The 56,148-nt window shown below is 63.0% G+C and carries 55 protein-coding genes and 1 tRNA gene (2 of these 56 cut by a window edge); 20 read left to right on the forward strand and 36 right to left on the reverse strand.

The genetic code is table 11. From position 1 onward, the window contains the following. Together parC and recO are read right to left on the reverse strand one after the other, a co-directional pair. Positions 1 to 489 carry the 5' portion of a DNA topoisomerase IV subunit A gene (gene parC, locus ACH79_RS35110; protein ID WP_161855028.1) on the reverse strand. It extends 1,767 nt beyond the left edge of the window, so only the first 489 of its 2,256 coding nucleotides appear in the window; it begins with the start codon at positions 487 to 489; its stop codon lies off the left edge, out of view. Positions 490 to 676: 187 nt separating this feature from the next. Next, the gene (recO, locus tag ACH79_RS35115; RefSeq protein ID WP_161855029.1) at positions 677 to 1,429 is read right to left on the reverse strand and encodes a DNA repair protein RecO; all 753 of its coding nucleotides are present in this window, start codon (positions 1,427 to 1,429) and stop codon (positions 677 to 679) included. A gap of 568 nt (positions 1,430 to 1,997) precedes the next feature. On the opposite strand from recO, the gene ACH79_RS35120 reads away from it, so the two are divergent. Beyond that, positions 1,998 to 3,164, forward strand: a complete 1,167-nt coding sequence (locus ACH79_RS35120; protein WP_161855030.1) for an acyltransferase — start codon at positions 1,998 to 2,000, stop codon at positions 3,162 to 3,164. 63 nt (positions 3,165 to 3,227) lie between these two features. Here ACH79_RS35120 and ACH79_RS35125 read toward each other — a convergent pair whose 3' ends face one another. The 8 genes from ACH79_RS35125 to rpoZ all read right to left on the reverse strand — a co-directional run bounded on the left by ACH79_RS35125 (position 3,228) and on the right by rpoZ (position 10,695). Then, positions 3,228 to 3,608 (reverse strand): hypothetical protein, encoded by a 381-nt coding sequence (locus tag ACH79_RS35125; RefSeq protein WP_161855031.1) that lies wholly within the window; start codon positions 3,606 to 3,608, stop codon positions 3,228 to 3,230. Positions 3,609 to 3,645: 37 nt separating this feature from the next. Next, positions 3,646 to 4,572, reverse strand: a complete 927-nt coding sequence (gene era, locus ACH79_RS35130) for a GTPase Era (protein ID WP_161855032.1) — start codon at positions 4,570 to 4,572, stop codon at positions 3,646 to 3,648. Further along, positions 4,562 to 5,380, reverse strand: coding sequence for a ribonuclease III (rnc, locus tag ACH79_RS35135; protein ID WP_161855033.1), 819 nt, complete (start codon positions 5,378 to 5,380; stop codon positions 4,562 to 4,564). Before rnc ends, era begins: the two co-directional genes overlap by 11 nt. Further along, complete coding sequence (lepB, locus tag ACH79_RS35140; RefSeq protein ID WP_057858924.1) at positions 5,377 to 6,135, reverse strand: signal peptidase I; 759 nt, start codon at positions 6,133 to 6,135, stop codon at positions 5,377 to 5,379. Before lepB ends, rnc begins: the two co-directional genes overlap by 4 nt. Before the next feature lie 277 nt (positions 6,136 to 6,412). Next, a complete protein-coding gene (acpS, locus tag ACH79_RS35145; RefSeq protein WP_057858925.1) occupies positions 6,413 to 6,832 on the reverse strand; it encodes a holo-ACP synthase in 420 nt (139 codons plus the stop codon). Then, entirely contained in the window at positions 6,829 to 7,593 is a 765-nt protein-coding gene (locus ACH79_RS35150; protein ID WP_161855034.1) for a pyridoxine 5'-phosphate synthase, read from the reverse strand. Before ACH79_RS35150 ends, acpS begins: the two co-directional genes overlap by 4 nt. A gap of 125 nt (positions 7,594 to 7,718) precedes the next feature. Next, positions 7,719 to 10,010, reverse strand: coding sequence for a bifunctional (p)ppGpp synthetase/guanosine-3',5'-bis(diphosphate) 3'-pyrophosphohydrolase (locus tag ACH79_RS35155; RefSeq protein ID WP_161855035.1), 2,292 nt, complete (start codon positions 10,008 to 10,010; stop codon positions 7,719 to 7,721). Positions 10,011 to 10,302: 292 nt separating this feature from the next. Beyond that, on the reverse strand, positions 10,303 to 10,695 hold the full coding sequence (rpoZ, locus tag ACH79_RS35160; protein WP_024512695.1) for a DNA-directed RNA polymerase subunit omega: 393 nt from the start codon (positions 10,693 to 10,695) through the stop codon (positions 10,303 to 10,305). Positions 10,696 to 11,070: 375 nt separating this feature from the next. On the opposite strand from rpoZ, the gene ACH79_RS35165 reads away from it, so the two are divergent. Next, positions 11,071 to 11,700 carry an NYN domain-containing protein gene (locus ACH79_RS35165; protein WP_161855036.1) on the forward strand — a complete coding sequence of 210 codons (630 nt, stop codon included), beginning with the start codon at positions 11,071 to 11,073 and terminating at the stop codon, positions 11,698 to 11,700. A 142-nt stretch (positions 11,701 to 11,842) separates the two neighbouring features. Further along, entirely contained in the window at positions 11,843 to 12,496 is a 654-nt protein-coding gene (locus ACH79_RS35170; RefSeq protein WP_161855037.1) for a uracil-DNA glycosylase, read from the forward strand. Between the two features lie 87 nt (positions 12,497 to 12,583). Here ACH79_RS35170 and ACH79_RS35175 read toward each other — a convergent pair whose 3' ends face one another. From ACH79_RS35175 to dapA, 4 genes are all read right to left on the reverse strand, one after another. Next, positions 12,584 to 13,159, reverse strand: coding sequence for a peroxiredoxin (locus ACH79_RS35175; RefSeq protein WP_161855038.1), 576 nt, complete (start codon positions 13,157 to 13,159; stop codon positions 12,584 to 12,586). A 107-nt stretch (positions 13,160 to 13,266) separates the two neighbouring features. After that, entirely contained in the window at positions 13,267 to 13,740 is a 474-nt protein-coding gene (smpB, locus tag ACH79_RS35180; RefSeq protein ID WP_161855039.1) for an SsrA-binding protein SmpB, read from the reverse strand. Between the two features lies 1 nt (position 13,741). Continuing rightward, positions 13,742 to 14,152 carry a large conductance mechanosensitive channel protein MscL gene (gene mscL / locus ACH79_RS35185; RefSeq protein WP_161855040.1) on the reverse strand — a complete coding sequence of 137 codons (411 nt, stop codon included), beginning with the start codon at positions 14,150 to 14,152 and terminating at the stop codon, positions 13,742 to 13,744. 44 nt (positions 14,153 to 14,196) lie between these two features. Then, a complete protein-coding gene (gene dapA / locus ACH79_RS35190) occupies positions 14,197 to 15,087 on the reverse strand; it encodes a 4-hydroxy-tetrahydrodipicolinate synthase (RefSeq protein ID WP_161855041.1) in 891 nt (296 codons plus the stop codon). A gap of 290 nt (positions 15,088 to 15,377) precedes the next feature. Between dapA and ACH79_RS35195 the strand changes: the two genes are divergently transcribed. Next, the gene (locus tag ACH79_RS35195; protein WP_371419313.1) at positions 15,378 to 17,603 is read left to right on the forward strand and encodes a lytic transglycosylase domain-containing protein; all 2,226 of its coding nucleotides are present in this window, start codon (positions 15,378 to 15,380) and stop codon (positions 17,601 to 17,603) included. 252 nt (positions 17,604 to 17,855) lie between these two features. Here ACH79_RS35195 and ACH79_RS35200 read toward each other — a convergent pair whose 3' ends face one another. Beyond that, positions 17,856 to 19,445: a porin gene (locus tag ACH79_RS35200; protein WP_161855042.1), complete on the reverse strand. Its 1,590-nt coding sequence runs from the start codon at positions 19,443 to 19,445 to the stop codon at positions 17,856 to 17,858. A 975-nt stretch (positions 19,446 to 20,420) separates the two neighbouring features. Here ACH79_RS35200 and ACH79_RS35205 point away from each other — a divergent pair. After that, a tRNA-Ser gene (locus ACH79_RS35205) sits at positions 20,421 to 20,514 on the forward strand. Positions 20,515 to 20,745: 231 nt separating this feature from the next. Here the strand turns inward: ACH79_RS35205 and ACH79_RS35210 are convergent. The 11 genes from ACH79_RS35210 to gatC form a co-directional block, all read right to left on the reverse strand. After that, positions 20,746 to 21,723 carry an HAD family hydrolase gene (locus ACH79_RS35210; protein ID WP_371419484.1) on the reverse strand — a complete coding sequence of 326 codons (978 nt, stop codon included), beginning with the start codon at positions 21,721 to 21,723 and terminating at the stop codon, positions 20,746 to 20,748. A gap of 121 nt (positions 21,724 to 21,844) precedes the next feature. Then, positions 21,845 to 22,636, reverse strand: a complete 792-nt coding sequence (locus tag ACH79_RS35215) for a hypothetical protein (protein ID WP_246738252.1) — start codon at positions 22,634 to 22,636, stop codon at positions 21,845 to 21,847. 52 nt (positions 22,637 to 22,688) lie between these two features. Further along, entirely contained in the window at positions 22,689 to 24,284 is a 1,596-nt protein-coding gene (locus ACH79_RS35220; protein WP_161856721.1) for an arylsulfatase, read from the reverse strand. Positions 24,285 to 24,419: 135 nt separating this feature from the next. Further along, complete coding sequence (locus ACH79_RS35225) at positions 24,420 to 26,018, reverse strand: arylsulfatase (RefSeq protein WP_246738759.1); 1,599 nt, start codon at positions 26,016 to 26,018, stop codon at positions 24,420 to 24,422. Positions 26,019 to 26,287: 269 nt separating this feature from the next. Next, a complete protein-coding gene (locus ACH79_RS35230) occupies positions 26,288 to 27,214 on the reverse strand; it encodes a formylglycine-generating enzyme family protein (RefSeq protein WP_161855044.1) in 927 nt (308 codons plus the stop codon). Between the two features lie 725 nt (positions 27,215 to 27,939). Further along, on the reverse strand, positions 27,940 to 28,206 hold the full coding sequence (locus tag ACH79_RS35235; RefSeq protein ID WP_161855045.1) for a hypothetical protein: 267 nt from the start codon (positions 28,204 to 28,206) through the stop codon (positions 27,940 to 27,942). Between the two features lie 1,599 nt (positions 28,207 to 29,805). Further along, positions 29,806 to 31,290, reverse strand: a complete 1,485-nt coding sequence (gene gatB, locus ACH79_RS35240; protein ID WP_161855046.1) for an Asp-tRNA(Asn)/Glu-tRNA(Gln) amidotransferase subunit GatB — start codon at positions 31,288 to 31,290, stop codon at positions 29,806 to 29,808. Then, on the reverse strand, positions 31,287 to 31,580 hold the full coding sequence (locus ACH79_RS35245; RefSeq protein WP_161855047.1) for a hypothetical protein: 294 nt from the start codon (positions 31,578 to 31,580) through the stop codon (positions 31,287 to 31,289). Before ACH79_RS35245 ends, gatB begins: the two co-directional genes overlap by 4 nt. 2 nt (positions 31,581 to 31,582) lie before the next feature. Continuing rightward, complete coding sequence (gene gatA / locus ACH79_RS35250; RefSeq protein WP_161855048.1) at positions 31,583 to 33,058, reverse strand: Asp-tRNA(Asn)/Glu-tRNA(Gln) amidotransferase subunit GatA; 1,476 nt, start codon at positions 33,056 to 33,058, stop codon at positions 31,583 to 31,585. Beyond that, positions 33,055 to 33,267 carry a hypothetical protein gene (locus ACH79_RS35255; RefSeq protein WP_057836657.1) on the reverse strand — a complete coding sequence of 71 codons (213 nt, stop codon included), beginning with the start codon at positions 33,265 to 33,267 and terminating at the stop codon, positions 33,055 to 33,057. Before ACH79_RS35255 ends, gatA begins: the two co-directional genes overlap by 4 nt. A gap of 24 nt (positions 33,268 to 33,291) precedes the next feature. Then, positions 33,292 to 33,579: an Asp-tRNA(Asn)/Glu-tRNA(Gln) amidotransferase subunit GatC gene (gene gatC, locus ACH79_RS35260; protein WP_161855049.1), complete on the reverse strand. Its 288-nt coding sequence runs from the start codon at positions 33,577 to 33,579 to the stop codon at positions 33,292 to 33,294. Positions 33,580 to 33,978: 399 nt separating this feature from the next. Here gatC and ACH79_RS35265 point away from each other — a divergent pair, with 399 nt between their 5' ends. From ACH79_RS35265 to ACH79_RS35275, 3 genes are all read left to right on the forward strand, one after another. Then, positions 33,979 to 34,146 (forward strand): hypothetical protein, encoded by a 168-nt coding sequence (locus ACH79_RS35265; RefSeq protein ID WP_161855050.1) that lies wholly within the window; start codon positions 33,979 to 33,981, stop codon positions 34,144 to 34,146. Between the two features lie 234 nt (positions 34,147 to 34,380). After that, entirely contained in the window at positions 34,381 to 35,172 is a 792-nt protein-coding gene (locus tag ACH79_RS35270) for an alpha/beta fold hydrolase (RefSeq protein WP_161855051.1), read from the forward strand. 30 nt (positions 35,173 to 35,202) lie between these two features. Further along, entirely contained in the window at positions 35,203 to 36,081 is an 879-nt protein-coding gene (locus tag ACH79_RS35275; protein WP_161855052.1) for an MBL fold metallo-hydrolase, read from the forward strand. Positions 36,082 to 36,102: 21 nt separating this feature from the next. On the opposite strand, the gene ACH79_RS35280 is transcribed toward ACH79_RS35275, so the two are convergent. Together ACH79_RS35280 and ACH79_RS35285 are read right to left on the reverse strand one after the other, a co-directional pair. Continuing rightward, entirely contained in the window at positions 36,103 to 37,179 is a 1,077-nt protein-coding gene (locus ACH79_RS35280; protein ID WP_161855053.1) for a nitronate monooxygenase family protein, read from the reverse strand. Between the two features lie 114 nt (positions 37,180 to 37,293). Then, positions 37,294 to 38,325, reverse strand: coding sequence for a nitronate monooxygenase family protein (locus tag ACH79_RS35285; RefSeq protein ID WP_161855054.1), 1,032 nt, complete (start codon positions 38,323 to 38,325; stop codon positions 37,294 to 37,296). 103 nt (positions 38,326 to 38,428) lie between these two features. Here ACH79_RS35285 and ACH79_RS35290 point away from each other — a divergent pair, with 103 nt between their 5' ends. Next, positions 38,429 to 39,310 carry a LysR family transcriptional regulator gene (locus ACH79_RS35290; RefSeq protein ID WP_161855055.1) on the forward strand — a complete coding sequence of 294 codons (882 nt, stop codon included), beginning with the start codon at positions 38,429 to 38,431 and terminating at the stop codon, positions 39,308 to 39,310. Here ACH79_RS35290 and ACH79_RS35295 read toward each other — a convergent pair. Continuing rightward, positions 39,279 to 39,512: a hypothetical protein gene (locus tag ACH79_RS35295; protein WP_161856723.1), complete on the reverse strand. Its 234-nt coding sequence runs from the start codon at positions 39,510 to 39,512 to the stop codon at positions 39,279 to 39,281. The two genes, ACH79_RS35290 and ACH79_RS35295, sit on opposite strands and share 32 nt — an antisense overlap. Positions 39,513 to 39,722: 210 nt before the next feature. Between ACH79_RS35295 and ACH79_RS35300 the strand changes: the two genes are divergently transcribed. The 5 genes from ACH79_RS35300 (at position 39,723) to ACH79_RS35320 (ending at position 43,230) form a co-directional block, all read left to right on the forward strand. Further along, entirely contained in the window at positions 39,723 to 40,658 is a 936-nt protein-coding gene (locus tag ACH79_RS35300; RefSeq protein ID WP_161855056.1) for a cyclase family protein, read from the forward strand. Between the two features lie 97 nt (positions 40,659 to 40,755). Next, complete coding sequence (locus ACH79_RS35305) at positions 40,756 to 40,932, forward strand: hypothetical protein (protein WP_161855057.1); 177 nt, start codon at positions 40,756 to 40,758, stop codon at positions 40,930 to 40,932. A 72-nt stretch (positions 40,933 to 41,004) separates the two neighbouring features. Beyond that, a complete protein-coding gene (gene ruvX, locus ACH79_RS35310) occupies positions 41,005 to 41,487 on the forward strand; it encodes a Holliday junction resolvase RuvX (protein WP_161855058.1) in 483 nt (160 codons plus the stop codon). After that, positions 41,487 to 42,410, forward strand: coding sequence for an AEC family transporter (locus ACH79_RS35315; protein WP_161855059.1), 924 nt, complete (start codon positions 41,487 to 41,489; stop codon positions 42,408 to 42,410). The genes ruvX and ACH79_RS35315 overlap by 1 nt, the downstream gene beginning before the upstream one ends. Before the next feature lie 139 nt (positions 42,411 to 42,549). Beyond that, positions 42,550 to 43,230, forward strand: a complete 681-nt coding sequence (locus tag ACH79_RS35320; protein WP_246738253.1) for a hypothetical protein — start codon at positions 42,550 to 42,552, stop codon at positions 43,228 to 43,230. Between the two features lie 29 nt (positions 43,231 to 43,259). Here ACH79_RS35320 and ACH79_RS35325 read toward each other — a convergent pair whose 3' ends face one another. Both ACH79_RS35325 and ACH79_RS35330 read right to left on the reverse strand, forming a co-directional pair. Continuing rightward, positions 43,260 to 44,045 carry a CPBP family intramembrane glutamic endopeptidase gene (locus ACH79_RS35325; RefSeq protein ID WP_161855060.1) on the reverse strand — a complete coding sequence of 262 codons (786 nt, stop codon included), beginning with the start codon at positions 44,043 to 44,045 and terminating at the stop codon, positions 43,260 to 43,262. Positions 44,046 to 44,161: 116 nt separating this feature from the next. After that, the gene (locus ACH79_RS35330; RefSeq protein WP_161855061.1) at positions 44,162 to 45,805 is read right to left on the reverse strand and encodes an acyl-CoA dehydrogenase family protein; all 1,644 of its coding nucleotides are present in this window, start codon (positions 45,803 to 45,805) and stop codon (positions 44,162 to 44,164) included. Positions 45,806 to 46,186: 381 nt separating this feature from the next. On the opposite strand from ACH79_RS35330, the gene ACH79_RS35335 reads away from it, so the two are divergent. Beyond that, positions 46,187 to 46,408 carry a hypothetical protein gene (locus tag ACH79_RS35335; protein ID WP_161855062.1) on the forward strand — a complete coding sequence of 74 codons (222 nt, stop codon included), beginning with the start codon at positions 46,187 to 46,189 and terminating at the stop codon, positions 46,406 to 46,408. Between the two features lie 77 nt (positions 46,409 to 46,485). Here ACH79_RS35335 and ACH79_RS35340 read toward each other — a convergent pair whose 3' ends face one another. Genes ACH79_RS35340 through ACH79_RS45255 form a run of 3 tightly spaced genes read right to left on the reverse strand, consistent with a single transcriptional unit; the run spans position 46,486 to position 48,666 of the window. Continuing rightward, positions 46,486 to 47,217, reverse strand: a complete 732-nt coding sequence (locus tag ACH79_RS35340) for a M15 family metallopeptidase (RefSeq protein WP_246738760.1) — start codon at positions 47,215 to 47,217, stop codon at positions 46,486 to 46,488. A gap of 26 nt (positions 47,218 to 47,243) precedes the next feature. Continuing rightward, positions 47,244 to 48,356, reverse strand: a complete 1,113-nt coding sequence (locus tag ACH79_RS35345) for a caspase family protein (RefSeq protein WP_161856726.1) — start codon at positions 48,354 to 48,356, stop codon at positions 47,244 to 47,246. Continuing rightward, on the reverse strand, positions 48,274 to 48,666 hold the full coding sequence (locus ACH79_RS45255; RefSeq protein WP_161855063.1) for a caspase family protein: 393 nt from the start codon (positions 48,664 to 48,666) through the stop codon (positions 48,274 to 48,276). Before ACH79_RS45255 ends, ACH79_RS35345 begins: the two co-directional genes overlap by 83 nt. Before the next feature lie 148 nt (positions 48,667 to 48,814). Here ACH79_RS45255 and ACH79_RS35355 point away from each other — a divergent pair, with 148 nt between their 5' ends. Genes ACH79_RS35355 through plsY form a run of 3 tightly spaced genes read left to right on the forward strand, consistent with a single transcriptional unit; the run spans position 48,815 to position 51,699 of the window. After that, positions 48,815 to 49,768 carry an aspartate carbamoyltransferase catalytic subunit gene (locus tag ACH79_RS35355; RefSeq protein WP_161855064.1) on the forward strand — a complete coding sequence of 318 codons (954 nt, stop codon included), beginning with the start codon at positions 48,815 to 48,817 and terminating at the stop codon, positions 49,766 to 49,768. A gap of 3 nt (positions 49,769 to 49,771) precedes the next feature. Then, the gene (locus ACH79_RS35360) at positions 49,772 to 51,073 is read left to right on the forward strand and encodes a dihydroorotase (RefSeq protein ID WP_161855065.1); all 1,302 of its coding nucleotides are present in this window, start codon (positions 49,772 to 49,774) and stop codon (positions 51,071 to 51,073) included. Between the two features lie 35 nt (positions 51,074 to 51,108). Next, on the forward strand, positions 51,109 to 51,699 hold the full coding sequence (plsY, locus tag ACH79_RS35365) for a glycerol-3-phosphate 1-O-acyltransferase PlsY (RefSeq protein ID WP_161855066.1): 591 nt from the start codon (positions 51,109 to 51,111) through the stop codon (positions 51,697 to 51,699). 87 nt (positions 51,700 to 51,786) lie between these two features. Here plsY and ACH79_RS35370 read toward each other — a convergent pair whose 3' ends face one another. Continuing rightward, positions 51,787 to 53,025 carry an amidase gene (locus tag ACH79_RS35370; RefSeq protein ID WP_161855067.1) on the reverse strand — a complete coding sequence of 413 codons (1,239 nt, stop codon included), beginning with the start codon at positions 53,023 to 53,025 and terminating at the stop codon, positions 51,787 to 51,789. Between the two features lie 221 nt (positions 53,026 to 53,246). Here ACH79_RS35370 and dprA point away from each other — a divergent pair, with 221 nt between their 5' ends. Continuing rightward, positions 53,247 to 54,365: a DNA-processing protein DprA gene (dprA, locus tag ACH79_RS35375; RefSeq protein WP_161855068.1), complete on the forward strand. Its 1,119-nt coding sequence runs from the start codon at positions 53,247 to 53,249 to the stop codon at positions 54,363 to 54,365. A 102-nt stretch (positions 54,366 to 54,467) separates the two neighbouring features. Here dprA and ACH79_RS35380 read toward each other — a convergent pair whose 3' ends face one another. Continuing rightward, positions 54,468 to 55,376 (reverse strand): LysR family transcriptional regulator, encoded by a 909-nt coding sequence (locus tag ACH79_RS35380; protein WP_202639101.1) that lies wholly within the window; start codon positions 55,374 to 55,376, stop codon positions 54,468 to 54,470. Positions 55,377 to 55,497: 121 nt separating this feature from the next. Here ACH79_RS35380 and ACH79_RS35385 point away from each other — a divergent pair, with 121 nt between their 5' ends. Continuing rightward, positions 55,498 to 56,148, forward strand: partial view of a tripartite tricarboxylate transporter substrate binding protein gene (locus ACH79_RS35385; protein ID WP_161855070.1) — the 5' portion only. Its footprint extends 321 nt past the window's final position; only the first 651 of its 972 coding nucleotides appear in the window; its start codon is at positions 55,498 to 55,500; its stop codon lies off the right edge, out of view.

Here is a 56,148-nt window from a genome sequence, read left to right on the forward strand (position 1 = left end):
CACCGGCTCCTTGCTCTGGCCATCGTAATTGGCGCGGAACTCGACGCCGTCCTCGTCGATGCCCTCGAGCAAGAGCCGCGCGACCTCGGTCATGCGCGCTTCGGTGTAGCGGTAGGCGGCCGGGTTATCGCCGTCGATATTGCCAAAGTTGCCCTGGCCGTCGACCAGCGGGTAGCGCGAGGAGAAATCCTGGGCGAGACGCACCATGGCGTCGTAGATCGCCTGGTCGCCGTGCGGATGGAACGAGCCCATCACGTCGCCGACGATCTTTGCGGACTTCTTGAACGGCGTGCCCGGATCGAGCCGTAGCAGGCGCATGCCGTAGAGGATGCGCCGGTGCACCGGCTTCAGCCCGTCGCGGGCGTCCGGCAAGGCGCGGTGCATGATGGTCGAGAGCGCGTAGGCGAGATAGCGCTCTTCCAGCGCATCGCGCAGCATCACCTCGTGGATTTCGGCCGGCTCTTCCGGCGGCAGCTGTCGTTTTCCCATGGGGAGGCGTTAAACTTTTCGGTTGAATCGAGCAAGATGCGAATGGGGGCGATTGTCGTCCTTACGCACGCAGGCACCAATAACCACAGGCGTTTGTGGCGAAAAATGGCTGGGGCCGCAGGGCCAATTGACGGGCCGCGGGCGTATGGGTCCCTGCTTTCGCAGGGACGACGCCGATGGTGGCGCGTCAAGCTGACGAGCTGATTCGGGCCCGATGCCGGGTCACCGCGTTGATGAACCCGTCCCTCGCATCGGAATGGCCCTGCCCGCGCGGCTCCAGCACGTGGCGGAGCAGGAACAGGCCGGTCAGCCGAAACCCGTCCTGCAGGTCCTGATCCGACCAGCTGTTGGGGCCGCCCTCGCCTTCGCGCAGGAAGGCCGGCAGCCGCAATAGCCGGTCCCGATAGGGCTCGCCGGCCGCGCGCGACACCGCGCCGCCGGATTTCGGCGAGACGTAGATCAGGTCCGTCGTCTCGCCGGTGGCCGCACAGTTTTCCAGGTCGAGGCCGAAGCCGAGCTCGGCCAGCATCGCGAGTTCGAACCGGATCAGATGGGCCGCCGCGCCGCCGGCATCGTCAAAATCGTCCAGCGTGCGGTCGAGCATCTCGTAGATGTCCTCATGCGGGTCGCGCTCCGGCAACAGCCGCGCCAGCGAGGCCAGATGGGTGACGCCATAGACCGCATGCGAGGATGCCAGCAGCGTCGCCGCGCGCAGCCGCGTGCCTTCGATGGCATAGGTGCCGAGATGCTCGTCGAGCCGCGCCCGCCACACCGCGGTGACGCTGTTGCCGGGCTGCAGCAGTGGCCGCATCCGCGATCCGGCGCCGCCGCGCACGAGGCCAAGGTGGCGGCCGTGTTCGCGGGTCAACAGCTCGACGATGGCGGAGGATTCGCCATGCCGCCGCACGCCAAGCACGATGCCCTCGTCGGTCCATTCCATGGGCGTAACTATAGCGCCATATAAAGCCAGCCACAGAAGTTTTCAGACACAAAAGACCATCGCGATGGCCAGCATTGTTGGTGGCCTGATCGTCGGAATCCTCGAATTTGCGTTCCGGCTGGTCTCGGAAATCCTGCCAACCGTTTGCTATTTCACGGGGCTCGCGCTGGTATTCGCGGCTACGCTCGGCAGAGTTTCGGTCGAACTCCCCAAAAATCTCACCAGGTCGGCTGGACGGACGAACTGCGGATCGCGCGCTCGCCTCAGGGACGAACGACCCTGTCTCCCGCGCTCGGCGTCATCATCGGCTTCATCATCTGGGCCATCATCGTGAGCGCGTCGATTGTTTTCTACGCGCGCACATGACGGCCAACCGCGATCAGTCCTGGCCGGGAGGCGCTCGCGCCTTTGGTTGCCGAAAGGCGTGCTGCTTGCACTAAAGGCCGCCCGAGGGGAGCTCGCGTAAGGTGTGCTGACGTATAAGATACTCTCAATGGCTGTCATGCCCGAGTGAAACTACGTTCAGGCCATGCTCAGTCTGGACCCCAGAAAGAACGACACGTCCCTGATGCTTGACCTGCTGCGCACCGGCGCGGCCCAGATGGTTTGCGTCGGCCACGCCGTCATTTTTTTTGCAGGCGGATTCAATGAACGCTGGCCTCTTCCCCAAAATGCCGGCGTCGCGCTGTTTTTCATTCTGTCTGGATTCCTGATCACCTACACCCTCGTCGAGCGCTCGAAGAACCCGTCATATGGCTTTGGAACATTCCTGATCGAGCGGACGGCTCGCATCTATTCCGGCCTGATTCCGGCCCTGGCGCTGGTGATCATCGTCGACGGCATCGTCCTCCACTTTGTCAACGATCCTTCGATCTCCGCTGCCTATGATCTGCGAACGCTTCTGGTGAACCTTGCCATGTTCGAAGGGTACCGCGGCAGCCTGAGCGAATTTTCCATTACGCAGTGGCGGCAGTTTGGATCCGCGAGCCCGCTTTGGACCCTGGCGATCGAGTGGCACATCTACCTCTTTGTCGCCGCCATCTTCTTCATGGGCATGAAGACGTCCACGATTCCGCTGCTGGTTCCGGTCGCGATCCTGTTCGGCCAAGTGCCGTCCCACCACATCTTCTATCCGTTCCAGACCGACGGCGTCGGCCAGGGACTGTTCATTGCATGGCTTCTGGGCGCCTACGTCTATTTCATCAGCCGGCGCATCAGGATACATCCTCTGGCCGCGGCAGGGATGGCTGTCGTTGCCCTTGCCTATTATCTGCTGTCGACGCACGCCGGCGGCGAATATAAGCTCACCTCCTATTTGGCGCTCGCCATCTTCATCCTCTTTTTGGTCCAGGCCTCGCAGGCCACACGCATCATCGGATCACCTCGCGTCGCCACCGCAATCCGGTTTTGCGCCGGTTATTCCTTCACGCTGTATCTGATCCATCATACGCTGATGTACGCAGTGCTTCTTCTGGGCTATCGCGGAAGCACCGTCGCGATCGGCATGATCCTCATTTCCAACGTGGTTGCGGCCGCGATGGCAATCCCGACCGAGATGAAGCACAAAACGATTGCACGCTTTCTGTCGCGGCTGGCAACCGCCACCGCCGAGGAGGCACGCCGCAGGAGCGCCGCAATTCTCAATCTCTCACGCAGGTGTGTGCAACGCTGCCGTGTCCAGGAGTGCGACAAGCAGGAAGAAGCGAAGAAGCCCTCGACAATACGGCATGCCTGAGACGATAAGGAAGCCGGACCCGGGGGTACGGCGGCTTGCGCCGTCACCAACGCCGCCGGACAGCTATGCGTTGAACCAGCCAACCGCGTCGCCGGTGAAGGAGAAATAGAGCCCGGCCGCGGTCAGCGCGCAGGAGATCACCTCGATGCCGCTACCGAACTGAATGCCCTTCTCGCCGATGATCTGCACGAGCGACATCACCGACAGCACCAGGGCCGCCACCAGGACCCAGCGCGGCCAGTTCTTGCGATGTTCGGCGGCGAGCCGGACGAAATAGGCCAGCAGCAGGATCAGGCCGGCCGCCATCAGCGTTCTGGTGTTGATCACCTGCTCCGTCATCTTCGCCGTCGGCGTGCGGTCCTGGAACGCGACCGAGATCGCGTCCAGCGTCAGCGACAGATACAGCAGGACTTCAAACCACACGACGTTGCGAGGTAAGGTCATCGGGCTTGTTCTTCGTTGTGGCTGGCGTGCTGCCTGCTCATTCCTTGGGGAATTCCAGTCCCATTTCCCGGTAGCGATCGGGGTCGTCGCCCCAGTTCTCGCGCACCTTGACGAACAGGAACAGGTGCACGGGTACGCCCAGGATCTCCGCGATCTCCTTGCGCGACTCCGCGCCGATCGACTTGATGGTGGCGCCGCCCTTGCCGAGCACGATCTTGCGCTGGCTCTCGCGCTCGACAAAGATCGTCTGCTCGATCCGGACCGACTTGTCCTTGCGCTCTGTCCAGGTGTCGGTCTCAACGGTCGACTGATACGGCAGTTCCTGGTGGAGTTGGCGATAGATCTTTTCCCGGGTGATTTCGGCTGCCAGGTGCCGCAGCGGCGCATCCGACATCTGGTCCTCGGGGTAGTGAAACGGTCCCGCCGGCACGCCCTTCGCCAGCGTCTTGCGCAGGTCATCGACGCCGTCGCCCGACAGCGCCGAGATCATGAAAGTGTGCTCGAACTTCATGCGCTCGTTGGCGGCCTGCGCCAGCGCCAACAACTTTTCGCGCGGGATCAGGTCGATCTTGTTCAGGACCAGGATTTTCGGATGCTGCACCGTTGCCAGCTTGCTCAGGATCGCCTCGGCTTCCTCGTCGATTCCGGCCTTGGCGTCGAGCAGCACGCAGACGAGATCGGCGTCATGCGCGCCACTCCAGGCGGTGGAGACCATGGCGCGGTCGAGCCGCCGCTTCGGCGAGAAGATGCCGGGCGTATCGACCAGGATGATCTGCGCATTGTCCTCGATCACGATGCCGCGTATCAGCGCGCGCGTGGTCTGCACCTTGCGCGAGACGATCGTGACTTTGGAGCCGACCAGCGCGTTGACCAATGTCGACTTGCCGACATTGGGGGCGCCGATCAGCGCGACGAAGCCGCAGCGGGTCTCGGTGGACGCGCCGGGTGCGGGTTCAACTGTCATTGCTGCCGCCACCGACGCCTTCGCGTTGGATCATCACGGAAGCGGCGACCTTCTCGGCGGCGCGCTTGGAGCCGCCGACGCCCTCCGCGGGCGCCAGTCCCGGCAGATCGACGGCAACGCGGAATTGCGGGTCGTGATGCGGCCCGGTGCGCTCGATCTCGCGGTAGACCGGCGTCGGCAAGCCCTTGCTCTGGGCCCATTCCTGCAACACCGTTTTGGGATCGCGCAGCGGCCGGCGCGGCTTGCGCATCCGTTCCAGCCAGTTTCGCTCGACGAATTGCGACGCCGCCGCATAGCCGCCGTCGAGATAGATCGCCCCGATCACCGCCTCGCAGATATCGCCGAGCACCGATTTGCGCAGACGCGCACCGGCCCCCGCGCCGACCGCGCCGAGCTTGATGTCATCGAGCAGCCCGAGCGACTTGGCGACGTCGGCGCAACTCTCCTTGCGCACGAGATCGGCGAGCCGCTTCGACAATTCGCCCTCGTCGGCCCGCGGATAGGCTCGATACAGCATGTCGGAGATGATCAGCCCGAGCACGTGATCGCCGAGGAATTCCAGCCGCTGATAGCTGTCGGCGCGATGGCGGGTCGCGGGTTTCAGGGCGGAGACATGCGTGAACGCCGTCGTCAGCAGCGCCGGATCGGAGAACTTGTAGCCGATGCGGCCCTCGATCGCAGCGGCCGCAGCCTTGGCCCCAGCCTTGCCGCGCTTCTTCTTCGGCGTAGCGACGCTCGGCGCATCCGCCGGCGGACTCGCCTCGCCTGAGGCCGGTGCGTCGGGAATGGTCGCGGTCTCGTCGTTCATCGCACGATTGTGAATAGGCGATTCCAACGCACCGCGGTCGGCCAACGCCAGAACATCCATGCGTGTTCGCCCTCGGCAATGGAGAAGAAGATCATCTGCGCCCGGCCGACGATATTCTCGAACGGCACGTAGCCGACGGCCGACAGCACGCGGCTGTCGGTCGAGTTGTCGCGGTTGTCGCCCATCATGAAGAAGTGGCCGGGGGGCACGGTGTAGACGCTGGTGTTGTCGTAGAAGCCGTTGTCGACGCAATCGAGCGATTCATAGCTGACGCCGTTCGGCAGCGTTTCCTTCCAGCGCTTGACGCGCGCGGTGGCGTCGGAGCCGCAGGGGTCTTCGCCGATGAAATCGGAAAGCCGCTCGCGCTTGACCGGCTTGTCGTTGATGTAGAGCAGCCCTTCCCGCATCTGGATGCGGTCGCCCGGCAGGCCGATCACCCGCTTGATGTAGTCGGTGGAGTCATCCTTCGGCAGGCGGAACACCACGATGTCGCCCCGGTTCGGCTCGGAGCCGAAGATACGCCCCGAGAACAGAGGCGGCGACAACGGAATGGAGTAGTGGCTATAGCCGTAGGAATATTTCGAGACGAACAGGTAATCGCCGACCAGCAGCGTCGCCTTCATCGACCCTGAGGGAATGTTAAACGGCTGGAACAGGAAGGTGCGGATCACCAGCGCGATCAGGAGAGCATGGATGACGACGCGGATGGTTTCGCCCAAGCCGCTTTCAGATTTTGTGCTGGAGGTCACGCTCATCGCTTTCCCAATTCCCGCGAGCGCTGGCCCGCACGGTGGCAGAACGTTTTCCGCACGCGAATCGCCTGGTTCGCGTCAGGAAAATGGTCTCAATACTGAAGTTGAGGGCCAATTCCGGCGCTAACCTGAATCGGCCCTGGCTCGAACTAGTTGCTGCGCGTTTTAGACGGTTGTTCGTGGGGGCGCAATCAAGTGCCGCCTCAAAACTTCATAATCCATTGAAAAACAATGATTTTTAGTTTTGCTCCGCTTCCCCCGACGCAAACGCCTGCGCGGCTCATGATTTGCCGGGCGTGACCGCCGAAATTATGACGAAGGCCTGCGCCAGCGGCCAGTCATCGGTGATCGACAGATCGATCCGCGCCTCGAACCCCTCCGGCGTCAGCGCTTCCAGCCGGGCCAGCGCGCCGCCGGTGAGTTTCATGGTCGGCCGGCCCCCGGGCAGGTTGACCACCCCCATGTCCCGCCACCAAACGCCGCGTCGGATGCCGGTGCCGAGCGCCTTGGAGCAGGCCTCCTTGGCGGCGAATCGCTTGGCGTAGGTCGCGACCACCATCTTTTCGTTGTTGGCCCGGCGCGCCGCTTTGGCGCGCTCGGCGTCGGTGAAGATGCGGTCGAGGAAGCGGTCGCCGTGACGCTCGATCACCTTGGCAACCCGGGTGATGTCGACCAGGTCGGAACCGATGCCGATGATCATGGCCGGCCCGCAATCTTCTGGCGGCCACGGTCCATCGCGGCGCGCATTTGCCGCACGGTCTCGCCGAGGCCCACGAACAGCGCCTCCCCCATCATGAAATAGCCGATGTTGAGTTCGGCGATCTCGGGCAGCGCGGAAATCGTCTCGGCGGTCTGGTAGTCGAGCCCGTGGCCGGCATGGACCTCCAGCCCCGCGGCGCGGCCCAAAGCGGCCCCCTTGACGATTCGCTGCCATTCCGCTTCGGCCTTTGCCGCATGGCCGTCGACCACGGCATCGCACCACCCGCCGGTATGGATCTCAATAACCGGCGCGCGCAACTTTGCCGCCATCTCGATCTGCCGGGGGTCGGCGGCGATGAACAGCGACACCCGGATGCCGGCGTCATTCAGCCGGGCGATGAACGGCGCCAGCGCATTGTGCTGGCCGACCACGTCGAGCCCGCCCTCGGTGGTGAGTTCTTCGCGCCGCTCCGGCACCAGGCAAACGGCATGGGGTTTTGTGGCGAGCGAAATCCGCAGCATGTCCTCGGTCGCCGCCATCTCGAAATTCAGCGGCTTCGAAATCTCGGCCTTCAGGCGCGCCATGTCGCTGTCGCGGATATGACGGCGGTCCTCGCGCAGATGCGCGGTGATGCCGTCGGCGCCGGCCTCGATCGCGGCGAGCGCGGCCCGCACCGGATCCGGCCGCTCGCCGCCCCGCGCGTTGCGAAGGGTTGCGACGTGGTCGACATTGACGCCGAGGCGGAGCGGAGGAACGGGCATTGCGGTCTCGCAGATTTGCTTGCAGGCAAAAAGGATAGCACGTGTCATGCGCGGGCGTGACCCTGCGCATCCATTTACTTGAGAAGGATGGATTGCCGGGTCAAGTCCGGCAACGACAATACGGTCTACCCGTTGACCCGCTCAACCTTGGCGACGACGGCCTTGGCGCGCAATTGTGCGATAATTGCACTGAGATGCTTGAGGTCATAGACCTCGAGATCGATGGTCAGCTCGGTGAAATCGGGCGAGCGGCGCGACATGCTGATATTGTCGATATTGCCGTCATGCTCGGCGATCACGGTGGCGACCTGGGCGAGGCTGCCGGGCTCGTTGACGTTGTGCACGAGTATCCGCGCCGGGAAGCGCTGCGGCATGGTCTCGTCGATATCCCAGCGCACGTCGAGCCAGCGCTCCGGCTCCTCCTCGAAATCCTTCAGCGCCGGCGACTGGATCGGATAGATGGTGATCCCCTCACCCGGCGTGACGATGCCGACGATGCGGTCGCCCGGCACGGCGCCGCCGTTTGGCGCAAACTTCACCGGCAAATCCGAATTGATGCCGCGTACCGGAATCACAGAAGTAGAGCGCGCCGGGTGCGGCTCCGACTTCAGCTTCAATTTCACGGCGAGGCTCTTCTTGGCCCCGTACTTTACCAGCCGTTCTTCCTTGTAGTCCGGATACATGGCGCGGGCGACGTCGGAAGCCTTCAGCTCGCCGCGTCCGACGGAAGCCATCACGTCCTCGATCGAGGTGCGGGCCAGCCGCGGCAATGCGCCCGTCAGCTTGTCGTCGGCATATTCGATCTTGGCGCGCGCGAACAGGCGATCGACGATGCGGCGGCCGAGGCCGGCATATTGGTCGCGCACCGCGGTCCGGGTCGCGCGCCGGATCGCCGCGCGCGCCTTGCCGGTGATCGCAAGCGATTCCCAGGCCGACGGCGGCGCCGACTGCGCCTTCGAGGTCAGGACCTCGACCTCGTCGCCGTTCTGCAGTTCGGACGACAGCGGCGCGAACTTGCCGTTGATCTTGCAGCCGACGGCCGAATTGCCGACGTCGGTATGCACGGCATAAGCGAAGTCGATCACGTTCGCCTGACGCGGCAGCGCGATCAGCTTGCCCTTCGGGGTGAAGCAGAACACCTGGTCGTGGAACAGCTCCAGCTTGGTGTGCTCCAGAAACTCTTCCGGATTGGCGCTTTCGGAGAGGATGCCGACGGTGTGACGGAGCCAGGCAAAGGCGTTGGATTCGTGCTTGAGCCGCTCGGTCGGCGAGCCTGCGCCCTCCTTGTAGAAGGCATGCGCGGCGATGCCGAATTCCGCGATCTGATTCATCTCCTCGGTGCGGATCTGCAATTCGACGCGCTGGTTGCCGGGACCGATCACGGTGGTGTGGAGCGAGCGGTAGTCGTTCTGCTTCGGCGTCGAGATGTAGTCCTTGAAGCGACCCGGCACCACGGGCCAGGTGGTGTGCACCACGCCGAGCGCGGCGTAGCAGTCTTCGATTTCGCTCAGGATAATGCGGAAGCCGTAGATGTCGGACAATTGCTCAAAGCCGATCGACTTGCGCTCCATCTTGGTCCAGATCGAGAACGGTTGCTTGCGCCGGCCATAGACGCGCGCGATGATCCCGTTCTTCTGCAGGTTCTTGGAAAGCTGGCTTTCGATCTCGCCGATCAGATTGCGGTTGCGGTCGGCGAGCGCGTCGAGCCGCTGCTTCACTACTGCATACGCTTCGGGATCGAGCACGTGGAAGGACAGATCTTCCAGCTCCTCGCGCATCTCGTGCATACCCATGCGACCGGCGAGCGGCGCATAGATGTCGAGCGTCTCCTCAGCGATGCGGCGGCGCGAGGCGTGCGGCACGAATTCCAGCGTGCGCATGTTGTGCAGGCGATCGGCGAGCTTGATCAGGAGCACGCGGACGTCGTCGGCGATCGCGAGCAGGAGCTTGCGCAGGTTCTCGGCCTGCTTGGCTTCCCGCGAGACCAGCTCCAGCCGCTTCAGCTTGGTGAGCCCCTCCACCAGCGCGCCGATCTCGTGGCCGAAGATGTTGTCGATCTCGGCCCGCGTCGCCTCGGTATCCTCGATAGTGTCGTGCAGCAGCGCCGCCACGATGGTGGCGTCGTCGAGCTTGAGGTTAGTCAGGATCGCCGCGACCTCGAGCGGATGCGAGAAATAGGGATCGCCGGACGCGCGCGTCTGGGTGCCGTGCGCCTTCATGGCGTAGACGTAGGCGCGGTTGAGCAGGTCTTCGTTGGTATCAGGGTTGTACGAGCGGACGCGCTCGACCAGGTCATATTGGCGCATCATGCGCGAGCGCGGCGATTTCGGCTTCTCCGCCACCGGCGATGTCGGGGCGACCGCGACCCCACCGGTTGCGGCCTGCATCTGCCTTGAGCTGCGGCGCCAATACGCCATTACATCACTGCCTTCTTCCACCAGACCCGACGGGTCCCGCTCTTAGCGTATCTAATGCGTTTTCGGACGGCGATGCACGCCGCCCGGGCCGCGAAACGGTTCAATTTCGCTTGGGCCAGCGGCCATCCAACGCCCACCCCGGCGGCCAGCCGGCTGGCCTAGGTCAGCCGGTTTCCACCGCACCCGCCAAGGACGCATTGTAACCGCAAAAATGTCAACAAAAGCAAAGGCCCGGACGAATGTCCGGGCCTTCGACAGATCGGGGAGTTCGGGACGACCGGAATGTTCCGGATTACTCGTCTTCTTCGGGCTGCTCTTCCGGCGGCGCCAAGCCTTCCAGACCCTTGAGCAGCTCTTCCTCGGTCATGCGCTCGACCGCGACCTCGGTGTCGTCGGCATCGACGCTGGCGCCGGCCGAGCCGATCAAAGGCACGGTATCGGGCTCAGGCTCGTCGACCTCGACGAATTTCTGCAGCGAATGAACCAGTTCCTCGCGCAGGTCTTCCGGGGAAATCGTGGAATCGGCGATTTCCCGCAGCGAAACGACCGGGTTCTTGTCGTTGTCCCTATCAACCGTGAGTTGCGATCCGGATGAAATCATCCGGGCGCGATGTGCCGCCAGCAACACCAGGTCGAACCGGTTGTCGACCTTATCAATGCAATCTTCCACGGTGACGCGCGCCATAGACTGTCGCTCCGTTATCTGGGGCCAAATATGTCGGTATTGGGGGCTAGTTATAGCGGCGGGGGCGGTTTCGCAAGACTAAATTTGTGATTTGCCTTCCTAATGGGCTCTGATACCCCAGCTTCGGGGCCAGAATGGCCGGAGCGTCCAGGACGCGGCGAGGTTGCCGTAGACGCGGCAAGGTTGCTGCACAGGACAAGTAAATCTCTTCATTGCACTGTCAAAAGTATAGGTTTTTCGCCCTCGCCTCACCATAATTGCAGTGGTGACTGTCGTGGGGCACGATTCACCGAACTTTAGGCAACAGAACTGGAAAGTGCGCGCGCTCGACGGCCGCTGCGCTAGAAAAGCTAACAACAACGTGAGAACCATTTGATGTCACCGACTTCCAACAAGATTGCGCTCTTCATTGATGGCGCCAACCTGTACGCAACCGCAAAGACGCTCGGCTTCGACATCGACTACAAGCGCCTCCTCAAGGAATTTCAGAGCCGCGGGACGCTGTTGCGCGCATTCTACTACACGGCGATCATCGAAGATCAGGAATACTCCTCCATCCGCCCGCTGATCGACTGGCTCGACTACAACGGCTACACCGTCGTCACCAAGGCAACGAAGGAATTCATCGACGCTTCCGGCCGGCGCAAGGTGAAGGGCAATATGGACATCGAACTCGCCGTCGATGCCATGGAACTCGCCGAGCATGTTGACCAGATCGTTCTGTTCTCGGGCGATGGCGATTTCCGCTCGCTGGTGGAAGCGGTGCAACGCCGGGGTGTTCGCGTCACGGTAGTGTCGACCATTTCGAGCCAGCCGCCGATGATCGCCGACGAACTGCGTCGCCAGGCCGACGTCTTCACCGACCTCGTCGAGCTGCAATCAAAACTCGGCCGCGACCCCTCCGAGCGTCCTGCCCCGCGCGAGCCGCGCCACCACTCCCCGCAATTCCTGCAGCGCGCGACCACGGTTGCGACGCGGCCCGGGGATGACGATTTCGACGATTGAGAATAGGCCCATACGCTGCTAGAGCCTCGGTTCTGATTGAAAACAGAACCGGGGCTTTTGTTTGCCGCGCGCATTTGACGCGAACCGGTTTCCATCCCGGATCAGGTCCGTGGCTGGCTTTCGCTCGAAACGCTTTGGACACATGGCTAGCCTTCCCGCCCCTGCCGCCGCCGAACCCGATCGCAACTGCCCGCTCTGTCCGAGGCTCGCCGAATTTCGCAACCAGGCGCGTGCCCGCGAGCCCGATTGGCACAACTCGCCGGTCGCTTCGTTCGGCGAAGCCACTGCGCAACTGTTGATTGTTGGGCTGGCGCCGGGCCTGCAGGGCGCCAACCGGACCGGGCGCCCGTTCACCGGCGACTACGCCGGCGATCTCCTGTACGCCACCTTGCTCGAATACGGCTTTGCCAGGGGCGTCTATCAGGCGCGGCCCGACGACGGCCTCAAGCTGGTCGATTGCCGGATCAGCAACGCGGTGCGCTGCGTGCCGCCGCAGAACAAGCCGTTGCCGGCCGAGATCAACACCTGCCGGCAATTTCTCGCGACGACAATTGCGACAATGCCCAAGCTGCGCGCGGTCGTCCTGCTTGGCCGCATTGCACATGACTCGACGCTCAAGGCGCTCAGCCTTCGCAGTGCCGCCGCCCCCTTTTCGCACGGCGCCGTGCATAAGGCCGGCAAAATCAAGCTCTACGACAGCTACCACTGCTCGCGCTACAACACGAACACGAGGGTGCTGACGCCGGAGATGTTTCGCAATGTGTTTGCGACCGTGCGGAAGGATCTGGATAACTGAGCGTCATTGCGAGGAGCGCAAGCGACGAAGCAATCCATCTATCCTCACGTTGAGGTATGGATTGCTTCGCTTCGCTCGCAATGACGGTTACGCCGGATTATCTTGCAGCCACGCCAGCACGTCGGCGGCGTTCCGGTCCGGCGGGAACACCGGATAGAAGACGTGGGTGATGCGTCCGTCATCGACGATCAGCGCCAGCCGCTTGATCAGCGTCAGCCCCGCCACCTCCATGGTCGGCAGGTTCAACGCACGGGTCAGTTTCAGCTTCTCGTCGGACAGCACCGGAAACGGCAGATGCAGCCGCGACGCCATTTCGGTCTGGTAGCCATTGTCCTGGGTCGACAGGCCGAACACGTGCTTGACGCCGGCCGCCTTCAACTCGGCAAACAGATCGCGGAACGAGCAGGTTTGCGGCGTGCAGCCGCGCGCGCCGGGGATCATGTCCCAATCGTCGACCAGGCTGATCTTGCCGGGCTCGCCGGTGCGGGGATAGGCGAACACCACGGTGCGGCCCAAAAGCGCCGACAGCGTCACCGAACTGTCGTCGGTGGCGAGCAGCGAGACCTCCGGGATCGTCATGCCGACGAGATGGGCCGCCGTGCCGTCGTCCATCGGCGCCGGAATCTTGCTCCAGTCGACTTCGAGAAGGTTTTTCTGGTTCATGGACACCATTCTCCATCAGCCGTCATTGCGAGCGCAGCGAAGCAATCCACACTTCCTTGCAGCACAATGGATTGCTTCGCTGCGCTCGCAATGACGGATAAACCTCTCTATCCCCTCGCCCGCATCAGGCGACCTTTTTCCCGGCCCCAGTCGCGTTTCTTTGCGCTCTCGCGCTTGTCGTGCAGCTTCTTGCCCTTGGCGATCGCCAGCAGCAGTTTGGCGCGGCCGCGTTCGTTGAAATAGAGTTTTAGCGGAATCAGCGTCATGCCTTCGCGATCGACCGCGCCCATCAGTCTGTTGATCTGCTTCCGGTGCAGCAGCAGCTTGCGTGGTCGCTTCGGCTCATGGTTGAAGCGATTGGCCTGCAGATATTCCGGAATATTGGCGTTGATCAGCCAGATCTCGCCGTTCTTGGAATCCGCATAGGATTCCGCGATGGTGGTCTTGCCATTACGGATCGATTTCACCTCCGTGCCGGTCAACGCAATGCCGGCCTCGATGGTGTCGTCGATCGCGTAGTTGAACCGGGCCTTGCGGTTTTCGGCGACGACCTTGATCGGGCGCTCGTTCTTGTCAGCCACGTTAGCCCTTCTTGAGGAGATCGCGGATCTCGGTCAGCAGTTCTTCCTGCTTGGTCAGCTTCGGCGCTGGCGCCGCCTCTTCCTTGCGCTTCAACTGGTTCATGAGCCGGATAACGATAAACAACACAAAGGCGATGATGAGGAAGTTCAGCGTCAGCGTCAGGAAATTGCCCCAAGCCAACACCGCGCCCTGCTTTTTGGCATCAGCCAAATTGTTGGCAGTGACCGCCTTGGACAGTGGCGTGAAATAGTTGGAGAAATCGAGACCGCCCGTGATCGCGCCAATCATCGGCATGATCACATCGCCGACGAGCGAAGTCACAATCCCGCCAAAGGCCGCACCGATGATGACGCCGACGGCGAGGTCGACGACATTGCCCTTCATCGCGAATTCGCGGAATTCCTTCAGCATGTTGGCTTCCCCTCTTCGTTCGCCGCGCGAGGTCAGCCGTTGGCTTAGTTGATCAGGCCGGCATGGACCATGGCGCTGCGTACGGCGGCCCGGGTCGGCTCGGATACCGGCACCATCGGCAGCCGCAGCTTCTCGTCGATCTTGCCGAGCAACGACAGTGCGTACTTCACCGGCGCCGGATTGCTTTCGATGAAGAGGTTGTTGTGCAGCGGCATGAGCTTGTCATGCAGCTTGAGCGCGGTAGCGTGATCGCCCTTCTGCCATGCGGCGTGGAATTCCGAGCAGAGCCGCGGCGCGACGTTTGAGGTGACCGAAATGCAGCCATGGCCGCCATGCGCCATGTAGCCGAGGATCGTGGCATCCTCGCCCGACAATTGGTTGAAGTCCTCGCCCATCGCCGCGCGCTGCTGCGACACCCGCACCATGCTGGCGGTGGCATCCTTCACGCCGGCAATGTTCTTCAGTTCGAACAGCCGCGTCATGGTCTCGACCGACATGTCGATCACCGAACGTCCCGGGATATTGTAGATGATGATCGGAATCCCGATCGCATCGTTGATCGCCTTGAAGTGCTGGTACATGCCTTCCTGGGTCGGCTTGTTGTAGTACGGCGTCACTACCAGCACCGCGTCCGCGCCTGCCTTCTCGGCGTGCTCGGCGAGCTCGACGGCTTCCTTGGTCGAGTTGGAGCCTGCGCCCGCGATGACGGGCACCCGGCCCTTGGCCTCGTCGATGCACCATTCGACGACGCGCTTGTGCTCGTCATGGCTCAAGGTGGGGCTTTCGCCGGTGGTGCCGACGGGCACCAGGCCATGGGTGCCCTCGGCAATCTGCCAGCTCACCAGATCGCGGAAGGCGGCCTCGTCGACCGAGCCGTTCTTGAATGGCGTGACCAAGGCGGTGAACGACCCCCGGAACTTTGTCTTGGCTGCCATGGACATCCTCCAAACGCTTAAGAAACGGCTCTACCGAAACTGGATTTCAATTCATATCGGGTCTGGTGATCAGGCGAAAGGGCTGTGCCGTATGGCGCTAGCGCTTTGTTCCGACGCGCTTTCTTGCCGCGGCCCGGCCTGTCCCCTGCGAAAATGGCCATAGCCGCGATTTTGCCGCGGTGATGGCGCAAACAGTCCCAGCCGTCACGTTTTAGCATTTTGTCCACATATTCCATCAAATAGATCTAAGGCTCGAGCGACTGAATGATTCGCCGCCGCAGAGGAAAGCCGTGATCCCTTCCATCCGCGCCGCCGCATTGCGATCGACCGCACTGGCCACGGGCCTTGCGCTGGCCGTTGGGCTGACTGCTTTTCCCCTGGAAGCCTGGGCCAAGCCAAAAGTTCCCCTGCCGAAGCCGCGACCGATCGCCCGCAATGTCGTTCCCAAGTCGACTGCGAACGTCAGCGCGCCCAGCGCTCACACTGCGGCAACCGCCCCTGCGCCCGCAGCGCCAGCCCCGCCGCCGCCTGTGCTGGCACCTGCAACGCGCCAGCATGCCGCTGTGCCGCCTCCGCGCAAGCAGGTGGCCCCGGCAGTAGCCGCGACGACGTCGACATCGCAGGCCGACAAGGACGCGCTGGAAAACGTCATTGAGCTCGTGCGCAAGCAGAAGCCTGGCGATGCAACGCAGGCGCAAGCGACGATTTCGGATCCGGTCGCGCGCAAGCTCGCGGAATGGCTGATCCTGCGCAGCGACAACAACAACGCATCGGTCGAGCGCTACCGCGCGTTTATTTCAGCCAATCCGAGCTGGCCGTCGCAGATTTTCATGCGCCGACGCATCGAGGCCGCGCTGTGGGACGACCGCCGCGACGACGCCACGGTGTGGTCGTGGTTCGAAAACCAGTCGCCGATCTCGGCCAAGGGCAAGCTCGCGCTGGCCAAGGCGATGATCGCGCGCGGCGATCGCGCCAATGCCGAGCGGCTGGTCCGCGAGGCCTGGCGTCACGACGGCATGTCGGAAGACACCGAGAGCGCGGCGCTCGACATGTTCGGCCCGCTGCTGACGGCGGGCGACCACAAGACCCGGATGGATTCGCTGCTTTACGGCACCGAGCAGGAGGCCGGTGGCATGCGCGCCGCCAAACGGCTCGGCTCCGGCCATGTGGCGCTCGCGAAAGCCCGGATCGCGGCCAACAAGAAGGCTTCCAACCTCAGGGCGCTGCTCGAGGCGGTACCGCAGGAACTGCACGGAGAGACCGGCTACGTCTTCGCAAGGATCCAGCTGCTTCGCCGCGAAGAAAAGTTCAACGAGGCTGCGCAGCTCATGCTGAGCGCGCCGAAAGACCCAAACCGCCTGCACAATCTCAACGAATGGTGGATCGAGCGGCGCCTGCTGGCGCGCAAGATGATTGATGCCGGCGAGTATCGCAGCGCGTATCTGATCGCGCGGGATGCAGCGCTGCCGACGCGCGACATCTACAAGACCGAGCAGGAATTCACCGCAGGCTGGATTGCACTGCGGTTCCTGAAAGATCCGGCGGTCGCCGCCCAGCACTTCGCGCGCATCGGCGTCGGCAGCGCGAATCCAACCGCGCTCGCGCGCGCCGGCTATTGGCAGGGCCGCGCGGCGGAAGCCGCGGGCCGCGCGCAGGAGGCCCGCGCGGCGTACGGCCGCGCCGCCGAGCAATCGACCAGCTATTACGGCCAACTGGCGCGCGCCAAGCTCGGCCTGCCGCAGCTCGATTTGAACGGCGTCCCACGCGGCCGCGGGTCCGAGCGGCTGGAGATCGTCCGCGCCGTGCAGTTGCTCTATGAACTCGACGAGCGCGAGCTTGCGATCCCGATTTTCGGCGACATGGGCGAGAACGGCGATCCCGATGCGGTGGCGGGCCTCGGCGAACTCACCGCGCGCTATCATGACGCCCGCGGCATGCTGCTGCTCGGCAAGGCCGCGCTCAACCGCGGCCTGCCATTCGACCACTACGCCTATCCCGTCATGGGCATTCCGTCGTTCAAGCAGCTCGGTCCCGAGGTGGAGCCCAGCGTCATCTACTCGATCGCGCGGCAGGAAAGCGCATTCAATCCGGCGGTCGTCTCGCCGGCCCAGGCTTACGGACTGATGCAGGTGACGCCGGACGCGGGGCGCTATGTCTGCAAGCGCGCCGGCGTCAGCTTCGACCTTCAGCGAATGAAGACCGATTCGGTCTATAACGCGACGCTCGGCGCAGCCGAACTCGGCGGGCTGCTGGAGGACTACCGCGGCTCCTACATCCTGACTTTCGCCGGCTATAACGCCGGTCGCGGCAGCGTGAAGAAATGGATCGAGCGCTACGGTGACCCGCGCGATCCCAAGGTCGACGCCGTCGATTGGGTCGAACTGATTCCATTCTCCGAGACGCGCAACTATGTACAGCGGATCATGGAGAATCTGCAGGTCTACCGAACGCGGTTCGGCGGCGGGACCAAGCTTCAGATCGAAGCTGACCTGCATCGGGGCGCCAGCGTCCAATAAAGGCGCCGGCCTGCCCACTCCCATCAATGCCCGCCCTGTCGCGCCCCGCGTGGAACGGCGCCTTTGTGCCAAGCGGCTGCGGACAGCGTTGCCGGTCAACACCCGTCATTGAATTCACTTCCACCGCTCGGGCCGACCTCGGACGCCTGAGCTGGCACAGCGGACAACTCCGTCCGGGTTTCCGCTCGGACAAAGAAAAACCCCCGGCAGTTGCCTGCCGAGGGTTCTCCGAGTGTTCCAAGTCTTTCGGGATCAGAAGTTACGCTGAGCGCGAACGTTCAGGAACACAGTGCTCTGGTCCCGGAACTCATAGACCGCGGCGGGCTTGGGAGCCGGCGCTGCAGCAATAAAGCTCGCACCCGTGAACTTCTGGTCGAGGAAGAACGCACCGACTTCAGCCGAGAACGTCAAGTTCTTGACAGGAGTCCAGCGCGTGATCAAACCGACCTGAGCAATGTTGAAGTCTGGGTTACAGCTATAGTCCGCTGATTTGGTAGCCAAGCCACCAGTTGCAGCGGTAAAGGCGGCGCAATAGGCACCCGCGGCGGAAAACGGATCAAGCGTGTCGCCATCGTACCGAACCGCGGCGTAGCTTCCCCAAAGGCTGGTCGACCAGTAGGGATCCCAGTTGTGGTTGAACGCACCACGGACACCCCAAGCGTTCGTCAGAATTAGGCCCTGGGTGGCACCGCCACCGAACCCACCCGAGTAGATGGCGTCAGTTGAGACACCGAAGCCGAAGCTCTGGTAAGCACCCGGAAAGCTGCTGCCGCCGAACATCAGGAACTGCGGCGTACCGCCGGAGGTCGAGATCACGGCCTTCGTCATACCCTTGGAATAGGTAGCGTCGATCTTGAAGTCGTCGCCAGCACCCGTCGGGAGGTTCTTGATCTGCAACGCAGCCGTCACCGCTCCGCCCCACTTGCTGTCAGGGTGGCCGCTGATCTCGGACAGGTTGTTCGGAGCAGCAGTCGCAGCAGTCAGCACGTTGTAGGAAGCGTTCACGTTATGCAACGCGCCCGAAATCTGGAACAGACCCCAAGCCTGGTCGACGCGGATGTTGCCGACGATATCAGGAGCCTGGATGCCGCCATAGGCGTTGGCGGGCACGCCACTACCGGTAGCCGGGAGGCCGACCGAAAGGTTGCCGACGACGGTACGGCTGAACACGGTCGGATCATCGAGACCGATGGTGGCCGACACGCCGTTGCCGAACTGGGCGGTGTACTGGATGTTGTTGACGCCGGTGACGTAGTCCGGACCGCCCATCAGGAACGAGTTGTTGTTGCCCGGATAACCGTTCCAAGGCGTCGCGTAGGCCGAGGCCGACTTACCGAAGGTGAAACCAGCGAACTGGATGAACACCATTTCAACCGCGACGTAGCCGCCACCAGCGGTGGACAGCAGCGCGCTATTCAGGCCGCCAGACTGCGATCCGACCGCAAGACCCGGGTTGGAGCTTCCGAAGTTCTGGAACTGGAAGTCGGCCTGACCGAAGGTGCGGACAACGCCGTATTCGGTGGCGGTGCGGGTATCAACCGTCAGCGCCATACGGGAACGGGAGTTGAAGTAATCGCGGTAGCGATTGCCCTGGCCGTTATCGCCATTATAGAACGGCTGACCGTAGATGCCGCCGTTGAACGTAGTGTCAACGCGCAGATAACCACCCAGCTTGATGCAGGTATCGGTGCCCGGGATATACCAGAATCCCGCGCCATACAGGGAGCAGATCCTCACGTACTCGACCGCTTTGGCCTTGACGGGAAGATCGGCCGCCTGTGCTCCGCCCATAGCGACGAGCGCCGCCGCTGAGCCGAGAATAAGGCTCTTAACCATCTTCATGCTAAACCTCCAAGTTGCTCTGTAGGGAAGGTTCCGGATCCGCTGGGTGAAACACCCTAAGGTTGGTTCCCTTGTCCCCTGAAACCCGCTTAGTCGCTTCGCGCCTTCGGACACTCCCGCATGAACGCGAGGGACTTAAGCGAACCACCTAAAACGGGACGACCTCGGGATGCCCCCCTCCGTCGCCCGATCACAATTACCGAGGACTCCTGCACAAGCAACAAAGGAACCGCTTCGAACGGCTTGGCTCCGCCCCTTTTCCAAAGGGTGTTGCACAAATAACACGCGTTTGTGATTGAACTTTACTTGCAACCTGTTGATTTTACTTCATCTTTTCGAATAGCCCCATTTGACAACCGAAAACTGCGGTGGGCACCGCAGCAACCGCCCTCTCCCCACAGAAACGCTTTTGCGGGCATCGAATCGAACCGGCAATTTCGCCGATTCCATCCCCGACATCACACATATAATAGAGTCATCTGCGGAGCCCCCTTGGCCGGGCCGGCGACCGAAAGGCGAAACCTGTCTGGCACCGATAAATGAAAGGCTCAAGCTGCCGCATCTCGTCGTCAGCGACGCTGAGCGCGGCCAGAGCACGCGAAAGCACCCCTCCTCCGCGGTTGAATTGCACCCTAAGATTGCATCGAACCCAATACTAGCGCATGACGCATGCAATCCGCTCAACCGGAACCGAATCGCATACAAGCGACGTCGAATCACGTTCGCGCGATGGGCGTTTCATTTCGAGGCATTCGGAGCTGGCACGCCAGGATGTCCGACGAGGGCCGCGACGCGATGATTGCGCCAGCCGCGTGGCCGATGGGCTGTGGATCTGCGTTCCTGCCGCGCCAAGCCTCGAACGCCGGCTGCGACAGCACCACGGACGCGCGAAGCGCCAGTGCCTCTAAATGGCCTCGGCGTAATTTGAATCTGCCGCTTGCGGCTGGCCCTCGCGTCAGGCATATCCGCGCTTACGGAGCTGTGGCCGAGAGGCTGAAGGCGGCGGTTTGCTAAACCGTTATAGGGTTGTAAAGCCCTATCGAGGGTTCGAATCCCTCCGGCTCCGCCAAGGCCAGAAAGGTCCAGCCCGGGGATATAGGGCGTCCGGTGGCCGATCATGCCACGATTGTAGGCGCTGATGTCCAGTAATCGCCGATGTCATCGCCCATGATACAAGGATGCTGGGCTTTTGCTGTTGCTGCACAGGTCAGCCGTCGATAGCGCGTAATTCTCGCGCGGTCTTCGCTAAGACGCCAGTGCGCGCACCTGCAGTCAGCTTGTCATTTTTTGGGGTCAAACGTCATTCGAAGCCAAAGATGCGTTTCCAATCCTTCTTCATGTCAACCACGGTCCACCTGTTCACCGCTGCGGCGTCGAGCGCCACGTCGAGCTTGCCGAAATGCGACTGGCGGTCGTAGGCATATTCGCGCTCTGCATCGGTGTGATGGACGATCAGGCCGAATCGCGCGCCACTGGCGCCGAGCGTCGCCCATTGCAGCATTTCGAGATCGCCGTCGGAGTTGCCGAAGGCCGCGATCGGACGGCGGCCGATGTGCTCGTTGATGCCGATCGGCTTTCCCGCCTTGTCGTCGATGAAGTTGACTTCGGGCAGCCGGAAAAGTGTTGGCGCGCCGTCCTTCATCTCAAATCGCGTCTTGATGGACGATCCGATCACCTGCTCCGGAGGTATTCCGTAGATCCGCTCGGTCCAGGGCCGCATGAATTCGATGCCGCCGCCTGACGCGATGAAGGTCTTGAAGCCATTGGCCCGGAGGTAAGCGAGCAGTTCGAGCATCGGCTGGTAGACCAGTTCGGTATAGGGCCGCTTGAAGCGGTGATCGCGTGCGGTCGCGAGCCAGTCGGTGACGATCTTCTCGAACTCCGCCGTGGTCATGCCGGCATGCGTCACGGCGATGATTTCGACCAATCCCTTTTCGCCTGAAGCCGCAAGCGCCTTCAGGTCGCCGTCCAGCACCGCCGCGAACGGCTGCTTGGTCTTCCAGTCCGGATGCATGGGCGCCATGGCCTTCACACGGTCGAGTGCGAAGGCCAATTGGATATACATCGGCTGCTCGATCCAGAGCGTACCGTCATTGTCGAAGGTCGCGATGCGTTGCTCGACCGGGACGAAGAAGGGCCCGCCTTGCGTTGTGACGCGGGCGACAAAGTCGAGGATCGAGGCCTTGGTCGCGCCCTCGTTCCAGGACGGGAGTGGATCGCGCTGTGCCTGTGCCAGCGCGGAGGTGGAGCGGAGCGAGGAAGAGAGCAAGGGTAGCATCGCCAGCGACGAGAGGAGGACGCGGCGGTCAAGGGGCGGAAAACGCAGGATTGGTTTCATGGCTGATCCCTTTCAGCTGAAGATTCGTGCCAATTTTTCAATCGTTAGTTCTGCGCAGTCCTCAGTAACAAGGCGGATAGGGATAATAGCCGCAGTAGGGATAGGTGCTGGCTGCGGCCGCACCCAGCGCAGCCCCTCCCACCGCGGCCGCACCGACCGCTGCAGCACCGTAGCCCCCGCGATACCAGGCACCGCGAGCGACGTAGGGGCGACGCCAGACGCCGGCTGCGCCGACGCGGTCAACACCGACGCGACCGATACCGACCGTCCCCACGCGGTCGAAGCCGCCGCGGAAGCCGCCGGCGTGGAAGCCGCCCATGCCGCCGCCGTGGAAGCCGCCGAAGCCGAAGCGGTCGATGAAGAGCGCCGCCGGCCCGTCGCCGCCGGAAAGATCGCCTTCGAGCACATCGACATCGAAGGTCAGCCGGTCGCCCTCGAGCTTCGCCGTCTTCAGCACCACGACGGCATCGCGGATTTTCGACCCGTCCGTGCCGAGCATCGAGACCGTGGCGTTCGGCGGATCCCTGGTAAAGCTGTCAGCGCTGTCATTGCTCGGCGACCATTCCGCCAGCAGCTCGGTCGTGAGCGAATGCCCTGCCGCCCGCACCGGGCGGTCCGCGAAAACGATCGAGTTGGGCGCCACGCCGGTGAGTGTCAGCTTCCCGCCCTGCAGGCTGGCGCCGCGGGCGTTCATTACGATCAAGGACGGCACAATCTCCGGCTTGGCCTGGCCGATCGTCTTTTGCAGCGGCTCGTGCTGCGGCGTCGAAGCCGTGGTCTGAGCCAGCACAGGTGCACCCCCGCAGAGCAGGAGGGCGATAATCATGCAGGCAGTTCGACTCTTGATGGTCATGGTGGACTCCTTGAATTTTCGCTATTCGCTTCCAATCGGAATGATGCTGAATTCAATTGCTGGAGGGTGGATTCCTTAGCTTTTCCATCGCCTGTTCGACGGAGAATGAACCAGGTCTTTGCCTCGGCGGAAACTGCTGGAAACTCATGAGATGCTGTCCCACGACCGCCTGAGCGGGGAGCAGCACAAAGGCGTGCTCGATGAACCACCTGACGTAGTCGCCGGATTCATGCTGAGCCCGCTCGAACGGGTCGGATCGGAGGTTAAACAGCGACGGCAGCCGAAGTTGAATCATCGGCTGCGCCCACACGTCGAGCCCGTGCGCCTTCTGTTCCAGGAAGACGGCCTTCCATTGGTCGTAGCGAAGCCCGGCCAGGTTGCCGTCGTCGGTCCAGTAGAAAAATTCGCGGCGCTTATTGGCGCCCTTGCGGGCGAGAAGGTCGCGCTGGTCGTACCCGTCGAGGTGGACCTTGAAGTTCTTTCCAGCGGCATCGTAGCCCACCAACAGCTTTGTCTTGATGTCGGGCTCGCCCGCCGCCGCGACCAGCGTCGTCGCCCAGTCCTCCGCCGAAAACACGTCGTTGATTTCGGTCCGTGCCGGCACCAGTCCGGGCCAGCGAACCATTGCGGGGACGCGATAGCCGCCTTCCCAGTTGGTGTTCTTCTCGCCCTTGAATGGCGTGGTTCCGCCATCGGGCCACGAGAATGTCTCGGCCCCGTTGTCGGTCGTGTAGATGACGATCGTGTTGTTGGCGATGCCGAGGTCGTCGAGCTTCTTTAGAATCTGCCCGACCTGCCCGTCATGCTCCACCATGCCGTCAGGATAGATGCCGAGGCCTGTTTTTCCCTGAGATTCCGCTTTGAGACGAGTCCAGATATGCATCCGGCTTGGGTTGAACCACACGAAGAAAGGCTTCTTGTCTCGATTCGCGCGTTCGATGAAATCAGTCGAAGCACCGAGGAATTCCTCGTCGATCGTCTCCATTCGCTTCTTCGTTAGCGGCCCGGTATCCTCGCACTTTTGCTTGCCCCAGGGACCGAAGCGCGGATCGTCGCCCGGTGTGTCGGTAGCCGTCGCCGTACATTTCATGACGCCGCGCGGACCAAACTGTGCTCTGAACGCGGGATTTTTGGGATAGTCCGGATGCTCCGGTTCGTCTTCGGCATTCAAATGATAGAGGTTGCCGAAGAACTCGTCGAAGCCGTGCACTGTGGGCAGGAACTCGTTGCGATCGCCAAGATGGTTCTTGCCGAACTGCCCTGTCGCGTAGCCTTGCGGCTTCAACAGTTCAGCTATGGTAGGATCTTTGGCGGAAAGGCCTTCCTTTGCCGCGGGCAGACCTACTTTGAGCAGCCCGGTGCGCAAGGGACTTTGCCCGGTGATAAAAGCCGAGCGTCCGGCGGTGCAAGACTGTTGCCCATAGTAATCAGTGAATATTGCGCCTTCGTTCGCAATGCGGTCGATGTTGGGCGTGCGGTAGCCCATCATCCCGCGATTATAGGCGCTGATGTTCCAGTACCCAATGTCATCGGCCATGATGACGAGGATATTGGGCTTTTGTTGTTGAGCGGAAAGCGGCGTGACCAATGCAGCCGCCGTGGCGACAGAGGTAACCAGACCTAGGCATGCGCGTTTGAAAATGCTCATGATTCTTGGCCCTCGTTTTTTATCGCGTGGCAGAATCCATATGTGACGCGCCGCAGCTTCCGTCGGCTGTGCACGCCGGGCCGAAATCATCAACGGGCGCAACGGCAACGCGCCCGTCGAGTTTGCTTCAGCCTGTTAGTTAGACCGGTTAGCGTTCTTCTTGAGAGCCGCCAGAACCTGATCGAGGTTGTAGCTCGCAGGATCCTGCATCGGTGGGAACTCCTTGAAGGATTCAAGTTCCTTCAGCCAGAGCAGCTGACCAATCGGCAGGATATTCCAGTCGTAGAGATACGCCGTGCTGGCACCAGCAAGCGCGCCGCTCAGACCCGCGAGGCTCTTTTGATCGGTACCCACAGTATATTCGAACGGATCGCGCTTGATGTTGGCGATCTGGGTCCAGTGGTAGGTGGTCGCCCCTACCAGCCCGTCCATCGGGCCGGCGCCGACCATGGTGTAGTAGAGCTTCCAGTTCTTGTACCGCACCGCCGAGGGTTGCGCGCCGGTGTAGTAGAAGAAGGTGTCACGCGCCGATTTCTCCGACTTGCCGGTGAGATAATCAGCCTGGCTGAAACCATCGAGCTTGGTCTTGACGATGCCCGGATAGCTGCCGGTCATGATGCGCTCGTTCAAGGCATTGCCCTTCGGTCCGCCGGCGAGTTCGACCAGCGTGGGCAGCCAATCCAGCGCTGCAAACATCTGGTTCTTGACCGTGCCCGGCTTGATGCCGCCGGCCGGCCAGCGCACTACCAGCGGAGCGCGCATGCCGCCTTCCCAAGTGGTCAGCTTGCCGCCCTTGAACGGCGTGACGCCGCCATCCGGGAAGGTAATCACCTCGGCGCCGTTGTCGGTGGTGAACGCCACAATGGTGTTGTCGAGCTGGCCCATGTCGGCGAGTTTCTTGAGGACGACGCCGATGTTGTCGTCCATCTGCTTCATGCCGACTTCGTTGATGCCCCAATCCTTGCCACCGCGTTCGCCAAGCATGGCTTCATATTGCGGTGAGAACACAGTCGTGATGTGCATGCGCGCCGGGTTGTACCAGGCGAAGAAGGGCTTGTTGGTTTTCTTGGGATCGTTGCGATCGAGGAAATCAACGACCTTGGCCGAGATTTCCTCGTCCACCGTCTTCGAGCGCTCCAGCGTTAGCGGGCCCTCGTCCGTACAGGTCTGGTTCCTGGCCGTTCCATCGGAAGACTTGCATGCGAGCACTGGACGTGGCGGCGTCAGGCAAGTCGTCACCTTCGGGTCCACCGCGCCGGGGACTTCGGCAAGACCTGGAATAGGCGTGTTCTTGCACGGCGGAACGATTGTTTGCTGGGTTGGTGTCTTGTTGATGTCGGGGAAGCTCACCCCCTGCATTGCATCGAGGTGGTAGAGGTAACCCCAGAATTCCTGGAAGCCGTGCGCTGTCGGCAGTGCATCCGTGTGATCGCCAAGATGATTCTTGCCGAATTCGCCAGTGTTGTAGCCGAGATCGATCAGGAATTTGGCAAGCGCGGGAGTCCCCGGCCGCAGATAGGAGGGGCTACCGGGAAGTTGCGGAGGTATCATTCCCGTACGCAGTGGATGCATGCCGGTGAAGAAAGCGTTGCGGCCGGCCGTGCAACTCTGCTCGGCGTAGTAATCCATGAAGATCGCGCCTTCGTTGCCGATGCGATCGATGTTCGGCGTCTCGCCGACCATCAGACCGCGATGGTAGATGCTCGGCTGCATCCAGCCGATGTCGTCGCCCATGATGATCAGGATATTGGGTCTCTGAGCCGGCTGCTGAGCGGGCTGCTGCGTCGTCTGCTGAGCCTGCTGCTGGACCGGCTGTGGAGCCGGCGGCCGAGCCGGTTGCTGTGCTGTTGCCGGCGTGCTGGCTGGCCCGGACAGCGACATCAACATCGTCGCGCTGAGCAGCGAGGCGCAGGATAGCAAACCAGGTGTCTTGCGTGGCGGCGTTGCAATAAATGGTGGCTTGGCAGCGAATACGGTACTCAACATGGCTTCGCTCTCCCTCTTTATGATGCGTCAGTGGCTCCTCGCCTGATGCATCGAAAGCCAAGATGGCTCGTGGAAGTATCGACCGGCTCAGCATGGCGCGCTGCCGGCCGGTAGCGTCGGCAGTAGTTCGGCGCGCACAAATGCGAGCCGCCTTTGATGACCTTCCGTGGAATCTTCACGTTCGTCGTTCTGGGGTCGTAACTGTCGGCCTCGCGGCCGCCGCGCGGGTTCTCCGGGATGCAGCAAGCCTTCGGAGCATCTGCCTGATGCTTTGGCGAATACCAGTCGGCCGTCCATTCCCAGACGTTGCCGATCATGTCGTTGAGGCCATACCCATTCGGCGGGAATGCGGTGACCGGTGAAGTGCGCTCGAAGCCGTCGGCATTGGTGTTTTGGTGCGGAAAACCACCCTGCCAGGTGTTTGCCATGTGATGGCCGGCCGGCGTGAATTCATCGCCCCACGCAAATTCGGTGTCCTCGAGCCCGCCGCGTGCTGCAAACTCCCATTCCGCTTCGGTTGGCAAATCCTTGCCAGCCCATTTCGCATAGGCGAGCGCATCGTTGAAGGCCACATGCACGACCGGGTGATCGTCCAGCCCACGGATGTTGCTTCCGGGTCCGTAGGGATGCCGCCATTGCGCGCCCCTGGCGAAGGTCCACCACTGGCTGAAGTCCCGGAGGCTGACCGGATGGTTGGGCGGAGAGAACATCAGGGAGCCCGCGTAGATCATATGCGGGAGTATTCCTGGATAATCCTTGGGGTCGGGTGTGATTTCGGCGACAGTGACGTGTTTGGTCGCTCTTACGAACTCCCTGAATTGACTGTTCGTCACGGGATAGCGGTCCATCCAGAAGCCGTCCACGGTGACGCGGTGCGCCGGAGCTTCTTCGGGATAATGCTTGTCCGATCCCATGCGGAAAGTGCCGCCGGGTATCCAGATCATTTTGTCGATATCCGAAGGACTATCACAAATGGCGATATTGCGCGTTGGCTCTGGCTTCGCTTTCACTGCGTTACCTCCCAGCCGATGCATCCCCAAGCTACGCAAAATCCTCGGTAGATATCGGAGCAAGGTGCAATTTTGGTATCGATGCGGCCGCTCGGCAGGAACGATCTTGATCTAAATCAATGCCAACGAAGGACATGATAATGCGTCGCCCCCCATGTCCACCTTTACACGGCGATGTTCGGTGAGGTCGCCCGGCAGCACTTGGCGCGCAGCGTTATCGCTAGTGGATTTGATCGGATTGAATCAAATCAAGACCTAACAGCGTTGATTCCATGTATGAATTTCAACCAGAGACTGTGTTGGATGCTATTGGACCAGGCGGGCTCCGCGGGTCCGATCCAGCAGCGAGGCCGCGCGATCAAGCCGCGCCAGTGGCGTCATCGTCCAAGTGCCGCGATTTCGCGCGCCTGATTTTCGCGGCCCATGCGATCCAGCCGTTTGGCGAATGAGGCTTGGAATCGTAGACGACGCCATGCCACCATATGGCTTCAATCAGGGTAGCCCTGTCGCGTTCCGACAAAACGACCCCTGCGAAACTGGCACACGCTCCGGTCCCGGAGTGTTTCCCCCGATGGCCATAGAGAGAGCCACCCGGGCGGTTTTTCGCCCTGGCCGCCTCATGCAATCCGAGGTCGGCTCACCTGTCGAAACGACGGAAATTAATGCGCGGTCATCCAGGCACGGGCTTCGCGCTGGGCGGTGGCGATTTCCGCATCCGACATCATCGCGGCGACCTCGCGGCGCATCGAGATGGCATCCGCGCGTCCCTTCAGCGCGGCCAGATTGAACCATTTGTGGGCCGCGACGAGATTGACCACGCCGGAACGGCCGCTCGCCCAGTAAAGACCGCGCTCGAACAGCACGTCCGGAATCGCGGTGGCTTCCACCGGAATTGCACTATCGAGATCAATGTTCCCCTGAAACATCCTCAGCTCCCCTTTTTATCGTTGCCGCCCTCCCCCGAGCGCGGCCCCTGTCCACTGTTAGTCTGCCTGTTATCCCAGCGCGCGATCAGCAAAAGTGGGAACCGGTTTTGCGTCCGATCGTGCGCCCTTTTTTAGAGAAGCGCATGATCTAATCGCCAAACCGCCCACACTTTGGCGGATCATGCGCGTACCGTTTTCCGGTCTGTTGTTGGGATGATCATGGCCGATCAAATTTGAAGGGCAGTTTAAGGTTCGCGATGAACGGGATGTAAACGCGCGCAGCGCGCCGCCGAACGCGAAATCGCAGAAGTGCCTGCGGCGCAGGGAGAAGTTGCCAATCGTGAAGGTCGGTTTACCCTGCGGTTTCGCAAAACGATAACCATCGCGGCAATGTCGGCGTCATCATCGCTCGGCATCGGCTGGCGCGATAGCTCAGGATCATCGGAGCATATTCGGCGGGCCGAACGGCAAGCGACAACGCGCCTGGAGCGATAGGCGGAACCGAGACGTTCGACGCCTGCGAATGATGGACAATGAAGTGGGGGAGGTTTCAAGGCCGCGCGCCTGATGCGGCGGCTGTCGGAGCGCTCCAGCGAAAGCGGGCGTTCCGGGGGACGAGTACGCCCCTTAGGGGACGAGTACGCCCCGAGGAACGAGGGCGTCGGCGAACACGTCAGGACCAGATTTCATACCGGGCTTTGGCCCCGGTGAAACTGCGGGTAGTTAAGGATACCCGCACCGAACGAAGAAAACCTGTTTCTTCTGCCGGACCGGTTTTGAAAGAGCGAGCCTCGTTTGAAGAGCACTCTTTCCGAAATACGATCCAGCCGTTGACCTGATGTCTCGCCGACACCCTCTTTCGTCGACCGGAGCCTTCAGCGTTTAGTCCTGGGGCTCAAGTGACGTGCCGGCATCAAGCCGCCGGCAATTTTCAAAGAAGCGAATTTACTTCTTCTTGGCGACCTTGCGGGTCTTCTTCGCAGTCTTCTTCACTGCGCTCTTCGCTTTCTTCGCCTTCTTAGCTTTCTTGGCCATGTTGCCCTCCTAATGTAAGTGAGATGGCTTAGTCGCTGCGTGCACTCGGGAATCGAGATGCACTACATCCCGAATACACCAACGCATCCAAAAAAACAGCGTCCCGCTTAAGGAAGTGTTGACACGGCGACGAGAGAGCGCGCGAAGCACTTCGTTCGACAACACAATGATGGATGCGCGCGTCGATGCAAAAAGTGGCGCAACGATCGACATCGGTGTTTGCCAATATTGAAGAAAGCGCCTGTGCCGCAGTGCTTTCTTTGATTCACCGAAGTGACGATCAATGCATGCGCGCGTTCACCGCGACTCAGTGATGCCGCCCAAAAGCCGGGTGCGCGGACTCTGAGTCGCAAGTTTTGGCAATAAAAAAATTTTCATGGTCACAGCGCTGGCGTCTCATCGCCGCTCGCCAAAACCGAACTTTTTTGCGAATCGCGCAGACCGATTCGCAACTGCGCTGTCGGTCGCGATGATGAATTTCAGATCGCGATGGACGACCGATGCACGTTCGCGCGCATCGATCGTTGCGCCATCAGCGCGGGAGTCGTCCCGTTACGGGACGCTTCAGATGCCGAGCTTCGCTTTCAAGAGATCGTTGACCGCTTGCGGATTGGCCTTGCCGCCCGATTGCTTCATCACCTGGCCGACGAACCAGCCGGCGAGCTGCGGCTTGGCTTTCGCCTGCGCGACCTTGTCCGGATTGGCCGCGATGATGTCGTCGACGACCCTCTCGATCGCGCCCAAGTCCGTGACCTGCTTCATGCCGCGGCTTTCGACCAGCTCGCGCGGGTCGCCACCTTCGGTCCAGACGATCTCGAACAGGTCCTTTGCGATCTTGCCGGAGATCGTGCCCTCGCCGATCAGATCGACGATCGCCGCGAGCTGCGCCGCCGACACCGGCGAGTCCGTGATGTCATGGCCTTCCTTGTTGAGACGACCGAACAGCTCGTTGATCACCCAGTTGGCCGCGAGTTTGCCGTCGCGCGCCTTGTCGGCAAGGCCTGCCAGCACAGTTTCATAGAACACCGCGCTCTCGCGCTCGGCCACCAGCACGCCGGCGTCGTAGGGCGACAGGCCGAGGCTCTCGATGAAGCGCGCCTTCTTCTGGTCCGGCAGTTCCGGCAAATGCGCTTTCAGCTCGTCGACATAGCCTTGCGTGAATTCGAGCGGCAGCAGGTCCGGATCCGGAAAATAGCGATAGTCATGCGCCTCTTCCTTGGAGCGCATCGAGCGCGTCTCGCCCTTGTTGGGGTCGAACAGCCGCGTTTCCTGATCGATCGTGCCGCCATCCTCGATGATCTCGATCTGGCGCCGTGCCTCGTACTCGATCGCCTGGCCGATGAAGTTGATCGAGTTCATGTTCTTGATTTCGCAGCGGGTGCCGAGCGGCCCTCCCGGCTTGCGCACGGAAACGTTGACGTCGGCGCGCAGTGAACCCTTCTCCATGTCGCCGTCGCAAGTGCCGAGATAGCGCAGGATCGAACGCAGCTTGGTCACGTAGGCCTTGGCCTGCTCGGCATCGCGGAGGTCCGGTTTTGACACGATTTCCATCAGCGCCACGCCGCACCGGTTGAGGTCGACATAGGACATGGTCGGTGACTGGTCGTGCAGCAATTTGCCGGCGTCCTGTTCCAGATGCAGCCGCTCGATCCCAACCGTCGCGGTCTTGCCACCGTCCAGTTCGACCACGACCTCGCCCTCGCCGACAATCGGCGACTTGTACTGGCTGATCTGGTAGCCCTGCGGCGAGTCCGCATAGAAATAGTTCTTGCGGTCGAACACCGAGCGCAAATTGATTTGCGCATTGAGGCCCAGCCCGGTCCTGACAGCCTGCCTGACGCATTCCTCGTTGATGACAGGCAGCATGCCCGGCATCGCGGCATCGACGAGCGAGACGTGGCTGTTGGGCTCGCCGCCGAATTCGGTCGAGGCGCCGGAGAACAGTTTTGACTTCGAGGTGACCTGGGCGTGGATCTCCATCCCGATCACGACTTCCCAGTCGCCGGTCTGGCCCTTGATCAGTTTTCCCGGTTTGACTGACACGTTCATGCTTTTCCACTCCCGAGCAGCGCGGTCACGATCCGCTCCCATTCGGCTTCCAGAGAATCCTTTGCCACCGGCTGGCCGGCCTGACGGTACCAGTAGCCGGCATTGCCGAGATCGCCTTCGACGCGGTGCAGATAGGCGTGCACCCAGGCGGCCTCGGCACTACCTTCATCCTGCACGATCTTGTGCGCCCGGTCCCAGTCGCCTTTGGCGGCCCACCATAGCCCCGCCAGCGGCTGATCCAAACCAGATGCCGGCGCATTGTCCGCGAGACTGGCGCGGAAATCCGCCATCGCTACCACCAGCGCGGCGGCGTGAAGCGGCCGGCCGCCTGCTCGACGACTTCACCGAGCGAGAACAGCGTCTCTTCGTCGAACGGACGGCCGATCAGTTGCAGGCCGAGCGGCAGTCCCTGCGCGTCCTTGCCGGCGGGTACGGCGATGCCCGGCAGGCCCGCCATGTTCACGGTGACGGTGAAGATGTCGTTGAGATACATCTCGACCGGATCGGCGCCGCCCTTTTCGCCGACGCCGAACGCCGCCGACGGCGTCGCCGGCGTCAGGATCGCGTTGATGCCCTTGGCGAAGCAATCCTCAAAGTCCTTCTTGATCAGCGTGCGCACTTTTTGCGCGCGCAGATAATAGGCATCGTAATAGCCGGCTGAGAGCACATAGGTGCCGATCATGACGCGGCGACGCACTTCGTCGCCAAATCCTTCGGCGCGGGTGCTTTCGTACACCTCGCCAATGCTGCGGCCCGGCACGCGCAGGCCGTAACGGACGCCGTCGTAGCGCGCGAGGTTGGACGAGGCTTCCGCGGGCGCCACGATGTAATAGGCCGGCAGCGCATATTTGGTGTGCGGCAGCGACACCTCGACCAGTTCGGCGCCGGCTGCCTTCAGCCACGCCGCACCTTCGGTCCAGAGCTTTTCGATTTCCGCCGGCATGCCGTCGAGGCGGTACTCCTTCGGGATGCCGATCTTCATGCCCTTCACCGACTTGCCGATCGCGGCCTCGTAGTCGGGTACGCCGATGTCGACCGAGGTCGTGTCCTTGGGGTCATGGCCGGCCATCGAGCGCATCAGGATCGCCGCGTCGCGCGTGGTGCGTGCGATCGGCCCCGCCTGATCCAGCGAAGACGCGAACGCCACGATGCCCCAGCGCGAGCAGCGGCCATAGGTCGGCTTGACGCCGACGGTTGCGGTGAACGCAGCGGGCTGGCGGATCGAGCCGCCGGTGTCGGTCGCGGTCGCGCCCATGCACAGCAGCGCCGCCACAGCGGACGCCGATCCGCCGGAGGAGCCGCCCGGCACCAGCGTGGTGTTGGAACCCTCGCGCCGCCACGGATTGACGACGGGGCCGAAGCACGAGGTCTCGTTCGACGAGCCCATCGCGAATTCGTCATTGTTGAGCTTGCCGAGCATGACAGCACCGTCGCGCCAGAGCTGCGAGGTCACGGTCGATTCGTACGGCGGCACGAAATTGCCGAGGATCTTCGAGCACGCGGTGGTGCGCACGTCCTTGGTGGCGAACAGGTCCTTGATGCCGAGCGGAATGCCGGCCAGCGGCCCGCCCTCGCCCTTGGCGATCTTGGCATCGACCACACGTGCCATGGCACGCGCCTTATCAGGCGTTTCCAGCACGAAGGCATTGAGCGAACGCGCCGCTTCGATGGCGGCGAGATGCGCATCCGTCAGTTCAAGCGAGGTGAAAGACTTGCTCGCGAGGCCCTCGCGGGCCTCGGCGATCGTCAGGGATGTCAGGTCGGTCATTTATTGATCGGGCTGCAGAAGAACGGAGAAAGCGTCTTGTCGTTGGCGGGATCGTTGGACTTGGGCCGGGTCCTTTCATTGGCCTCGAGCTGATCGAGGACAGCGTCCATCGCCTTGTCGGGATCGGCGGCCTTGCCCTGCCGCTCCATCGCGTCGAGATAGTTCATGTAGGCCTGGTAGGCCTTTTCATCGTCGCAGAGCAGACACATCGGACTTCCGATCTCTAGGTAGAGTTATTCAATGACCTTCGGCACCAGGAAGAAATGATTTTGCGTCTCCGGCGCATTCCTGACGATATCGTCGGGAATTTCGCCGTCGTTGACCACGTCGGGCCGCTTCTTCATTTCCATCGGTGTCACCGAGGTCATCGGTTCGACGCCGTCGACGTTCACTTCCGAAAGCTGCTCCACGAAGGCCAGCATAGCGTTCAGTTCGCCCTGCAGATGGGGAACCTCGGCCTCGGTAACCGCAATTCGCGCCAGATGCGCGATGCGGCGAACGGTGGCGGCGTCAACAGACATAATATAGGCCTCAAACGGGGAATTGGCATCCGCCGTATAGCAGAGGCCGCTTTTGCGCCGCAACCGCGGGAACAGGCGGCCGGGGCCTTCGGTGCCGAATACCACCCCTTTTTGGATCAAAGTCGCCCCGCCCCGACGCACAAGATTTTGAGCGCCACGCGCCCATTTCATACGCAAAAGCACCCTGACGAAACCATTTTACGTCCCTACGTAGTCATCCTGAAACAGTCGGGGAATGTAGTCACGGCCAGAAGATCGGGAGGCCGTGTCATGTCGACCATCGAAAATGACGGCGCCGGATCGGAAAGCTGGGATCCTGCCCTCTGGTCCATCGGGACCGTGCTCGGCATCGCGATCGTCTACCTCGCCTGCTTAACCTGACCGACGGGAGGGAGAGGCATGTCCCAACAGGCTAAAATCCTGCAGGAAAAGGCTGAAATGTTTGAGCGCCGCGCGGAAGGTGCGACCGATCCCATCTCGAAGCAGCACTACAAGGAGATGGCGGCGCATTACAGGTCGCTGGCCGCCGAGCATCTCGACGTCAGGCGCGACGAACCGGCGCACTAGACCGGAACGGCCAGGCATTCGGCGGCGGGAGGCTCGGCCGGATCGTGAGCCCGCGCGTTAGCGCGGTCATGCGCGACCCTGCTCACAGGCGTCAAAAGCCGACATCGCGCCCTGCTCCGTTCACGATTTGAGATTCATATCGTCTCCGGTATCGTGGACTTCCGATACCAAGGCTGACCGGCCAGTCGCTCGCCGGATGACAAACAAAAAGAACAAGAACACCGGGGGCGCAGCATGGATTTCATCGAAGTCAATGGCGCCGCACTGCGTTGCGAGCTGAGCGGCGGCGGCGACCGCACGCTGGTGCTGGTCCACGAGATGGGCGGCTCGCTTGAAAGCTGGGACGACGTCGCACCAAAGTTTGCGAAGTCGCACCGGGTCCTGCGCTACGACACCCGCGGCGCCGGACTGTCGCAGAAGGTGCGCGGCGAACTCACCCTCGACACGATGGCCGCCGACATCGCAGCCCTGCTCGACCAATTCGGGATCACCGGCAAGGTCGCGCTAGCCGGCATCGCCGTGGGCGGTGCGATCGCCCTGCATTTCGCGGCCCGCTATCCGGAGCGCACCAATGCGGTTGCGGTCGGCAGCCCGGCCACCGGCATTGCGGCGGAACGTCGAGCGTCGGCACTGGAGCGCCTCGCGCGGATCGAAGCCGCCGGCATGACCGTCGCGGTCGAGGATTCCATGCTCAACGGCTATACCCCGGAGCTTCGCGGCGACTTCGCCCGCTTCGAGCGCTTCCGGACCCGATGGCTCGGCAACGACCCCTCGAGCTATGCGACGATCTGGCGAATGCTGGCGGCGGCCGACATGCAGGACGAACTCGCCCGGCTGAATTGTCCGGTGCTGGTGATCGGCGGCAGCCTGGATCGCGTGCGTCCGCCGGCGCTGGCGCAAAGCGTGGCCAAGGCCATTCCAGGCGCCCGCTACGCCGAGATCCCAACAGGCCACTACATGGCGGTGCAAACCCCGGATCTATTGTTCGATTGCATCGATGAGTTCCTGAAATCGGTCGGTGCCTGACCATCCCCTCAAGCCCCGAGGTCTTCCCACATGAATGCGCAACCGGCCCAGCAGATTCCCGGCATCTATCATCGCAAGATCGGCGATATCGTCGTCACCGCCGTCAGCGACGGTTATCTCGACGGCACGCTCGATGTCATGCGCAACGTCGACATTGAAAAGGCGCGTCAGATCCTTCACGACGCGTTTCGCCCGGCGCGGCGGACCAGCGTCAACACCTTCCTGATCCGGTCCAAGGGGCGTACCGCGATCATCGACACCGGATCGGGCAATTATCTGCAGCCCACGGCCGGCTTCGTTCAGCGCAACCTCGCCGCTGCCGGCATCGATCCGAAATCGATCGACACGGTCTTGCTGACCCACATGCATCCGGATCATTCCGCCGGCCTGACCGACATGTCGAACGGGCAGCTTCTGTTTCCGAATGCGGAACTCGTGATGCACGAGAACGAGCTGGCGCACTGGTTCGACGACGGCGCAATGGCAAAGGCCGATGAGCGATCGGCAAAACTGTTTTTTCAGGCCGGCCGCGAGCAGGTCTTGCCCTACAAGAGCAGGACGCGGTTGTTTGGGGATGGCGAAGTGTTTCCAGGCGTCACCGCGATCCCGAGCCACGGGCATACCCCGGGTCACACCGCCTATCTGGTCGCTTCAGGCCAGGATCAGTTGATGATCTGGGGCGACACCGTGCACGTGCCGGAAGTGCAAACCGCCTTTCCCGAGGCCGGCATGGGGTTCGACACCGATCTTGCGGCAGCGGCCGCCTCGCGAAAACGGATGTTCGACCGCGTCTCCGCCGATGGCGTTCTGATCGCAGGAATGCATCTGCATTTCCCGGCGTTCTCGCGGCTGGCGCGGCGCGGCAACGCTTATGCGCTTTACCCCGAAGCCTGGGTCCACACGCTCTGATGGCCTGAGGCCTGCACCGCGCTATCCGCCCAACGCAGCAAACCGCGCCAGCGCGGCGCCTGCCAGCGAGCGGGTCAATTCCGCCGCCGGCATCTCGCGGCCCATCCGCACCGCCTGGCCCGCCCAGAGATTGGTGAAGTCGACCTTGCCGAGCTTTTCGGCCGCGGTCTTCAGCGGACCGAGCGCGGTGGCGGCATGCGGGAACGCCGGCGCATCGGGCGATATCGGGCCGACCTCGCGCATGACGCGGTTGGCGACGCCGCGCGCAGGCCGCCCGGTCATGACATTGGTGATGACGGTGGAATCGTCATGCGCTTGGGCCAGCGCGGTGCGCACAGGTCCGATCACCTTGGATTCAGGGCAGCGCAGATAGGCGCTGCCGATCTGCACGCCCGATGCGCCAAGCGCGAACGCCGCCGCAATGCCACGCCCGTCAGCGATGCCGCCGGCCGCGATCACAGGCACCTTCACCGCATCGACCACCTGCGGCACCAGCGCGAACGTGCCGGGTTGCTGGGCGATGTTGTCGGTCAGGAACATGCCGCGATGGCCGCCGGCTTCCGCGCCCTGTGCGATGATGACGTCGGCGCCGTGCTCCTCCAGCCAGATCGCTTCCTTCACAATGGTCGCCGACGACATCACGAGTGCGCCCGTCGCCTTGACCCGCTTGACCAGCGCGGCGTCCGGCAGGCCGAAATGGAAGCTGACCACTTCCGGCTTCAGTTCCTCCACGACGGCGCACATCGCCTCATCGAACGGCGCACGGTTGGCGGCGTTGACGGGCGCGGCCGGATCGATGCCCAATTCCTTGTAGTAGGAGCCGAGCCTGGCCTTCCATCCGGCTTCGCGCGCGGGATCGGCATCGACCGGCGTGTGGCAGAAGAAGTTCATGTTGAGCGGCGTCGTGACGCGCTGGCGGATGATGTTGACCTGCTCGCGCGCCTTCTCCGCCGTGATCATCGCGCACGGCAGCGATCCCAGCGCGCCGCCCTGCGCCGCCGCGATCACCAGCTCGGCATCCATGGTGCCGGCCATCGGCGCCAGCACGATCGGAAATTCGGTCTTGAAGAGGTCGATGATCCGGCGATCTGGCCACATGGTTGCTTTCCTTGCTCGTTGCTCAAGCCCTCTCCCCTTGTGGGAGAGGGTGGATCGAATGAGCGGAGCTCATTCGAGACGGGTGAGGGGTTTGTACCCGCGGAGACAGACCCCTCATCCGGCGCGGATGGCATCCGCGCCACCTTCTCCCACAAGGGGAGAAGGGAAGGAAACACCGGCAACGGAATTGCGGCGACCGCTGAGTATCTGCTCGGCCTCGCCGACGATCCTGTCAACGATCTCGGCGGCCGGCGGGATATCGTGAATCAACCCGACCGCCTCGCCGGCGATGACGGCGGCGATGTCGAAATTGCCCGCGGCCCTTGCCGCCGCATATTCGGCCGCGACTGTCTTGATGTTCTGCATCAGTTCGACCTCGCGTCCCATCCAGCGCCGCGCATGATCGTTGATCAGGCAGCGCCCGGTATACGGTGCCGGCCAGACATTGTTACGCGAGAGATCGAAGATGATGCCGCGGACGCTGTTGCCGTTCGATGCCGCGCAGATTCGTTGCTTGGCCTGTTCCGGCCCATCACATTCCACGCTGGCGTAGAAGCGCGTGCCTAGCAGCACGCCGGAGGCGCCGAGCGTCAGCATCGCCGCCAGCCCCCGGCCATCGCCGATGCCGCCGGCGGCAGCGACCGGCACACGTCCGGCCGCGAGATCGACGATCGCGGGCACGATATCGAGGGTGGTGCGCGAGGCGCCGTGGCCTCCGGCTTCCGTGCCCTGTGCGATCAGAATGTCGGCGCCGGCATCGAGGGCTTGCCGCGCCATCGCTTCGTCCTGCACCTGGCAGATCAGGAGCGCGCCTGACGCCTTGATGCGCGGCGCGAAGGGCTTTGGGTCGCCGAACGACAGCATGATCGCGCGCGGACCGGCTTCGAGTGCGATGTCCAGCAGCTCCGGCTGTTTGGCGAGGCTCCAGGTGATGAAGCCGATGCCGAAGGGATCAGAAGCGCCAGCGAGCTTGGCCGTCTCCTGCTCCAGCCACGCCCTGTCACCATAGCCGCCGCCGAGAATGCCGAAGCCGCCGGCGGCGCTGACCGCCGAGGTCAGGCGTGCTCCCGCAATGACGTCCATCGGCGCCGACAGGATCGGATGCTGGATGCCCAGACGAGCGGTCAATGGTGTCGATATCGGCATGTCCTCTCCCTGCAATCTGGACAGGGATATTAAGGCGAACTATCATTCTCTGAAAATGAATACTAGAGAATGCTACGATCTCTAAAATGAAACGGACATCGCCATGGAATTGAGCGACCTCCTGACCTTTTCAACCGTCGCCCGGCTCGGCGGCATTACGCGCGCCGCCGACGAACTGAACACTGTGCAGTCCAACGTCACGCAGCGAGTGAAAGCGCTGGAGGCCGAGATCGGCACCGCGCTGTTCGAGCGGCACAGCCGCGGCATGACGCTGACCGGCGCCGGCCGCCGTCTGCTGCCCTATGCCGAGCGGATGGCGGCGCTGTCGCGCGAGGCGCTGCTCGCCGCGCGCGACGACGGCGAGCCGAAGGGACCGCTCTCGATTGGTTCAATGGAAACGACGGCCGCCGTCCGCCTGCCCTCCCTGCTCGCCGAATTCCACCGCCGCTTTCCGGCGGTGCAATTGAGCCTGCGCACATCGACGACGGCCGAACTCGTGGCCGGCGTGCTCAACGGCACGTTCGACGGCGCGTTCGTCGCCGGCCCCATCGAGCATGCCGAACTCGACGCGACGGTGGCCTTCCGCGAAGAGCTGGTGCTGGTCACCGCGCGGCGCTGGCAGAGCCTCGGCGCCTTGCGCGCGGGCACGCCCGGCTCGGGTCCGACCGCTTTGGTGTTTCGGACCGGCTGCACCTACCGCCAGCGGCTCGAACAGGTGTTTTCGGAATTCGGCTGGCCCTCTTCCGCGCGGTTCGAACTCGGCACGCTCGACGGCATGATCGGTTGCGTCGCCGCCGACATGGGCGTGACGCTGCTGCCGCGCGCCGTGGTCGGGCGGAATGACACCGTCAACGTCCACACGCTGGCCCCGGCGCAGGCACGCGTCGAGACACTCTTCATCACCCGTCGCGCGGCCCATCAGTACAGCGCCCTGCAGGGCTTTGCGTCCTGCCTCAACAGCAAGGGCGAAGTGATCGCTGCCTGACATGCCAGCGCCGCAGCGCGACGCCGGTCCAGATCGCCTCGACCAGTCCAAACGGCCAGGCGCCCTGCAGAAATCCGTGGACCGAGCCCAGTGCGCAAGCGCCAGCGAACACCAGGATGAACCAGTGGCTGCGATCTTCCAGCGCGTAGGCCACCAACATCGCGGTTACCGCGAACAGGCCGAACAGGCTCAGCGCATCCATCGTCATCTTCGCATCCCGCATTCGTTCCGCCAAGCGAAACGCCCACGCCATATTTTTGCAACAAAACAATTTGCGCAGCGCGCCTTCCTCGTTGCGACGTCGATCGCAACACGCGCGTTGCCTACAAAAAATTCTGGCCGCCCCGCCCTGCTACGTTAGTATGAGGCGCTAACTATCAAAAACCATAACGTCAATCTGGGAGGGACTGCGATGCGCATTGCGTTCGTATTGAGCTGTTCTGTTGCCTTGTTGGGTGCGGTCGGAACAGCAAGCGCTCAAGACTGGACGAAATCGAAATGGGGGCCGGACGACGAGATCGGCGCCGCCAACTACATGAAGCCTGAACTCGTCGTGAAAGCCGCTGGTCTGGTCAAGACCGGCAAGACCTACGCGCTCGGTATTCCCGTCGACTCCAAGACCCCCGCCTACCCGCCGCGGGCCTTCAAGGTCACGATCGTGCAGCCCGGCCAAGCCGGCATCCCGGGCCTAGGGCCGACCAAGACCACCTATAATGATGACATTATCGAGGGGTGGGTCGGCGTCGGCAGCCAGCTCGACGGCCTCGGCCATATCGGCGTCGAGCATATCTATTACAACGGCAACAAGCTGCTCGATTTCGCCGATCCTACCGGGCTGAAGAAGCTCGGCGTCGAGAAGGTCCCGCCGATGGTGACGCGAGGCGTGCTGCTCGACATGGCTGCCCATTACGGCACCGACGTGGTCAAGGAAGGCACCGCCTTCAACACCAAGGAGATTGAGGAAGTCGCGAAGAAGCAGGGCGTCGAAATCCGCCAGGGCGACGTCGTGATCTTCCATACCGGGTGGCTCAGCCTGATCGGCAAGGACGACAAGCGCTATAGCGCCGGCGAACCCGGCCTCGGCGTCGAAGGCGCCAAGTATCTCGCCGGCAAGGGCGTCGTCGCGGTGGGCGCCGATACCTGGGGCCTCGAAGCGGTGCCATTCGAGACCAAGAACGTGTTCGAGGTGCACCAGGTCCTGTTGCCGATGAACGGCACCTACATTCTCGAAAATCTCGACACGGCAGAACTCGCCAAGGACAAGGCCTATGAGTTCCTGTTCGTGCTCGGCCAGCCGCGCTTCAAGGGCGCCGTACAGAGCATGATCAACCCGGTCGCGATCCGGTAGGATCATTGCGAGGGAACGGTGCGGCACCTTCTGAGTTGCCGCACCGTCACCTGCCCTGTAGCGGGTCCATTAGCCTCCTCGATCGCCGGACAAAGCGATGGTGAAGGAAACGAAGTTCTTTCGAAAGCAAGCTGACAAGGCTGAACGCATGGCGCGGTCCGCCTCAGACGTGGAGATCGCCCAGAACTTCCAGAATATGGCGCGGGCCTACCGCGCGCAGGCTGAGGTTATGAAGGCCAAGAGGAAGGCCGACAAGAAACGCCGCGATGCGTAGTGTGACGTTCTCGCATGGACGCCACGCCCTGATCGGCTTTGCGCACATGGCGAGCCGGTGTTATGCGGGGTCATGCCCGCCCCTATCCTCCCCCTGATCGACGCAGTCACGCACTGGCCCGAGCGCGGCGCGCTGATCGGCCTCGATCTCGGCACCAAGACCATCGGCGTTGCCGTGTCCGATCCCGACCGCCGGCTCGCGACCGGCGTCGAGACCATCCAGCGCAAGGCTTTCAAGGCGGACGCGGCGCGGCTGCTCGCGATATCGGGCGAGCGCAACGCCGTTGGTTTCGTGCTCGGCCTGCCCATCAACATGGACGGCAGCGAAGGCCCCCGCGCGCAATCGACCCGCGCCTTCGCGCGCAATCTTGCAAAGCTGACGGATCTCGCCATCGCGCTGTGGGACGAGCGGCTCTCGACCGCGGCGGTCGAGCGCGAACTGATCGGCATGGACGTCAGCCGCGCCCGCCGCGCCGAGGTGATCGACGAGCATGCCGCGATCTTCATCCTGCAGGGTGCGCTCGACCGGCTCAAGACCCTTCGCGGGGATCGTTGATGGCGGTGGTGATCTCGGCGCTGCTGCCGGTGTTTCTCCTGATCGTGCTCGGTTTCATCCTCAGGCGCAGCCTGATGCGGCTGGACACGCAATGGCATGGGCTGGAGCGGCTGACGTATTACGTGCTGTTTCCGACGCTGCTGATCCAGACGCTGGTGAAGGCCGACTTATCCAGTGTTCCGGTGGCGGGCGTCGGCGGCGCGCTGATGCTCTCGGCGCTGGCGATGTCGCTGTTGTGCCTGGCGCTGCGGCCCCTTTTCTCCCGCTGGAACATCGATGGCCCGGCGTTCACCTCGATCTTCCAGGGTGCCACGCGCTGGCAGACTTATGTCGCGCTCGCCGTCTCCAGCAATCTCTTTGGCCACACCGGACTGGCGCTGGCCTCCGTCGCGATGGTCGCGATCATTCCGCTTGTGAATATATTCAGCGTATCGGTGCTGGCTCACTACGCTGCGCCGGAAAAGCAGTCGCTCCGTGCGATTGTCATGACGGTGCTCACGAATCCTCTGATCTGGGCCTGTGCGCTCGGGCTTGCGGTGAATGTCACGCATCTGCCACTGCCACAGGTCTGGCACGATGTCGCCGAGGCGCTCGGCCGCTCCTCCCTCGGCATCGGCCTGCTCGTCACCGGCGCGGGCCTGCAGCTTGCGGGTATGTTCCGCCCGAGCCTGGCCGCTTCGATCGCGGTGTTCCTCAAGCTGATCCTGATGCCGGCTGTTGGCGTCGCGCTGGCGCTGTGGTTCGGCATATCGGGCTCAAGCCTGGTGATCGTGGCTGTCTGCTCGGCCGTGCCCACCTCGTCTTCCGCCTACGTGCTGGCGCGGCAGATGGGCGGCGACGCGCCGCTATTGGCCCAGATCATCACGTTGCAGACGATTTTGGCCGCGGTGACGATGCCGATCGTGATCGCGCTAGTGGCATAGAACAACCGCAGCGGATATTGTCGCGGCGCAAACTTGCCTCGTGCCAGCCCACTAGGTAGAAATAAACAACGCGCTTTGTCGATCACCACCCGATGCGTCCCACAGGCCCGAGCATGGTCATTCCACCTTGATCCCGCCATTGAGCAACGTCTGGCCAAGGCTTGTGATCGTCGAGGGGATCATGGGCTCCGGCAAGTCGACCGTCACAGTGAACATCGCTCGCCGGCTGGAGGCATCGGGCATCCCCGCCACCGGGATAACCGAAGGGGTCGATCCGCATCCGATCCGCTTCGATTGGGACCTGCCCTGGAGCGCGATGCCGCCGGCAGAGCTTGCCAAATCGTGCATCGCCAAGTGGCGCGCCTTCGTTGACAGTTCGCTGGCCGCCGACCGCATCCAGGCTGTCGACGGGCAACTGTTCCACGGCAATCTGACGTCGCTGCTGCTGCTCGAAGCCAACATGGAGTTGATCGCCGCCTATTGCCGGGAAGTTGTCGCGGTCATCAAGCCGTTGCGCCCGCTGCTGATCTATTTCCACCAGGACGACGTCGACAGCGCCATTCGCGCCGTCTCGGCGCAGCGAGGCGATAAATGGGTGAACTATCAGACCAACTGGAAACTGGAATCGCCGTACGCCAAGAGGCGCGGGCTGGCCGGTCTTGACGGCCTGATCGCCCTCTATCGTCAATATCGGACGTTCACCGACCAATTGTTTGCGGATCTCGATATTCCGAAGATCAGCATCGAGAACTCGCGGCAGCAATGGGCGCTCTATGACGACATCATCGATCGCGCGTTGACGAACCCGAATACAACGTAGGCCCACACCCGTACATCGTCCGGTTTGACCTACCCACTCCCCGCCAGCCAGAACGTCTGGATCGTCGCCGCCAGATTGTTGATGCCGTGCAGGACGATCGTCAGCCAGGTCGAGCCGGTGCGGTAGCGGAGATAGCCGAGCAGCAGGCCGATGGTAAACACCTCGCCGAAGAAGAACCAGTCGTACTGCAGATGCAGCGCGGTCCAGGCCAGCGACGACAGGAAGATGGCGCCGGTGACGCCGAGCCTTGATTCCGACCAGCCGCGATAGAGAAACCCGCGCGCGAAGATCTCTTCCCACATCGGTGCGGCGACGGAAAACGCGATCACCAAAAGCCACAGCGCGCCATCGGCCTGCGCTGATTTCAGGACATCGCCCATGAAGCCCGGCGTCACCTCGCGCCCGAGTGCGCGAGACAGCAGGTCCCAGCCGCCGACGAGAATGACCAGCGCGGCGAGGCCCGTGAAGAAATTGCGCCATGAGGGCCAGCGCAGCGCCAGATAGTCGGTGAAGGATATGCGCGTCGGGCGGATCGCGATCCATGTCGCCAACAGCACGGCGGGCAACCCGAGAATGACCGAGAGCGAGATGGTCAGGCCGCTGCCCACGACCCGGATCGCCTCGGCGATGTCGAACGATCCGCCCTGGCGCAGCACGAAGTAGATGATGACTGTGAGCTGGCCGAGGAACATCCCGGCGAAGATGAACATGCCCCAGAGCGTGGTGCCCCAGAATTTCCAGACGCGTGGCGACTGCGGCTGATCCGGGACCGCGGCCGGAGCCGTGACGGGACTTGCGGTGGTGAGGGAGTCCATCAAATAACTTTCATGGCGAGAGGATTATCTTCGTCATGCCCGGGCATAGGCGAGCGGCAGCGACGCCGTCCTTCGAACGGCTATGCCCGGCCATGACGGTGGGACGCATTCATTTTTCACGGCAGTGCGCGCTCCAAAAGGCCGCGTATATCGCCACGTGCCAGATCGACCGCGCCGTACATGCCGGCATGATTCCCGACAAGACGTGTGACGGCGAACAATGCCGCGTGCGCCGGCGACACGGCATTGAGGGCGGCAGCAGCCGCCAGCAGCGCCAGCCTTTCGACCGCCAGCCGCGCCACGCGCTCGCTGTCCGGCCGGCGGAACGCCTTGCCGATGAAGGTGATCGCCTCGCCCGCGCCAGGCAATCCCAGCGTCTCGCCGGTCAGTTCATGCACGATTGTGGAAGCCGTTTCCGGCTCGCGCGACAGCGCACGCAGCACGTCGAGGCACATCACATTGCCGGAGCCTTCCCAGATCGCATTGACCGGCGACTCCCGGTAATGCCGCGCCAGAATACCCTCCTCCACGTAACCATTGCCGCCGAGGCACTCCATCGCTTCATAGAGAAAGCCGGGCGCGCTCTTGCAGACCCAGTATTTGATCGCCGGTGTCAGCAGCCGCATATAGGCCGCTTCCTTGGCATCGACGGGCGCACGGTCGAACGACCGGCACAGCCGCATCACCAGCGCGACGGTAGCCTCGACATGCAGCGCCATGTCCGACAGCACCGCCTGCATCAGTGGCTGATCGGCGAGATGCTTCTGGAACACGCTGCGATGCCGCGAGTGATGGAGCGCATGTGCGAGCCCCGATCGCATCAGGCCGGCGGACGCAATCGCGCAATCCTGGCGGGTCAACTGCACCATCTGGATGATGGTGCGGATGCCCTTGCCTTCCGCGCCGACGCGTTCGGCATAGGCGCCATGAAACTCGACTTCCGACGAGGCATTCGAGCGGTTGCCGAGCTTGTCCTTCAGCCGCTGGAAGCGGATCGCGTTGATCGAGCCGTCGGGCGCAAAGCGCGGCATCAGGAAGCAGCTCAGGCCCTCTTCGGCCTGCGCCAGCACCAGGAAGGCGTCGCACATCGGCGCCGACATGAACCATTTGTGCCCGGTGATGCGGTAGGCGTCCCCGTCGCGCTCGGCCCGCGTCATGTTGGAGCGCACATCGGTGCCGCCCTGCTTCTCGGTCATGCCCATGCCGAGCGTCATGCCGCGCTTGGTCCACCAGGGCGCAAACGCCGGATCGTAGGATCGTGTGCCCAGCACCGGCATCACCTTGGCCAGTAGCTTGGGCTGCTCCGCCAGCGCGGCGACGGAGGCCCGCGTCATGGTGATCGGACAGAGATGCCCGGTCTCGACCTGCGCGGCCATGTAGAATTTCGCCGCGCGTATCACCTCCGACGCGCCGCCGGCCGGCTTGCCGTCGGCGGCCCATGTCGAGTTGTGTACGCCGGCGTGTGCGCTGTGTGCCATCAGTTCGTGATAGGCGGGATGAAACTCGACCTCGTCGCGGCGATTGCCGCGTGAATCGAAGGTGCGCAGTTTCGGCGTGTTCTCATTGGCGACGCGGCCGCGTTCAGCCATCGCCGCCGAGCCCCAATGCTTGCCGAAGTCGGATAACTCGCCCTGTGCAGACGCGCCTCCATTGGAGGCGACCGCCTCCACCAATGGTCGATCGGCCATATACAGATCGATATCCCAAAACGGCGGCGACTGGTTGAAGACCTCGTGGGTCGAAAATGCTGCCTGGCTCATGGCTGGTCCTGGAACCGTGAATCACTTCCGCGGTGCGATCGGGAAATCATAGGCCCGTCCGCCGGCGCGGGGCAGTGAAAAAAAGCGATTCTGGCTATGTTTGAAACTCCGATCCCGCTGAGCCGCAGCGAAGCTCAGATCGCACGCGTCTTGTCCGCCTTGGTCTTCGAAGCCAGGATCGGAAGGATCTCCCCTGTGCGCAACGGCCGACCGCCGGGGAAGGCGGACATCTGCAGACTTGATGTATGCGTTGCTCTATCCACCGGAGAGACGAAGACAAAGCGAACCTCGATCTTGTGCTTGACCGTATAGCCTTGCCACTTTGGGTGCTCACGCGTCAGGGTTTGGGCAAGTTCGCAACGCAGCAGGTCGGAGGTCGACGTGGTCTTCGTAATCCCCTCGCGCGTGACCTTCCTCCATATAGCATTGATCGTTGACGGCGCTGATCCGGGCATCGACGCGCTGAAAGTTGACTCGCTTGTCGTACTGATCGTGCGTGGCCAGGCCGGCAGCGCCGAGGGCAACAATTACAATGCCTACGAGACGCATCCTTCGTGCTCCTTGTTGCCCCCACATCATGTGCCGGCAATTAAGGAGGGTTGAACGCGCTCTCAGCTACTTTTGCGATGGAAACCGTTGTCTTGCGAAAATGCTTCGGATTTGAAGAAATCTCTTCGCACCTACCGCGCCCGCGTGATCGGGAAATCATGGGCTTGCCCGCCCGCCCCCGGCAGCGAGAAATGCCACCACTCCTTCGAATAGTTTACAAAGCCTCGCCGCGCCATCACCTGAACCAGCTTCTCCCGCCAGCGGCGCTGCGCTGGCGTGATGGATTTCGCCGCCGTGTGCGACTTGGTGTCGGAGCAATCGTAGCCGGTACCCATGTCGACGCTGCCGTCCGGCGCGCGCAGGTTCACATTGGCGGTGCAGTCGGCATAGTCCTTGGTGGAATCAAAGGTGGCCGAATTGTCGGCTTTCAGATCGACCAAAGTGAGATCGAGCGCGGCGCCGGTGGAATGCCCGGAACGTTCGGCGATGTAACCTAAGCGAAACAGGTCGGCCTTGCTGAACGAGGGATTGTAGCGCTTCTGCGCCGGCGTTTCGCGGCCGTCGCGCGACCAGGCCACCATATCGGCGACCGCGCGCGTCGGCCGGTAGCAGTCGAACATCTTCAGCGACAGGTTCTGCAGCGCGAGTTCTTCCTGAACGCTTTTCAGGAGCGTGCCGACCTCGCGCTTCACCACGCATTCGGCGGCCTCATATCCCCTGAGCGGGCGGCCGACGAAATTGTTCGAGCCGGCGTAGCGGATATCCTGGATGATGGTCGGATCGACATCGCGCAGGTACACAAAGCCGGCCGGCAGCTTCTGCGGCTGCGCGGCGACGCTGGCCAGACAGCATGCCGCAAGAATCGCAGCAAGGCCTCGTCCTGCGCGGATCACGGAGCCCGCTCCGAACCGACCACCAGTTTCGTGAGCGCGGTATCGGTGTATTTGTTGCCGGCCCAGACATCGTCGATGATGAACTTCACCCAGTAGGCCCTGATCGGTTTGGACAGTGTCAGCATCTCGGAGCCGAGGCTGTCGCGCAGCGTATAGGTCTGCGTCTCGCCTTGCGAGAACACGGCGCGCAACTGGCGCACGCGGTTGTTCTTCTGGAAGATATCATTGCTCTTCTGATAGCCGTTCCGGACGTTGATGGACTTCACCAGGCGCATGGCGTCGAACTCGATCGTGATCCACTCGCCGACGCCATTGCCGTCCCTGCCCTCGACCCATGCATCGCCGGTGGAGCCGGCGAAAAGATTCTGCACGCCATAGGAATTGCCGAACTGCGGCTTGCGCATCGAACTGACGCAATAGGTCTCGTGGCCGTTGCGCACACAAGTTTCGCCCGGGGCGCCCGGCCGCGACGGCCGCACCGCGCGTTCGGATTCAGGCGCGACATTCGCAAGTTTGGTGGCGGGTTGCTCGACGCGGCCGCCGCTCAACTGCCCCGCCAGGTAGATCCGTCCGCCGAGGGTCTGATCGTAATAGGCCGGCGTCTGCTCATGCGGCGCAGGCAGGCCGCGCTCGTCGGTTGCCTTCAGCGCCAGTTCGGCGACGCGTTCACGCACTTCGACGGCGAGATCGCCGAGATGCAAGTCCGGCCGCCTGAGCTGGTCGGCGAAGATCCGCGTGAAGACCGAATTATGCGCGGCGTCGTTGCCGCCCAGGCGATCCAGCGCGGTCTGGCCGATGCCGGCGGAATACAGCGTGAAAATGCCGCGCGCGGGCTTGGCATCGGCCAGCCCGCGCGTGTTGCCGATCGAGCGGCCGGCGGCGCGCGGGAACGGATTGTCGCGGCAGGCATCGATCACCAGCAGCGCCACGCGAACCGACCGCGCCTGCAGCTCGGCAATCAGATCCGGTTCGGCGAGAGAGGCGCCGCGGACGCGCGCCTCCGCGCCTTCAGTCACGGCCGGCACGTCACTCGGGACCAGATAGTTGACGCCGGAGATCGCGACGCCATGCCCGGCGAAGAACAGGGCTGCCGTATCGCCCGGCTGCAGCGGTGAATTCGGCGAGCTTGTCGATCATGGCCTGACGGCCAAGGTTGGTGCCGACGATGACCTCGAAACCGAGCGACCTCAGCGTCCCCGCGACCGTGGTGGCGTCGTTGACGGCTTTCCTGAGCTGCCGGTCGGCAGGCAGATTGGGATAGAGATCGTTGCCGATGGCGAGCGCGACGCGCTTCTCGGCCATGGCCGGCGTGGCGGCGAGAAGCACCAGCGCCATACAGGCAGTCGCGCCGGCCAGCGTCCGCGAAGCGATCACCATGGATTGAATGAAATGCCGCACTTTCCCTGCCCGATGCGCCACGCGCCAATCCTGTGATCCTAGCCGAAAACAGCCGCCACGGGACACCGGCGGGCGGCATTTCCCTGTGGCCGAAGCCCTAGTGGATAAGTCCGGACGCCGGATTTGAGGCTTGCCCCGCGTGGCATCTCTCCCTATAGCTCTGGCTTTAATGACCCCTATATCGAAATCGACCTTCGTCCTCGGGCACCGGCATCTGCTGGGAATCGAGGGGCTTTCCGCTGCCGACATTACCGGCCTGCTCGACCTTTCCGAGGAATATGTCGAGCTCAACCGCCAGGTCGACAAAAAGCGCACCTCCTTGCGCGGTCGCACCCAGGTGAACCTGTTTTTCGAGGCCTCGACCCGGACCCAGTCCTCGTTCGAACTGGCAGGAAAAAGGCTTGGTGCCGACGTCATGAACATGTCGGTGTCCTCGTCCTCGATCCGCAAGGGCGAGACGCTGATGGACACGGCGGTCACGCTCAACGCCATGCATCCGGATATCCTGGTAGTGCGGCACCACGCCTCCGGGGCGGTGGAACTCCTGGCGCGCAAGGTCGACGGTTCCGTGATCAATGCCGGCGACGGTGCCCACGAACATCCGACCCAGGCGCTGCTGGACGCGCTGACCATCCGCCGGAATAAAGGCCGGCTGGAAGGGCTGGTGATCGCGATCTGCGGCGACGTCATGCACTCCCGCGTGGCGCGCTCCAATATCCTCCTGCTCAACACCATGGGCGCCCGCGTCCGCGTCGTGGCCCCCTCTACGCTGCTGCCCCGCGGCATCGAGCGGATGGGAGTCGAGGTCGCGCGCGACATGCGCGAGGGCCTCAATGGCGCCGACATCGTGATGATGCTGCGGCTGCAGCGCGAGCGCATGAACGGCTCGTTCGTGCCGTCGTCGGGCGAGTATTTTCACTATTTCGGCCTCGACCAGAAGAAACTATCCTACGCCAAGCCGGATGCGCTGGTGATGCATCCGGGGCCGATGAACCGCGGCGTCGAGATCGACTCGCTCGTGGCAGACGGCGCGCAATCGCTGATCCGTGAACAAGTCGAAATGGGAGTGGCAGTGCGGATGGCGGTGCTGGAAGCGCTCGCCCGCAACCTGCCGAACGCGTAAATCATGCTGACCGACCGCCGACCGATCCTGCTTGCCAACGCCCGCGTCGTCGATCCCTCCAGGGATTTCGACGGGCCCGGTGACGTCCTGATTGCCGATGGCACCATCCGCGATAGCAAGCGCGGCATCGGCGCCGCCGGCGTGCCCGAAGGCACCGACATCATCAATTGTGCCGGCAAGATCGTAGCCCCCGGCCTGATTGACTTGCGCGCCTTTGTCGGCGAGCCCGGCGCCAGCCACCGCGAAACCTTTGCCTCCGCGAGCCAGGCGGCCGCGGCCGGCGGCATCACCACTATCATCTGCCAGCCGGACACCTCGCCCGTCATCGACAATTCGGCGACCGTCGACTTCGTGCTGCGCCGCGCCCGCGACACCGCGATCGTCAATATCCACCCGATGGCCGCGCTGACCAAGGGGCTGGGCGGGCAGGAGATGACCGAGATCGGGCTGTTGAAGGCTGCCGGCGCGGTTGCCTTCACCGATGGCGACAAGAGCGTCACCAATGCGCAGGTGATGCGCCGGGCACTGACCTACGCGCGCGATTTCGATGCGCTGATCGTGCACCACACCGAGGATCCCGATCTGGTCGGCGAAGGCGTGATGAACGAGGGCGAGTTCGCCGCCCGCCTCGGCCTGGTCGGCATTCCCAATGCCGCCGAATGCATCATCCTCGAACGCGACATGCGGCTCGTGGCGCTGACCGGCGGGCGCTATCATGCGGCTTCGCTGTCCTCGATGGAGTCGCTCGAAATTCTCAAACGCGCGCGCGACGCCGGCCTCGACGTCAGCGCATCGGTGTCGATCAACCACGTCACGCTGAACGAAAACGATATCGGCCCCTACCGGACCTTCCTGAAACTGTCGCCGCCGCTGCGTACCGAGGAAGACCGCCTCGCTTTGGTCGCGGCCGTCGCCTCCGGCCTGGTCGACGTCGTGATGTCCGATCACAATCCGCAGGACGTCGAGGTCAAGCGGCTGCCGTTCGCGGAAGCCGCGAGCGGCGCGGTCGGCCTGCAGACCATGCTGCCGGCGGCCCTGCGGCTGATTCACAACGGCGAGATGGACTTCAAGACGCTGATCCGGGCGATGTCGACGCGGCCTGCGGAGTTGCTCGGCCTGCCCGGCGGCTCGCTCCGCGCCGGTTCCCCAGCCGATGTCATCGTAATCGATCCCGATACGCCTTGGGTGCTCGATCCCACCGACCTCAAATCGCAATGCAAGAACACTCCATTCGACGAAGCCCGCTTCTCGGGACGCGTCGTGCGTACTATCGTGGGCGGACGGACGGTCTATGAACATGTCTGATTCGCCCGTAACGGGCCGCGGTGGGAGCTACCGCAATGTCTGACGCATTCCTCATCGTCGCTTTCCTGATCGGCTATCTGCTCGGCTCGATCCCGTTCGGTCTGGTGCTGACCAAACTGGCCGGGACGCAGGATCTGCGCACGATCGGAAGCGGCAATATCGGCGCCACCAACGTGCTGCGCACCGGCAGCAAGGGCCTCGCCGCGGCAACGCTGATCGGCGACATGCTCAAGGGCACGGTCGCCGTCATCTTCGCCGGCTACTACGGGGGCGCCAATGCGGCGATGCTGGCTGCGCTCGGCGCTTTCCTTGGCCACCTCTTCCCGGTCTGGCTCAAGTTCAACGGCGGCAAAGGCGTCGCCACCTATATTGGCGTGCTGATCGGCCTGTTCTGGCCGGCAGCCCTGATATTCTGCCTGATCTGGTTAGCTACCGCCTTCACGACGCGCTATTCGTCGCTGTCGGCACTGGTCGCCGCGTTCGTGACGCCGCTGTTCCTGTGGTGGTTCGGCCACCCCGCGCTGGCCTCGCTGTTCGTCGTGCTGACGCTGCTCCTGTTCTGGAAGCACAGCGAGAACATCAAGCGGTTGCAGGCAGGGACTGAAGGGCGGATCGGGGCGAGGTAGGCGGCAGCGCGGTAGGGCGGATTAGGCGAAGCCGTAATCCGCCGATTTGGCCGCACAGTCCGGCGGATTACGCTGCGCTAATCCGCCCTACGATTTAAGCGCCTCCTCAACAAACCGCGCCGCCGCCAATGCCTTCGCATCCGCGCCGTATCGCGCAATCACCTGCACGCCGACCGGCAGTCCGCCATCTGCGACATACGCGGGAACGTTGACGCAGGGCACACCCATCAGCGTCCACAGCCGGTTGTAACGGGCGTCGCCGGTCGAGCCCAATCCCTTGGGCGCCGCGCCGGGCGCCGACAGGGTCAATATCACGTCGACATCGTCGAACACTTTTTCCAACGCCTGTCTGGCGCGGCTCGCAACGCCCATCGCCTCGTCATAGGCGGCTGCTGTCGTCCCCTTGCTTTCGTCGAGCCGCGCGCGCAAGAGCGGCGCCATCGCCTCGTAATTTTCGCGGTACTCCCAGGCGAGCGCCTGATGCGCCTCGAATTCCTGGATCACCGGATGTGCCCGCCATGCCTCCGCAACAATTTCCTGCAAATCAACCCCATGCACAGTAGCACCGGCGCGTTCCGCCACGCGCGCGGCGGTCTGCAGCGCCTCCGCGCCCGCGGCTTCGGGCGCTCCGGCAAACTGTTGCGTCACGACGCCGATGCGCGGCGAGGCGACCGATGCAGGCGGCGCCAATTCAGGCCGACCGGTCATCGCGGACAGCCCGCGCGCCACGTCGTCCACGCCGGCCGCAAACAGGCCTACCGTGTCGAGCGTCCATGAATAGCATTTGACGCCGACGGTGGGCAGCAAGCGGTAGGATGGCTTGATCGCGGCGACGCCGCAAAACGAGGCCGGCCGGATCACCGAACCGCCGGTCTGCGTTCCCAGCGCGAGCGGGATCATGCCTGCCGCCACCGCCGCCGCCGAGCCGGACGACGATCCGCCGGGCGTGTGACCATGATTGTGCGGATTGAGCGTCGGCGTCGGATCCACGGAAGCGAATGCCGTCGTCGTGGTCTTGCCGACGATCGTCGCGCCCGCCTGCTTCAACATCATCACCACAGCCGCATCGCCGCGCGACCGATATCCCCGGTAGATCGGCGAACCCATTTCGGTCGGGAAATCCACCGTATCCATGATGTCCTTGATGCCGACGGCAATGCCGCGCAGCGGCCCGGCGCTTGCCGCGCGCACATTTTCGGCACGGCAGACGAATGCACCGATGGTCTTTTCTTTCGCACGGATCGCTTCCTGCGATTGTGCGATGGCGGCGTCGGGTGAAAGTTCGCCGGCATCGATGCGGCGCTGGAGTTCGGCGAGTGAGATCATGGGGCGCTTCCTGCGATGACCGAAGGATTTTTAGAGACGACCTTGTCAGGGGACAAGTGGGCGCCCTCTTACGTCATGGCCGGGCTTGTCCCGGCCATCCACGTCTTACTTGGCCGCCGCAGCAGGAAAAGACGTGGATGCCCGGCCCAAGGCCGGGCATGACGACTGAATAACTTGAAACAGCTTGCTCGCAATCTCAGGTTGGGCAAAGCTGCATTCGCATGCATGACCGTACACCGCCTACCCCTCACCTCACCGACGCCGAGCGAATTGACCGGCTCCGGCTGATCCGGTCCGACAATGTCGGCCCGCGCACCTTCAACTCGCTCATCGGCCATTTCGGTAGTGCGCGCACGGCACTGGACCGGCTGCCCGATCTGGCGCTTCGTGGCGGGGCTGCGCGTTCGGGGCGCATCTGCAGCGCGGAAGAAGCGCAAGCCGAACTGGCCGCGAGCAACCGGATCGGCGTCTCGTTGGTCGTGCCGGGCGAAGCCGCCTACCCGCCGCGGCTGGCGGCGCTCGACGATCCGCCGCCCTTGCTCGGCGTGCGCGGCGCGCCCGAGGCGCTGATGCGGCCGATGATCGCGATCGTCGGCTCTCGCAACGCTTCCGGCGCCGGACTGAAATTCGCCGGCCAACTGGCGCGCGATCTCGGCGACGCCGGCTTCGTCGTCATCTCCGGGCTGGCGCGCGGCATCGATCAGGCCGCGCATCGCGCGACGGTCCAAAGTGGGACGGTCGCAGTGCTGGCCGGCGGCCATGACCGGATCTATCCGCCCGAGCACGAGGATTTGCTGGCGGCCCTGCTCGAAAATGGCGGCGCGATTTCCGAAATGCCGCTCGGCCACGTGCCGCGCGCCCGCGACTTTCCCCGCCGCAACCGCCTGATCTCGGGCGCGTCGCTCGGCGTCGTCGTGATCGAGGCCGCGCACCGCTCGGGATCGCTGATCACGGCGCGGATGGCCGCCGAGCAGGGCCGCGAAGTGTTCGCGGTGCCGGGCTCGCCGCTCGATCCGCGCGCCGCCGGCACCAACGATCTGATCAAGCAGGGCGCGGCGCTGGTCACCGAAGCCAGCGACGTCATCAACGCAGTTCAACCGATCCTGGAGCGGCCGATCGTGCTCGAGGCGCGTGAAGGCGGTGACGAGCCGCTCGATTTCGACATCGATCCGGGCGTACGCCAACGCATTGTCACGCTGCTCGGTCCGAGCCCGATCAGCCTCGACGATCTGATCCGGATGTCGGGGCTATCAGCCACCATCGTTCGCACGGTGCTGCTCGAACTCGAACTGGCGGGCCGCCTGGAGCGCCATGGCGGCGGGCTAGTGTCGCTGATCTAGGGCGTGTACCCACAAAAGCGACGTCGGCTTCTGAGGGCCGAGCGGAAACCTTCTGATCGGCTAAGCACTACTGCTGGTGACCCAAGGCGGACATGCGCAAAATCAGCTTGCCAGATGGTCCTTGGCAATGGCCCGAACCAAGTTGACGAATTGTCTAAGCACCGGCGACGGATCGCCTCGTCGCGATGCCAGTCCCAGAACCGCTTTCGGCCCTGTGCCTTGCAGGCGCCGATAAACAACCCCAGCCATGCGCACACTCTGCATCGTCGATGGCACCATGGCGATGCCGAGCCCAGCCGCAACTAGGCTAAGCGCCGACGTAATTCGCGGCGCCGGCTGGCCAAGACGCGGAACAAAGCCGGCTGCTCGGCAGGCTGCAATGGTCTCATCACGCAAACCGGTCCCCGGCGGGCCGATAAGGATAAACGGATCGCTCGCGAGGCCCTTCAGCGGCACGGCCTTGGATCTGCCGGTTCTTGCCAACGGGTGATGACGTGGCAAGGCTGCGACAATCGGCTCCTCCTGTAGGGGCGTTACTATGACACCCTCTGCATGGATTTGCGCCGCCCTCACGAACGCAACGTCCATCTGGTCATTGTTAAACCGCGCGACGATCTCGTTGCTAAGTCCCTCCTCGAGCACCAGCGACACTAGCGGAAAGGTTTCGCTGAACGAGCGAATGGCCTTCGGCACGAGCGGATTGAAAGGCGCCGTGGGGGCAATGCCGACGCAAAGTCGACCCTGTTCACCCCGTGCCGCACGCCGAGTTGTCTCGAGCGCGCGATCAAGATGCATGAGCATGGCTTTAGCTTCCGCGAAGAGTGCCTTGCCCGCGGCGGTCAACTCGACACCGCGAGGCAAGCGGCGGAAAAGCTGCACCTTCAGCTCTCGTTCCATTAGCTGGATTTGCCGGCTGAGGGGCGGCTGCTGCATATCGAGCCGCTCCGCAGCCCGTGTGACGTGCCCCTCCTCCGCAACCGCAATGAAGTACCGAAGGCGTTTCAGATCCATAGCCATACCGAAAAAGTATCGCATTCACTCTTTTAATATCATGGCTCAAGCCGGATCAAAACCCTATCGTGAAGTACCGGCTCAGCTAGGGGGCCGGCACCTCAGGAGAAGGAATTTTGACATGCCGCAGCGCCGCGACTTCCTACGGCTGATGGCAACAGCAATCATAGCCCCCTTGCCAGGGCCCGCAGTGGCTCAGGCCTATCCATCGAAGCCGGTGCGGCTTGTCGTCGGGTTTCCCGCGGGCGGCCCGGTGGATATCGCTGCCCGTCTCATTGCGCCGTGGTTAACTGAGCGATTGGGTCAGTCCTTCGTGGTCGACAATCAGCCCGGCGAGAGCGGGAACGGTGCAACCAGATCGGTCATCAGAGCGGTGCCGGACGGGTACACGCTGCTCATCTGTGGCCCGGTGAACACGTTCAATACGACACTCTTTGAAAGCCTCGATTTCAATTTTGGGCGCGACATAGCACCGGTCGCCAGCCTTTGGCGTGTCCCGCTCGTCATTGAGGTACATCCCTCAGTTCCTGTGAGGACAATTCCGGATCTGATCGCTCACGCGAAAGCCAATCCCGGAAGACTGAGGGTGGGATTTGCGGGTCGTGGCACGCCGCAGCACGTAGCGATCGAGCTATTCAAAACGATGGCCGGTGCCGACTTAACACTTGTGCCCTATTTGGGCTCGACGCCTGCGCTTGCCGACCTGATGGCCGGCAGCATCGATGTCATGTTCGATCCGCTGCCGTCCTCCATAGCGCATATCAAGAGCGGC

The sequence above is a fragment of the Bradyrhizobium sp. CCBAU 051011 genome (genome assembly GCF_009930815.1).
Lineage (GTDB): Bacteria > Pseudomonadota > Alphaproteobacteria > Rhizobiales > Xanthobacteraceae > Bradyrhizobium.

Coding starts and splice junctions, on each gene's coding strand:
- ACH79_RS35330 (WP_161855061.1), bottom strand. CDS start 45,805: ATGAGCCAGGCAGCATTTTCGACCCACGAGGTCTTCAACCAGTCGCCG.
- ACH79_RS35370 (WP_161855067.1), bottom strand. CDS start 53,025: ATGATCTCACTCGCCGAACTCCAGCGCCGCATCGATGCCGGCGAACTT.
- dprA (WP_161855068.1), top strand. CDS start 53,247: ATGCATGACCGTACACCGCCTACCCCTCACCTCACCGACGCCGAGCGA.
- ACH79_RS35280 (WP_161855053.1), bottom strand. CDS start 37,179: ATGTGGCCAGATCGCCGGATCATCGACCTCTTCAAGACCGAATTTCCG.
- ruvX (WP_161855058.1), top strand. CDS start 41,005: ATGCCCGCCCCTATCCTCCCCCTGATCGACGCAGTCACGCACTGGCCC.
- mscL (WP_161855040.1), bottom strand. CDS start 14,152: ATGCTGAAGGAATTCCGCGAATTCGCGATGAAGGGCAATGTCGTCGAC.
- ACH79_RS35120 (WP_161855030.1), top strand. CDS start 1,998: ATGCTTGACCTGCTGCGCACCGGCGCGGCCCAGATGGTTTGCGTCGGC.
- ACH79_RS35265 (WP_161855050.1), top strand. CDS start 33,979: ATGTCCCAACAGGCTAAAATCCTGCAGGAAAAGGCTGAAATGTTTGAG.
- ACH79_RS35170 (WP_161855037.1), top strand. CDS start 11,843: ATGGCTAGCCTTCCCGCCCCTGCCGCCGCCGAACCCGATCGCAACTGC.
- ACH79_RS35355 (WP_161855064.1), top strand. CDS start 48,815: ATGACCCCTATATCGAAATCGACCTTCGTCCTCGGGCACCGGCATCTG.
- rnc (WP_161855033.1), bottom strand. CDS start 5,380: ATGAACGACGAGACCGCGACCATTCCCGACGCACCGGCCTCAGGCGAG.
- ACH79_RS35380 (WP_202639101.1), bottom strand. CDS start 55,376: ATGGATCTGAAACGCCTTCGGTACTTCATTGCGGTTGCGGAGGAGGGG.
- ACH79_RS35255 (WP_057836657.1), bottom strand. CDS start 33,267: ATGTGTCTGCTCTGCGACGATGAAAAGGCCTACCAGGCCTACATGAAC.
- ACH79_RS35360 (WP_161855065.1), top strand. CDS start 49,772: ATGCTGACCGACCGCCGACCGATCCTGCTTGCCAACGCCCGCGTCGTC.
- ACH79_RS35210 (WP_371419484.1), bottom strand. CDS start 21,723: ATGCTACCCTTGCTCTCTTCCTCGCTCCGCTCCACCTCCGCGCTGGCA.
- ACH79_RS35275 (WP_161855052.1), top strand. CDS start 35,203: ATGAATGCGCAACCGGCCCAGCAGATTCCCGGCATCTATCATCGCAAG.
- ACH79_RS35300 (WP_161855056.1), top strand. CDS start 39,723: ATGCGCATTGCGTTCGTATTGAGCTGTTCTGTTGCCTTGTTGGGTGCG.
- ACH79_RS35285 (WP_161855054.1), bottom strand. CDS start 38,325: ATGCCGATATCGACACCATTGACCGCTCGTCTGGGCATCCAGCATCCG.
- ACH79_RS35175 (WP_161855038.1), bottom strand. CDS start 13,159: ATGAACCAGAAAAACCTTCTCGAAGTCGACTGGAGCAAGATTCCGGCG.
- ACH79_RS35200 (WP_161855042.1), bottom strand. CDS start 19,445: ATGAAGATGGTTAAGAGCCTTATTCTCGGCTCAGCGGCGGCGCTCGTC.
- recO (WP_161855029.1), bottom strand. CDS start 1,429: ATGGAATGGACCGACGAGGGCATCGTGCTTGGCGTGCGGCGGCATGGC.
- ACH79_RS35245 (WP_161855047.1), bottom strand. CDS start 31,580: ATGGCGGATTTCCGCGCCAGTCTCGCGGACAATGCGCCGGCATCTGGT.
- dapA (WP_161855041.1), bottom strand. CDS start 15,087: ATGGCAGCCAAGACAAAGTTCCGGGGGTCGTTCACCGCCTTGGTCACG.
- rpoZ (WP_024512695.1), bottom strand. CDS start 10,695: ATGGCGCGCGTCACCGTGGAAGATTGCATTGATAAGGTCGACAACCGG.
- ACH79_RS35150 (WP_161855034.1), bottom strand. CDS start 7,593: ATGCCCGTTCCTCCGCTCCGCCTCGGCGTCAATGTCGACCACGTCGCA.
- ACH79_RS35270 (WP_161855051.1), top strand. CDS start 34,381: ATGGATTTCATCGAAGTCAATGGCGCCGCACTGCGTTGCGAGCTGAGC.
- ACH79_RS35235 (WP_161855045.1), bottom strand. CDS start 28,206: ATGTTTCAGGGGAACATTGATCTCGATAGTGCAATTCCGGTGGAAGCC.
- gatA (WP_161855048.1), bottom strand. CDS start 33,058: ATGACCGACCTGACATCCCTGACGATCGCCGAGGCCCGCGAGGGCCTC.
- ACH79_RS35305 (WP_161855057.1), top strand. CDS start 40,756: ATGGTGAAGGAAACGAAGTTCTTTCGAAAGCAAGCTGACAAGGCTGAA.
- acpS (WP_057858925.1), bottom strand. CDS start 6,832: ATGATCATCGGCATCGGTTCCGACCTGGTCGACATCACCCGGGTTGCC.
- ACH79_RS35225 (WP_246738759.1), bottom strand. CDS start 26,018: ATGGGCGACGACATCGGCTGGATGCAGCCGAGCATCTACCATCGCGGT.
- ACH79_RS35125 (WP_161855031.1), bottom strand. CDS start 3,608: ATGACCTTACCTCGCAACGTCGTGTGGTTTGAAGTCCTGCTGTATCTG.
- ACH79_RS35295 (WP_161856723.1), bottom strand. CDS start 39,512: ATGGATGCGCTGAGCCTGTTCGGCCTGTTCGCGGTAACCGCGATGTTG.
- ACH79_RS35325 (WP_161855060.1), bottom strand. CDS start 44,045: ATGGACTCCCTCACCACCGCAAGTCCCGTCACGGCTCCGGCCGCGGTC.
- gatC (WP_161855049.1), bottom strand. CDS start 33,579: ATGTCTGTTGACGCCGCCACCGTTCGCCGCATCGCGCATCTGGCGCGA.
- ACH79_RS35230 (WP_161855044.1), bottom strand. CDS start 27,214: ATGATCTGGATACCCGGCGGCACTTTCCGCATGGGATCGGACAAGCAT.
- ACH79_RS35165 (WP_161855036.1), top strand. CDS start 11,071: ATGTCACCGACTTCCAACAAGATTGCGCTCTTCATTGATGGCGCCAAC.
- era (WP_161855032.1), bottom strand. CDS start 4,572: ATGACAGTTGAACCCGCACCCGGCGCGTCCACCGAGACCCGCTGCGGC.
- ACH79_RS35155 (WP_161855035.1), bottom strand. CDS start 10,010: ATGGCGTATTGGCGCCGCAGCTCAAGGCAGATGCAGGCCGCAACCGGT.
- ACH79_RS35215 (WP_246738252.1), bottom strand. CDS start 22,636: ATGACCATCAAGAGTCGAACTGCCTGCATGATTATCGCCCTCCTGCTC.
- lepB (WP_057858924.1), bottom strand. CDS start 6,135: ATGAGCGTGACCTCCAGCACAAAATCTGAAAGCGGCTTGGGCGAAACC.
- plsY (WP_161855066.1), top strand. CDS start 51,109: ATGTCTGACGCATTCCTCATCGTCGCTTTCCTGATCGGCTATCTGCTC.
- ACH79_RS35290 (WP_161855055.1), top strand. CDS start 38,429: ATGGAATTGAGCGACCTCCTGACCTTTTCAACCGTCGCCCGGCTCGGC.
- gatB (WP_161855046.1), bottom strand. CDS start 31,290: ATGAACGTGTCAGTCAAACCGGGAAAACTGATCAAGGGCCAGACCGGC.
- ACH79_RS35220 (WP_161856721.1), bottom strand. CDS start 24,284: ATGAGCATTTTCAAACGCGCATGCCTAGGTCTGGTTACCTCTGTCGCC.
- ACH79_RS35315 (WP_161855059.1), top strand. CDS start 41,487: ATGGCGGTGGTGATCTCGGCGCTGCTGCCGGTGTTTCTCCTGATCGTG.